The sequence below is a fragment of the Promicromonospora panici genome (assembly GCF_900608595.1).
GTDB lineage: Bacteria > Actinomycetota > Actinomycetes > Actinomycetales > Cellulomonadaceae > Promicromonospora > Promicromonospora panici.
Window position 1 is genome coordinate 113762 of record NZ_UWYY01000006.1, and the last position, 57516, is coordinate 171277.

The following is a 57516-nucleotide window of genomic DNA, read 5'->3' on the forward strand; positions in this document are numbered from 1 at the left end:
GTCCGGCACGAAGTCCTGGATGGCGCTGACCCGCTGGATGCCCGCGTTGTTCACCAGTACGTCCGTGTCCAGCCGCAGGCCGTCGAGCGCCCGGGTGTCGGAGAGGTCCACCACCCAGGCCTCGCCGCCGACCTCCTCGGCGACGGTCTTGGCGCCGTCGCCGTCGACGTCCGCCACGGTCACGTGCGCGCCGCGGGCCGCCAGCTCCCTGGCGCACGCGGCGCCGATGCCGCTCGCCCCGCCGGTCACGAGCGCCCGGCGGCCGTCGAGCAGGTGGCCCTCAAGGGTCGGGTTCATCGTCGATCCTTCACTCAGTCGTTCCGCGCCGCGAGCGCCCGCTCGCGGGCCTGGTCCTCGGCGTCGAGGTCGTGCAGCGAGGCACCCCGAGTCTCGCGCAGCGCGAGCGCCGCGACCAGCGTGATCGCGGCGGCGACCAGCATGTAGACCGCCGTCGGCCACCAGGATCCGGTGTCCTTGAGCCAGGTGGTGGCCAGGATCGGGGCGAGGGAGCCCGCCACGATGGAGGTGACCTGGTAGCTGATCGAGACGCCCGAGTAACGCATCCGGGTGGGGAACATCTCCGACATGATCGCCGGCTGGACCGCGTACATCATGGCGTGGAAGAGCAGGCCGGCCATGAGGACGGCGAGGATGACCCACGTGTTCCGGGTGTCCATCGCCGGGAACGCGAACCAGCACCAGGTGGCTCCGAGGATCGCGCCGGCGATGTACAGGGGCTTGCGGCCGATGCCGTCGGCGAGCCGCCCCACGATCAGGATCACCACGAAGTGGAACGCGTGCGCGGCCGCCACCACGCCGAGGATCTGTGTCGTGTCCATGCCGAGCGCGGTGCCGAGGTAGACGAGGGAGAAGCTCACCACGAGGTAGTACAGGATGTTCTCCGCGAACCGCAGGCCCATCCCGGTCAGCACGCCCCGCGGGTAGCACTTGATCACCTCGAGGACGCCGTAGCCCTTGGCGCCCTGGTCGATCTCTGCCTTCGTCTCCTCGTAGATGGGGGCGTCGGAGACCCGGGTGCGCACGTAGTAGCCGATGACGATGACAACGGCGGACAGCCAGAACGCGACCCGCCAGCCCCAGGCGAGGAACGCGGCTTCGCTCAGCGTGCCGGACATCGTGTAGAGCACGACCGTGGCGAGCAGGTTGCCGCCGGGCACGCCAGCCTGCGGCCACGCCGTCCAGCGGGCGCGCTCGTCGTTCCGGCTGTGCTCGGCCACCAGCAGGACGGCGCCGCCCCACTCCCCGCCGAGCGCGACGCCCTGCACGAAGCGCAGGATCACCAGGAGTGCGGGGGCGAGGAAGCCGACCTGCTGGAACGTGGGCAGGCAGCCCATCAGCACGGTGGCGACACCGATCAGCAGGATCGTGAGCTGGAGGGTGTGCTTGCGCCCGACCTTGTCGCCGATGTGGCCGAAGATGACGCCGCCGAGCGGCCGCGCGAGGAAGCCGACGGCGTAGGTCACGAACGCCGCGATGATCGCGTCGTACTCGTTGCCCGTCTCGGGCATGAGGACCTTGTTGAAGACGAGCGCGGAGGCGGTCGCGTAGAGGAAGAAGTCGTACCACTCGACGACCGTGCCGGCCATCGAGGCGGCGACGATGCGCCTGATCAGCGACCGGTCGTCCGGCGCTCGGGTGCTCTGCTGTGCAGACATGCTGCTCCTTGGTGTCGACGCTGACACGGGGTCGTGGCCGGGTCGTGCGACCCGCCACGTGTGACTCGCCAGAGTGTTCCCGGGAAGCAGTGTGCGGAGCAATGACGAAGTGGGCAGACCCGATGTGCACGAATGCACACCCGGTGCCGCGGTTGGTAGCGTCGCCGCATGCCAGCCCGCAACGACCCGCCGGCCGGCCAGGTCGCCGACCAGCTCCTGGTGCTGCTCGAGGTCGCCCGCACCGGCCGGTACACGACGGCGGCCCAGGCGCTCGGCGTCAACCACACCACGGTCGCCCGCAACGTCACCGCGCTGGAGCGCGCCCTCGGCGGACGACTCCTGGTGCGCGGGGCGGACGGCTGGGAGCTCACGGCGCTCGGCCGCCGCGCGGCCCGGGCGGGTGAGGCGGTGTCCGACGCCGTCGACCGGCTCGTCGCGGGCGACACCGAGGCCGACCCCGTCACCGGAGTCGTGCGGATGACGGCGACCGACGGGTTCAGCGCCTACGTCGCCTCCCCCGCGATCGCCCGGCTGCGGAGCGAGCATCCGGAGCTCTCCGTCGAGCTCGTCACGGTCACCCGCGTCGCGACGCACCACCGCTCGGGGGTCGACGTCGACGTCGTCGTCGGGCAGCCGAGCGTGCAGCGGGCCAAGGCCGTGCGCCTGGGCGAGTACGTGCTCGGGATGTACGGCGCACGCGACTACCTGGCGCGGCACGGCACGCCGGCCACCGTCGAGGAGATGTCCGAGCACGGCCTGGTCTACTTCGTCGACTCGATGCTGCAGGTCAACGACCTCGACGCACCGCGCAGGCTCGTGCCGGGCATGCAGGACGCCCTCGCCTCGACCAACGTGTTCGTGCACGTCGAGGCCACCCGCGCCGGCGCGGGGCTCGGGTTCCTGCCCTGCTTCATGGCCGACCGGCACGACGACCTGGTGCGGCTGATGCCCGACGTGGTGACGGAGCGCCTGCCGTACTGGGCGGTCATCCGCAGCGAGTCCTGGCGCCGGCCCGCCGTGGCAGCCGTCGTGCAGGCGCTGCTGGCGGAGATGGGACGGCAGCAGGACCGCATGCTGGGCGTCCGTACGGACGACTGACGCCGGCCCGGTTTTTCACCCGTTCTTTCGGTGCCGTGCCGGAGCGGCCGTGCCACGATCGAGGAGGCCTCGGCGGCCCGCCGTGGCAAGGGCGTGGCCGCGCCGCTGCGGTCGCGCGCATCACTGACGCCCCCAGGAGTCACCATGCGCAGAACACTCGTCCGAAGAACCGTCACCGCGGCCACGGCAGGCCTGCTGCTGGGGGGCCTCACCGCCGTCCCGGCCGTCGCCGCGCCGGGTGATCCGGTGCCGGGCTGGGCCCCCCGCCCCGAGGAGGCGCACCGCGAGGTGGCTGTCTCCGACAGGGGCCGCGTCTTCGTGGCCGCCAACTCGGATGGCGGCTACAAGCCGGTCCACTACCTGGAGGTCGGGGCCTTCGAGGCGTGGGACCGCACGCCCAACATCGGCTCGCCTTTCGGCAGCCATCTCGCGACCGGGCCCAACGGCTACGCGGTGCACGTCTCGTACAACACCTACCGCCTGTACGACGGCTCTACCTGGAGCGACGACGCGACGTTCTACGACGGCCGGGTCGACGCCGTCGATATGGACGCGAACCCCGCAGGTGACGTGTCGGTGCTCCTGCGGCTCGCAGAGAACGGGGGCACGGTGCTGGCCCGGCTGCAGCGCGGGGGCCAGTGGACGACGCAGGAGGTCCCGGGGGTCTCGTCGGGCGTTCCCGCCGACATCGTGCTCAACGAGCAGGGCAAGACCACCGTGGTCTGGGCGGTCCCGTCCGGCGAGCGGTCGACGATCCTGCGGTCGGTCGTGCACGCGGGCCGCACCGACTGGTCCTCGCCGCAGACCGTCGGGATCGTGAACGACCCCGAGCCCAATCTCACGATGGTCTCCGACGGCGAGGGTCGCGAGACGATCGTCGGGGGCAACAGCCTCTGGCGGCAGCCGATCTCTACCCGTCCGCACGAGTACCGGTTCCGCACGAGCATCTTCGCCAAGCTCGCTGCCGGCGACTCGGACACCCGCGTGGTCTGGCCCGCCGAGACCGAGGACGCTCACGAGATCCGCTCGGTGATGTTCCACGACGACGTCCAGCGCCCGCAGACCACGCTCTGGTCCTACACCAAGACGCGGTGCACCCGCACCCACGACCTCTACAACGTCCCCTTCGGCGTCGGGATGGCCCCCGGCGGCCGGTCGTACGTCGCGGTCGGCCTCCACCACGACATCGAGCCTGACGAGACCTGCCCCGACGTGGCGTCGCTCCTCCCCGTCGGTCACTACGACCGGGTCCTCAACGAGGAGCCGCTCGGCTACTTCGCCAACGGCGAGGAGTTCCAGGTAGCCGCCGGGCCGGCCGGCCCGGTCGCCGTGGAGTTCAAGAACTGGGACGACCACGCCGACCCCCTGGGCGAGGAGCAGCCCGACGGGCTGTACTCGATGAGCTTCCACCAGCGCTGAGACCTACCCGCTCAGTCCTCGGGAGCGTGCCGCTCCAGGAACTTGTAGACCTCCGTGGTCTCCACCCCTGGGTACGCTCCCGAGGGCATCGCGGCGAGCATCGACGCGTGCGGCCGCGCCGAGGGCCAGGCGAAGTCGCCCCACTTCTCGGACAGCTCCTGCGGCGGACGGCGGCAGCACGACTCGTCAGGGCACCGCGAGGCCCTGCGCTCCGTCGTCTCGCGCCCCTCGAACCACTTGACGTGCGCGAACGGCACGCCGACCGACACGGAGAACGCGCCGTCGGGCGTGTTCTCCACGCGCGAGGTGCACCAGTAGGTGCCCGACGTCGTGTCCGTGTACTGCGCGTACGGGTTGAACCGGTCCTCGACGTCGAACACCCGGCGCGCCGTCCACTGCTTGCACACGTGCTGGCCCTCGACGGCGCCCAGGGCGTCCGACGGGAAGCGCACGCCGTCGTTCTCGTACGCCTTGTGCAGGATCCCCGACTCGTGGACCTTCATGAAGTGCACCGGGATGCCCAGGTGCCGCGTGGCCAGGTTGGTGAACCGGTGCGCCGCCGTCTCGAACGACACCCCGAAGGCGTCGCGCAGGTCCTCGATCGCGATGGCCCGCTCGTCCTTGGCGTCGCGCAGGAACTTCACACCCGGCTTCTCCGGGACCATGAGGGCCGCCGCGAGGTAGTTGGCCTCGACGCGCTGGCGCAGGAACTCGCCGTAGTCGCGAGGCTCCGTGTGGTCCAGCACGTGCGAGGCGAGCGCCTGCAGCAGCGCCGACCGGGTGTTGGACCGGCCGCGAAAGCCCTTGGACGGCAGGTAGACCCGCCGGTACCGGGTGTCGATGACGGAGCGCGTGGAGTGCGGCAGGTCGCTCACGTAGTGCAGCGTGAAGCCGAGATGGGCGGCGATCTCGGCCGCCATGCGCTGCGGCAGCGGGCCGGAGGTGTGCCCGACGTCGGCCAGCAGCGCCTTCGCGACCTGCTCCAGCTCAGGCAGGTAGTTGTCCTTGGCGCGCATGTCGTCGCGGAGCTCGCCGTTGGCCCGACGAGCCTCCTCCGGCGTCGCCGCGCGCTCGGAGTGCAGCCGCTCCAGCTCGCGGTGCAGCGCCAGGATCGTCGCCAGCGCGTCATGGGGCAGCGATTTGCCGATGCGCACGCCCTCGAGGCCGAGCGTGGCGAACAGCGGGCCGCGCTGCGCACGCTCGAGCTCGATCTCCAGGGCGTCGCGCTCCGACGGCGGCTCCGCCGACAGGAGGTCGTCCACGCCCGCGCCGAGCGCCCGGGCGATGGCCTGCAGCTGCGAGAACTTGGGCTCCCGCTTGCCGTTCTCCAGCGTGCTGACCTGCGACGGCGCCCGGTCGATCGCCGAGGCGAGGTCGTCGAGCGTCATGCCCTTGCTGGTGCGCAGGTACCGGATGCGGCGTCCGATGGTGAGGGCATCCGGCTCGGACTCCGCCGGGCCTGTCCCGTTCTGCGCGGGACGCGAGGAACTCACGTTTCGCGCGGTTCTGCGATTTTCGGTGATTCCTGCCATGCCCGAGGGTGACATACGGACAGGCTTCCGATCAACAGAAGAACCCAATTTCTTCTACTGAGTTTCGCTTGAGAAGTGGGTTGCGCAGGGCAGAAGGTCGTAACACGTCACCCGGAAGGCGCGGTGACGACGTTCCATCCCGAGAAGGAGACCGCCATGAGCGCACCCACCATCGATTCCACGTCCGAGGCGACGGCGCCCGCGAGCGCGTCGAGTGTCGTGCGCACCGGCGACCAGGTGCAGACGGCCGAGGAGCTGCGACAGTCCTGGGAGTCCGACCCGCGCTGGGCCGGCATCGAGCGCACCTACTCCGCCGACGACGTCGTCGCGCTGCGCGGCTCGGTCGGCGAGGAGAGCACCCTCGCCCGCCGCGGCGCCGAGCGCCTGTGGCGCCAGCTGCACGAGGAGGACTACATCAACGCGCTCGGGGCGCTGACCGGAAACCAGGCGGTGCAGCAGGTCAAGGCGGGCCTGCAGGCCATCTACCTGTCCGGCTGGCAGGTCGCCGGTGACGCGAACCTCTCGGGGCAGACCTACCCCGACCAGTCGCTCTACCCGGCCAACTCGGTGCCCGCCGTCGTGCGCCGCATCAACAACGCGCTGCTGCGCGCCGACCAGATCGACGTCTCGGAGAACGGCGCCCCGACTCGCGACTGGCTGGCCCCGATCGTGGCCGACGCCGAGGCCGGCTTCGGCGGCCCGCTCAACGCGTACGAGCTGATGAAGTCGATGATCCAGTCGGGCGCCGCGGGCGTGCACTGGGAGGACCAGCTCGCCTCGGAGAAGAAGTGCGGCCACCTCGGCGGCAAGGTCCTCGTCCCGACGCAGCAGCACGTGCGCACCCTGAACGCGGCCCGCCTCGCGGCCGACGTCGCCGACGTGCCGTCCATCGTGATCGCCCGGACCGACGCCGAGGCCGCGACCCTGATCACGTCCGACGTCGACGAGCGGGACCTCCCGTTCATCACCGGCGAGCGCACCGCCGAGGGCTTCTACAAGGTGACGAACGGCATCGAGCCGTGCATCGCCCGTGCCAAGGCCTACGCCCCGTACTCCGACCTGATCTGGATGGAGACCGGCACGCCGGACCTCGAGCTGGCCCGCAAGTTCGCCGAGGCCGTCAAGGCCGACTTCCCGGACCAGATGCTGAGCTACAACTGCTCGCCGTCGTTCAACTGGAAGAAGCACCTGGACGACGACACCATCGCGAAGTTCCAGCGCGAGCTCGGCGCGATGGGCTTCAAGTTCCAGTTCATCACCCTGGCCGGCTTCCACGCCCTGAACTACTCGATGTTCGACCTCGCCCACGGGTACGCCCGCGAGCAGATGACCGCGTACGTGGAGCTGCAGGAGAAGGAGTTCGCCGCCGAGGAGTGCGGATACACCGCCACCAAGCACCAGCGCGAGGTGGGCACGGGCTACTTCGACCGCGTGGCGACGGCGCTCAACCCCGACTCCGCCACCACGGCCCTGACCGGTTCTACCGAGGAGGCGCAGTTCTGATGACCGCCACGATCGAGACCTCCCAGGGAAGCCCCTTCGACGCCGACGCCGGCCTGGCCGGTATCGGCACCCCGCCGGCGTCGCGCGCCGGCATGGCCCGGGCTTCCGGCTCCGCCCGGGCTTCCGGCTCCGCGCCGGCGGCCCGGAGCTCGGCACCGAGCTCGCTGGCGAACGGCGGAGTGAGCGCCTCGCGGACCGGCATCCGCCGGGGCGTGATCACCGTGACGGGTTCCGTCGGGCCGCGGTACGGCGAGATCCTGACGCCGGACGCCCTGGCGTTCCTCGCCCTGCTCCACGACCGGTTCGACGGCGCCCGCGACGAGCTGATCGCGCAGCGCCAGCTGCGCCGTCAGGACATCGCGGACGGCAGCGACCCGGACTTCCGGGCCTCCACCCGGCCGGTGCGCGACGACCCGCACTGGCGGGTCGCGGGCTCGCGCCGCGCGCCGGGCCTGGAGGACCGCCGCGTCGAGATCACGGGTCCCACCGACCCGAAGATGACGATCAACGCGCTCAACTCGGGCGCCCGGTGCTGGCTGGCCGACGCCGAGGACGCGTCCAGCCCGACCTGGCCGAACGTGGTGGAGGGGCAGCTCGCGCTGCACGACGCGATCCGCGGCACCCTCAGCTTCACGAACGAGGCGGGCAAGGAGTACCGGCTGCGGTCGGCGCACATCGCCGACCTGCCGACCATCGTGTTCCGCCCGCGCGGCTGGCACCTCGACGAGGCGCACCTGCGCTACACGGACGCGAACGGCATCACGAGCGGCGCCCTCGGCGGCCTCGTGGACTTCGGCCTCTACTTCTTCCACAACGCCGCCGAGCTGATCGAGCGCGGCCGCGGCCCGTACTTCTACCTGCCCAAGCTGGAGGGCTACCGGGAGGCGCGGCTGTGGAACGAGGTGTTCGAGGTCGCGCAGGATGCCCTCGGCATCCCGCGCGGGACGATCCGCGCCACGGTGCTCATCGAGACGCTGCCCGCGGCGTTCGAGATGGAGGAGATCCTCTACGAGCTGCGCGAGCACTGCGCGGGGCTGAACGCCGGCCGCTGGGACTACCTGTTCTCGGTGATCAAGTGCTTCCGCACGCGCGGCGACTCGTACGTGCTGCCGGACCGCGCGCAGGTCACCATGACCGCACCGTTCATGCGCGCGTACACCGAGCTGCTCGTCGCGACCTGCCACAAGCGCGGGGCGCACGCCATCGGCGGCATGAGCGCCTTCATCCCGGACCGCCGCGACCCGGAGGTCACCCGGAAGGCGTTCCAGCAGGTCGCCGCGGACAAGAAGCGCGAGGCGGGCGACGGTTTCGACGGCACCTGGGTGGCCCACCCCGATCTCATCCCGGTGGCCGAGGCAGAGTTCGACGCCGTCCTCGGTGACGCGCCGAACCAGGTCTCGCGTCTGCGGCCGGACGTCGCGGTGGGGCAGCACGAGCTGCTCGACATCGCCTCCGCCCGGCGGGGCGGGGCGACCGTGACGTCGGCCGGCCTGCGGTCGAACGTCTCGGTGGCGGTCCGGTACATCGACTCGTGGCTGCGCGGTACCGGGGCCGCGGCGCTCGACAACCTGATGGAGGACGCCGCCACCGCCGAGATCTCCCGGTCTCAGGTGTGGCAGTGGATCGCCTCGGGCACGGTGACCGACGACGACCAGCTCCCGGTGACGCGGGAGCGGGTGGAGACCGTCCTGCTCGACGTCGTCGCCCTGCTGCCGCACGAGCCGGGGAACCGGATCGAGGACGCGGCGGCGATCTTCCGCCAGGTCGCCCTCCAGGACGACTTCCCGGCGTTCCTGACGAACCCCGCGTACCAGGGACGGCTGGTGGGCTCGCCCGCCGACCAGGTCTGAGGTCCGCTCGAAGCTGCCCGACGCCGTGCCGGTCGCCGTTCTCTCTCCGCCCCACCATCCCTGGGGTAGGACCGGCCCGGCGTCGGGTGTCGGCTAGCGGGGGGATAGGGCGTCGGGACCGGTTCGTCCACCCCGGCCCTCGACTGCTACACCGACGAGGAGTCCGCGCTGGCCCTCCTCGGCGGCAGCATGTGCGTCGACGACATGGTCAACGCATATCTCCTCGACCTCGAAGCACCGCCCGCCAACGCCCGCTGCAGTCTCTGAGGCGCTTGGCCCCCGGCGTCTCAGGCTGCGCGCGCGACCGGTCGTAGGTGGTGGCGCACGGGTGGGCGCACCCGGCAGGACAAGGCACCCGGGCCCGACTGCGCATCAGACCGCTGGACCGTTGTGCTGGCGGGCCGGGGGCCGTCGGGACGCAGCGCCGTTCGGGCAGGTCGCGGCGGCTCGGGTGCGACCGACCGGTACTCCTGCCCGGTCGGTGTCGTGGTGATGACCGCATGCCTGCCGGTCCCGGGATCGGTCCCCGATCTCGACGTCCAGCCGGCCGCTTCCTTGGCCTGGTTGCACGCGGCGCAGAGGCCCTGGCCGTTCGCCAGCGTGGTCTCACCACCGCGGCCCGCCGGAGTGACGTGGTCGAGATGGCCGATGGGCGCGTCGCACCACGCCGTCCGACAGATGCCCTGGTCACGAGCGCAGCAGGTCTGCGAGCCCGTCGACGAAGAACCGCTGCCTGCTGCTCGTCCCGACCAGGTCGCCCGTGCTCGCGGCGTAGACGGCACGCAGCCACGCAGCGTCGAGGTCGAGGCCGTTCGCGACCAGGTTCCGCGCCACCTCCGCCGGGATGGCGCCGTGTCCCGCCCCCGTGCCGTCGAGCACGACGGCGGGCTCGTGCCCGCCGGCCAGCAGCGCCTGGTCCGACACGACGAGGTGCACCGTGACGGGGACGTCGGCAGCGTGCTCCTGGCCGGTGACTCGCTCGACCAGGGTGTCGGCCATGATCTGCCCGGTGGACCGCTCGTCGCCGCCCGTGTGCCGGGCGGACTCCGCGGCGAGCTTCAGCGCCGCATAGGCCTGCACGCCCTCAGCGACGGGCAGCAGTGCGGTCAGGTACGTCATGGTGTCGGGCGCCGGCCGGATGGTGACGCACCGGTCCGAGGTCGCCTTCGCCGCCCGCTTGGCCCGCGCGGCCGGGTCTATCCGGTTGGCGTGCTCGTTGATGAGAGCGACCAGCCGACGCGTACCGACACCCTCGAGGACCGCCGGGTCTGCACAGAGTTCCGCGTCGATGAGCTGCCGGTCCGCCAGGTTCAGGCAGGCGGTCTCCTTGACCAGCAGCGTCGCCCGCTCCTGGGACAGCCAGCCCTCCCGGAGCGCGTTCAGGGTGTGCGGCATCTCGGTGTGCCACACCTTCGCGACCCCGAGCAGCGATCGCGCCCGGTGCGGCGAGACGCGCAGCGCGAGCCCCACCTGCTGAGCCACGCTCGCCTCGGCGTCGCGCGCGGCGGACTTGGTAGTCACCGGGATCTGGCGGCCACGCTTGTCGTGGGCGGTGCCGCCCGACGCGATCGCCGCCTCCTTCGCCACCCGGACCTCTTCGTCACGCAGGTCGACCAGCACCTGGGACTGTGCGGCCGTGACGCCAGCGGCAAGCTCCTCCAGCGCGCGCAGGGTCGCGACGCGTGAGGCGGCGTCGGCCGGACCTGAATCCGACACGAACCACGCGTGCACGGCCGCGATCCTGTCCGCGGTCACGCCACCGGTGAGGGCACCGGGCGACCCGACGGCGTCGGGCCTGCCGTCGTCGGGCTCGATGTCAGAGACCAGTGCCAGGCCGGCAATCACGTCGCCCGCCCGCGCGGCGGCGGGCAGCACACCGCCAACCGGCGACCCCTCCGCTGCACTCTCTCTGAACACGACATCATCATATAGCACGCCCGTTCGATTGGCCTCTTGAACCCGCCGATCCACAGCCGAACCCTGACCGGTCGTGGACTCGACGACTGTCGGACGGGTGTCCAACACCCGGCGTTCATGCCTGTGCCATCTGACGACGCGACCCTGTGCCGTCATCGTCAGACCCAGGAGGACCCATGCCTGCCCCGTTCCGCGCCACCGATCTGCCTCGCTGGGCCGACCCCTCCGTTCCAGCCTCTTCCCTTGACCCGCAGGGCGCCTCCCGCCGGGCGTTCCTGCGCCTCGGCATGGTCGGTGGGCTAGCCCTCGCCGCGGGCGCGCACGCCGGCGCCGCGAGCGCGCACGCCTCCACCGCGTCGGGCCGCCCCGGAGACCCGCAGCTCGCGTGGCTCGTCGGCGACCACCACGTGCACAGCCGCTACAGCCATGACGCCAAGTACGACTTCGACCAGCTCGCCAGGAGGGGCGCGGAGCTCGGCCTGGACTGGATGGTCTTCACCGAGCACAGCAACCACGGGCACGCCGAGAAGGGAGCCGCCGCCGAGCACGCGGAGATCATGGCGGCGCGGGCAGGCAACCCGCGCCAGCTGATCTTCCAGGGCCTCGAGTGGTACATCCCCGCGGCTGAGCACGGCACCGTGTTCGCCGCGCCCGGCCCGCACGAGGTCGAGCTGCTGCGCGAGTTCGAGCGCCGATGGGACGGCAAGCTCAACGGCTGGGCGGACAACCTGCCCGAGAACGAGGCCCGCGCGGTCGAGGCCCTGCGCTGGCTCGCAGCTCGCAAGAAGGAGCGCTACGTCGACGACGTCCTCGTCCTGGCCAACCACCCGTCCCGGCTCGGCATCGACTCCCCGCACGAGATCCGGGCCTGGCGTGACGCCGCGGCCGGCATCTGCATCGGCATGGAGGGCGCGCCGGGTGCCCAGGGCGACGCCGACCCCGCCTGGGTCGCCTACCGCGGTAGCACGCGGGCCCAGCGGGGCGAGTACAACAATGCACCGCGGCCCGACTCTTTCGGCGGCTACCCGGCCGAGGCCTACCGCACCTTCGGCGGCTTCGACTGGATGACGGCCACCGTCGGCGGTCTGTGGGACGCGATGCTGTCGGAGGGCTCACTCTTCTCGATCACGTCCAACTCGGACAACCACCGCACCATCTGGGACACCTGGCGCGACGGCGACATGCCGGCCGGCGAGAACTTCGACTCCCTCGGCTGGAAGCCGTCCCCCGTCGACACCGGGACGCCGCAGCCGGGAAGCGACTTCTGGCCCGGCGAGTTCAGCCGCACCCACGTCGGCGTGACCCGGCACGGGTACCTCGACGTCATGGACGGCCTCCGCCGCGGCCGGGTCTGGGTGGACCACGGACACCTCGTGGACGGGCTCGACGTGCGCCTCCTTCGCTCCGGCCGCGACGCCGGGTCCGGCCGCGGTACGACTCTCGGCGGCCGGCTCACGGTGCGGCGCGGGACCGCGGCCGAGCTGATGATCACGGTGCGCAGCGCGCACCGGCCCAACCCGCACGGGGTCCTCCCCCGGCTCGCCCACCTCGACGTGATCCGGGGCGCCGTCACCGGACCCTCGTCCGACCGGGACACCTGGCGGGCGCCCGACACGCGCGTCGTCGAGCAGGTCGACACCAGTGGCCGGTCCGGCACCTACGGCCTGCGCATCCCGCTCGGCCGCATCACCGAGTCCTGCTACATCCGTCTGCGCGGCAGCGACGGCAACCGCCACGGTGCCGGCTATCTCGGAGCGTCGATCGACCCCGCGGGCCCGCTGCCGCATGCCGACAATGACGGCGACCCGTGGGCGGATACCTGGCTCTACACCAACCCGATCTACATCGACGTGCGCTAGCAAGCCTCCGCGGAAGCGCTAGGCGGCGTCGGCCGGTACTAGGACATTTTGGTTGTTGTGTCCGCGTCAGTAGGGCTACCCTGGTCGCTCTCGACGGCCGGCGTCGATGCCACAGCCTGCATCGATGCCCGGCTCGACCGAGTTGCGGACGGCGCGAGCGGCGCCGCCGCGAACATGCCAGGCGCAAGGGGGCGTTTCACCAGTGACGGACAAGACGAGTGGTGCCAGGCCGAACGAGTACCCGGCCGGCGCCGCGTTCCTGCGTGATCGCGGCGCGCACCTGCGCCGCGCGCTGACGAACCCGCGCGCCCGGAACGTCTGGACCGGCGCGGTCGCCCTGGCCGTGACCGGCGGGGTGCTGGTCAGCGCGTCGGCGAGCGTGCCCGTCGCGGGCACGACGGCGTCCGACACGTCGGCGTCGAGCAGGACGTCCGGCACGACGACGTCCGCCACGCAGTCCGGCGCCACGACGGGCGCCGGCCGGCCGCTTGCCGGGACCGGAGTCCAGGGGCAGGCCGCACCGACCGGCATCAACGGCGTCACGGTCGGCCAGGTGCTCGCGGTGCTGGATCGCGCCGAGCGCCGGCTGCGGCAGGGCTCGCCCCTCAGCCCTCGCATCGCGCAGGCGGCGGCGGAGCTGGGCATGCTCTACACGACGTACCAGGCTCAGCAGCTCGCACTCGACGGCGCTGACGACGACGCGGAAGACGGCGCGCGCGACCTGCCCCGGGACGACGCCGGCCCGGCATCGGGCGCCACGCCCGGCCCGGCGGGTACCGCTGAGCCACCCGGCGGCGCGACGTCGGCCGCCCCGGTGCTGCGCTTCGTGACCGCGCAGCCCTCGGCGAACGCCCCGGTTGTGTCCCACCCGGGCGCCGAGCGGCGGGACTCCGACCACGTCACCTTCGACGAGGTGGCCGTCGCCGCGATGCGGCTCGCGAACCTGCTCGATCCGACGTCGCCGACCGCGCTCGTCGAGGCGCTGCCGGACGCCGAGTCCTCGCTGCGCCGGAGCCTGCTGGAGACCGTGGCTGCCTACGGCGACTCCACAGCGGGTTACGCCAACGGCCGCATTCCCGCCGACGTGCTGTGCCCGCTGCCCTTCGCGCCCGGGCACATGCTGCGCTGCGACGCGGCCGAGCGACTGACGGCGCTCAGCGCAGAGTTCGAGAGGGCGTTCGGCTACCCGATCCCGCTGACGGACTCGTACCGCCCCTACTCGATGCAGGTGGCGGTCAAGGGCACCAAGCCGCACCTCGCGGCGATCCCCGGCACCTCCAACCACGGCTGGGGCCTCGCGATCGACCTGGACGACCCCATCGCGGGCGGCAGCTCCGCCGAGTACGTCTGGCTGCGACTGCAGGCGCCCGACTACGGCTGGGACAACCCGTCGTGGGCCCGCCTCGGCGGCGCGAAGCCGGAGCCGTGGCACTTCGAGTTCTTCGCCGCCGGCTCGATCCCGAACCGCGCCATCGACCCGTCCGATGTCGGCACCTGGGCACCCGGCGCACCAGCGGCACCCGACGACGAGGACGGTGCTGTCGTCGTCCCCGCGCGCACTCCGGGCGACGCGGGTGCGCCGTCCGAGGGTGCCGTCAGCGATCACACGGCGGGCGCCGGAACCGACGCCGGAGCACCCGCCCAGGGCGACGACGCGGCCCCCAAGCCGGCCGACCCGACCCCGGCCCCGCCCGCGAAGCCGGCGCCGAAGCCCACGCCGTCCGACCCGCCCGAGGAGGCCCCTGACGCCCCCACCGCACCCGACACCGGTGTCGTCGGAGACGTGGTCGACGACACCGTCGAGCTGGTGGACGGGACCGTCAACGGTGTCGTGGGTGGCCTGGTCGGCGGGCTGCTCGGCACCGACTGAGGCGACGCGGCCGAAAACCCCGCGCTCCGGCAAAAAATCACCCCCGGCTTCCCGCCGGCATCTTCCCCACACCGACACGCTCCTCTACAGTTTCCCGAGTCACGCTTTCTTCACATAAGGGCCACCCGGGTCGCGGTGGCCTTCCGAACGGGGAGCACGTATGAATCGGAGCAGGTACCTCGGGGCGCTCGCAGCCCTCGCACTGGCTGCCGGGGGTGTCACCGCCCAGGGGCTCGCGGCCCAGGGCGCGACGGCCGGGCTCGAAAGGGCCGGCACCATCGACCCGATAGCGCCGGTGCACGACATACCGAGCTCCGTCGACACGACCCTGGTCAACGAGACCAAGGGCTCGTGGTTCGTCGAGCTGGAGAGCGAGCCGGCGTCATCGGGCACGGACGCCAAGACCCTGACCGCCGAACGCCAGGACTTCCGGGCGGCCGCGAAGGACGCGGGCGTCGACTACTCCGTGCGGCGCGCGTTCCACACCCTGTTCAACGGCTACTCCATCAACATGGACTCGGCCCAGCTCGGACGCCTGCAGCGCACCGAGGGCGTCAAGGCGATCTACCCCATGACACGGATGGAGATCCCCGAGACACTCCCCGCCGGCAACGAGCCCGACCTCGCGACGGCGCTCGGCATGACGGGCGCGGACATCGCGCAGAACGAGCTCGGCCTGACAGGCGAAGGCGTCAAGGTCGCCGTCATGGACACGGGTATCGACGTCGACCACCCGGACCTGGGCGGCCCCGGCTTCCCGAACAGCCGCGTGGTGGCCGGCTACGACCTGGTGGGCGACGAGTACAACGCCAACTCGAGCGACCCGGACCGGCGGGTCCCGCACCCCGACGCCGTACCCGACGACTGCCAGGGCCACGGCACCCACGTGGCGGGCATCGTCGGCGCGAACGGCGAAGGCAGGGACGGCGGGATCACGGGCGTGGCCCCCGGCGTCTCCTTCGGTGCCTACCGCGTGTTCGGCTGCGAAGGCTCCACCGACGCGGACATCATGATCGCCGCGATGGAGCGCGCTCTCGCGGACGACATGGACGTGCTGAACATGTCCATCGGCTCGGCCTTCTCGTGGCCCACGTACCCGACCGCGACCGCGAGCGACCGGCTCGTCGACCGCGGCATGGTCGTCGTCGCCTCGATCGGCAACTCGGGCGCGTCCGGCCTGTACTCGGCCGGAGCGCCCGGCCTCGGCGAGAAGGTCATCGGCGTCGCGTCGTTCGACAACACGCACGTCACCGCGGTCTCCGTCGTCGCCAACCCCTCGGGCGCGAGCGTGCCCTACCTCCCCCTGGGCAACGTCGCCGCCCCGCCCACCGAGGGCACCACCGACCCGTTGGTCGACGCCGGAGCCGTCTGCCCCAGCGTCGGCATCCCGCTCGAGGCCGACGTCACGGGCAAGACCGCCCTCATCGCGCGCGGCTCGTGCACCTTCGAGGAGAAGTACGCCACGGCCGCCGCGGCGGGTGCCACCGCCGTCGTGATCTACAACTCGAGCCCCGGCCTGTTCTCCGGCGGGGGCGTCGTGGACCGCGACATCCCGGGCATCGGCATCCCGCAGGCGGAGGGCAAGGCGCTCGCGGCCGAGCTCGCCGCGGGCACTGAGGTGACGCTCACATGGAGCGCCGACGAGGTGTCCACACCCAGCCCGACCGGCGGCCTGATCAGCTCGTTCAGCTCGTATGGCCTCTCTCCCGACCTGGCCCTCAAGCCCGACATCGGGGCCCCCGGTGGCAACATCAACTCGACCCTGCCGCTCGAGCAGGGCGGCCACGGCGTCAATTCGGGCACGTCGATGGCGTCGCCGCACGTCGCGGGCGCCGTCGCCCTGCTGCTCGAGGCGAAGCCCGGGCTACGCGCGTGGGACGTCCGGGACATCCTGCAGAACAGCGCCGACCCGGCTGCGTGGTCCGGCAACCCGGGAGCCGGCTACCTCGACAACGCGCACCGGCAGGGCGCGGGCATGCTCGACATCCCGGGCGTCGTACAGGCCGGCGCCACCGTGCGGCCCGCGAAGCTCGCGCTCGGTGAGAGCGACACCCGGACCGGCGGGACCAGCACCAAGTGGGTCACGGTCCGCAACACCACCCGCGAGACCGTCACGTACACCGTGTCGCACGCGCCGGCGCTCGCGACGTCCGGCAACACCTTCGCGCCGTCGTTCGCTGACACGTACGCGGACGTGTCGTTCAGCCGCGAGTCGGTGACGCTGCGGCCTGGCCGCTCCGCCACCGTCGGCGTGACCGTCACCGCACCCGAGGCGACGGACGCCGACCAGCTCATCTACGGCGGGTACGTGGTGCTCACCGCCGACGACGGCACCGCCTACTCCGTGCCGTACGCCGGATACGCGGGCGACTACCAGGCGATCGACCCGATCACGCCGGTCATGTCCGGCGGCGAGGTGGTGGCCGACCTGCCCTCGGTCGGGAGCATCACCGCGTGTGCCGAGTTCATCAATTTCGACTGCATCGACCCGCAGGGCGACTACGAGCTGCTGCCCGACGGCGGCACGTACACGCTCGGCACCGTGGACGGGCTGCCCGACATCCCGTACACGCTGGTCCACTTCCAGCACCAGGTGGAGAAGCTGCAGGTCACGGTACTCGACGCCGCAACCGGCCGCCCGGTGGACCGCCGCGGTGCGTACGCCGTCGACGTGACGGGCGGGGAGCGGAACGAAACCGCCGGCGGGTTCACCGCCTACGCGTGGGACGGCTCCTACACGACGCTGCGCGGGGACACGAAGAGCGTGCCCGACGGCGACTACGTGCTCTCCCTCAAGGCCCTGAAGGCCGACGGCGAGCCCTGGAACTCCGAGCACTGGGAGACCTGGACGTCCCCGACGATCACCATCGACCGTCCGTAACCCTTGGTTGTGGGCGGGACCGTTGCGTCTAAAACCGGCGCATAGTTGCAACGGTCCCGCCCACAACCACGTTCAAAGCCGGGGTTGAATCAGCCTGCTGGATCAGCCCACCCGTTCAGCCCTGGTCGAGGGCCAGCAGGTCGTCCTCCGACTCGCGGCGGACCAGCACGCGCGACGCGCCGTCGGACACCGCGATGACCGGCGGGCGCGGCAGCATGTTGTAGTTCGACGCCATGGAGCGCCCGTAGGCACCGGTCGCGGCGACGGCGAGCAGGTCGCCGGCGCGCACGTCGGCCGGAAGCTGCACCTCGTGCACCACGATGTCGCCGGACTCGCAGTGCTTGCCCACCACGCGGGCCAGCACGGTATCGGCCGCTGACGAACGACCCACGACCTCCGCGTGGTACGCCGCCCCGTACAGCGCCGGGCGGATGTTGTCGCTCATGCCGCCGTCGACCGACACGTAGGTACGGACGAACTCGGCGCCCCCACCGGCGTCGGACACCGTGACCGGCTTGACCGTGCCGACCGTGTAGAGCGTGAGGCCCGCCGGGCCGACGATCGCCCGGCCCGGCTCTATCGAGAACCGCGGCAGGCTCGTGCCCAGGTCCTGGCACACGCCGGCCACCGACTGCGCGATGTCCTTCGCCACCCGCTCCGGGTCGAGCGCGACATCGCCCGGAAGGTAGGCGATGCCGTACCCGCCGCCGAGGTCCACCTCGTCGACCAGCACGCCCGAACGCTCGGCCAGGTCGGCCCGCAGGCGCAGCACGACGCGCGCCGCCGCCTCGAAACCGTCGGGGTCGAGGATCTGGGAGCCGATGTGCGAGTGGATGCCGAGCAGCTTCAGCTCGGGGTGCTTCAGCACCGCCAGCAGCGCGTTCATCGCGGGGCTCCCGGTGTCCCCCACCGGGTTGACCGACAGTCCGAACTTCTGGTCCTCGTGAGCGGTGGCGATGTACTCGTGCCCGCCCGCGTGGACGCCGGTGGTCACTCGGACCATCACCGGCGCCACGACACCGCGCTCGGCCGCGAGCCGCGCGACCCGCTCGATCTCGACCAGCGAGTCCACGATGATGCGGCCCACCCCGGCGTCCAGCGCCCGCAGGATCTCGGCGTCGGACTTGTTGTTGCCGTGCAGGCCGATCCCGGCACCCGGCACCTCGGCCCGGAGGGCGACCGCGAGCTCGCCGCCCGACGCCGTGTCGACCCGCAGCCCTTCCTCGCGCGCCCAGCGCGCGACGGCCACGGTGAGCAGCGCCTTGCCGGCGTAGTACACGTCCACGCCCGTGCCGACAGCGCCGAACGCCGCCTCGAACGCGGTGCGGTACGCGCGGGCCCGCATGCGGAAGTCGGCCTCGTCGAGCACGTACGCGGGCGTGCCGTGCTGGGCGGCGAGGCCGCGGACGTCGACGCCCCCGACAGTCAGCGCGCCGTCCGGCAGCCGCCCGGTGCCGCTGGACCAGGGCGCGCCCATCACATCCGCTCCGGAGCGCTCACGCCCAGCAGGTCCAGGCCGTTGGCCAGGACCGTGCGGACGGCGTCGTTCAGCCACAGGCGGGCCCGGTGGGCGTCAGTGACCTCCTCGTCCGGGTACGGCGTGACCCGCAGCTTCGCGTCGTCGTTGTACCAGGCGTGGAAGTCGCCGGCGAGGGCCTCCAGGTACCGGGCGACGCGGTGCGGCTCGCGCAGCTCGGCGGCCTGCGCCACGATCCGCGGGAACTCGGTGAGGCGGCCGATCAGCGCCGTCTCCGAGGCGTGCGAGAGCTGCGCCGGGTCGAACCCGTCCGCGCGGCGCACACCGCGCTCGACGGCCTTGATCCCGATCTGGACCGTGCGGCTGTGCGCGTACTGCACGTAGAACACGGGGTTGTCGTTGGACTGCTTGATCATGTCCTCGCCCTGCAGCTCCAGCGGCGAGTCCGCCGGATAGCGGGCCAGGGAGTAGCGGACGGCGTCCTTGCCGATCCAGTCGACCAAATCGCGCAGCTCGATGATGTTGCCCGCGCGCTTGGACAGCTTGGCGCCGCCGACGTTCACGAGCTGGCCGATCAGCACCTCGATGTTCGCCTCCGGGTCGTCCCCCGCACAGGCCGCGATGGCCTTGAGGCGGTTGACGTACCCGTGATGGTCGGCGCCGAGCAGGTAGATCTTGCCGGGGAACCCGCGGTCCTTCTTGGACAGGTAGTACGCGGCGTCGGAGGCGAAGTACGTGGGCTCGCCGTTCGCCCGGATCATCACGCGGTCCTTGTCGTCCGTGAAGTCCGTGGTGCGCAGCCAGACGGCGCCGTCGTTGTCGAACACGTGCCCCTGCTCGCGCAAGCGGGCCACGGCCTTCTCGACGGCGCCCGAGCTGTGCAGCTCACGCTCGGAGAACCAGACGTCGAAGTGCACGCCGAAGCTCTCCAGGACCTCGCGGATCTCCGCGAGCTGGTGCGCATAGCCGGCCTCGCGGGCGACCGCGATGGCCTCGTCGCGCGGCAGCTCCGGCAGGTCCGGGCGGTCCGCGAGCACCTTGGCCGCGAGCTCCTTGACGTACTCGCCGCGGTAGCCGCCCTCGGGCACCTCGGTGCCCGTGGCGCGCGCCAGGACGGACTCGCCGAAGCGGTCCATCTGCGCGCCGGCGTCGTTGATGTAGTACTCGGCCGCCACCTCGGCGCCGGCCGCGCGCAGGATGCGGCCCAGCGAGTCGCCCAGCGCGGCCCACCGGGTGTGCCCGATGTGCAGCGGGCCGGTCGGGTTGGCGCTGATGAACTCCAGGTTGATGACCTGGCCGGTCAGGGCCTCGCCCCGGCCGTACTCCGCGCCCGCCTCCACGATGGTGCGAGCCAGCTCGCCCGCCGCGGCGGCGTCGAGCGTGATGTTCAGGAAGCCCGGGCCGGCGACGCCCACCGACTTGATGCCGGGTGTCGCACCGAGGCGTGCGGCCAGATCCTCGGCCAGCGCGCGCGGCGTCGTGCCGGCCTTCTTCGCGAGCTGCAGGGCCACGTTCGTGGCCCAGTCCCCGTGCTCGCGCTGCCTGGGTCGCTCCACGTGGACCGACGCCGGGACGGCGTCGGCGGGCAGGGCGAGTGTGCCATCGGCAACGGCCGCGGCAAGGGCAGCGCTCAGCGCTTCAGAGAGCTCGGAAGGTGTCACTCGACGATTCTACGGGCGCGCACCGTCGCGTTGCCCACGCTTTCCACAGGCCGGGAAACGTGATGTCCGACGGCGATGGCGTGCCCCTGCTGGGGCGCGCCACGACGTAGGGAAGGGCACAAGCGTCAGTCGTCCACCTCAAGCGTGCTGAGCACCTGCCAGAAGTGTTCCTCCGACTCGGGACCCGCCGGGCCGTCGTACCTCAGGTCCAGGTCCAGGTACCAGCCGTCGGCCAGAGCGACCTCAGCCCAAGCGATGAACAAAGAAGGCTCCCCGGTGGCCGAGTAGTCGTCACGGCGGATGGCTGTCCGCTCGGCGCCGGGGATGTCGAGCCGATACCCATTGATTTGGATCTCGCCGAAGCCGGTGACGCCGGGTTCCACGAGGTAGGCACTCACGCTCTCGCCCGCCGGGGAGCTGACCAGGATCTCGCCTTCCATGGTGGTGCCCAGGTCGGTCAGCTCCGGTGGCACTCTCAGCCGGTACCGTCCGCCGTCCGCCACCACCCAGTCCTCCGGGATCTCCGGAGCGTCGTCCACGACGGGCTGGGCATCGATCAGGTCCTCTCCCCCGGCGTCCTGGGCCGAGGCCGAGGTGGGCTTCTTGCAGCTGGCCGTCCCAGAGGGTCTGGAGGAGGAAGGCGAAGGCTACTGGGCGACGGGCACCGGTCAGGACGACGCCGATCTCGCCGTCACCCCGACGGACGCGCCGATCGAGAAGCAGCGGCCCGGTCAGACCTCGGTGCCCGTGGACGGCGCCACCTCGGTGCTCGTCGTGATCGTCAAGGACCACGACATGGGTCCTGACTTCTTCGTCGGTGTCGCCGAGATCGTCCTGGAGTCCGGGGAGGCGACCGGTGTGCGCGGGTACGCCGGTCGCCGTCGGGCACGATGCTCGTCACACATATCGATGCACGCCCCGGGCGCGTCACCTGGTAGTCTCGTTTCGGCCGATACGGTGGGCGCTAGCTCCTGGATGTCGGCCACGCGCCTGTAGCTCAGTGGATAGAGCATCTGCCTCCGGAGCAGAAGGTCGGGGGTTCGAATCCCTTCAGGCGCACAGACAAAAACAGGCCGTGACCAGCGCAAACGCTGGTCACGGCCTGTTTCGTGGAGACGGCGGGCGCGGCGGAGGTAACAGTCATGGTCGGGTCAGGTCGCCGGAGTGGCCGGCTTCGATGCGAGCCCACTGCGCGATGGGGCGTCCGTCGATCTGAAATTCCCCAGGTCGCTCGTCCGAGTACCAGGGCTGTGGCCAGCCGTCGAGCGAGTCCTCCCACGCCTCCTGCCGTCCGTAGACTGCGACGCCGATATGGCTTCGGTCCAGGTCACCTCGCGGCCAGGGCCGGGTGCGCTGCCGGACTGACTCTTCGTCGCCTTGGTCGCAGGTCGACCGCCCAACTCACCTGGACCCTCACGTGGTAGCGACCACGGCCGCTTCGACGGCGTCCGCGAAGTGACGGATCCGCGAGCTCTCACGATCGGATCGCCACACCAGCCCCAGCGTCGAGTCAGGTAGACCGTCGACTGGCACGAACCGGATGTCGGACCGCTGGTTGTACGCAGCCATCGCGGCACACACGATCATCCCCGCCTGGTTGGACGCGACCTGCGAGAGGCCCTCCTGGACGGTGCTCGCCCCACCCCTCGTACTGATCACGGAGCCGCCGGGCGTCGCCTGCAACGAGTGCACGTGCCGCCAGTACTCCGGAGCAGGCCCCGTGATGGGCACGAGCGTGACCTCTGCCAGCCGCTCCGCCGAGATGGAGTCGAGGGAAGCGAACGGGTGGTCTGCCGAGACCGCCAGCGTCTGAGGCTGCCGGGAGAAGATCAGCCCTGTCGTCAGCTCGGGCTCCTCGACCGGCAGAAGGACCACCGCGACGTCGATGCGCCGGGCCAGCACATCCCTGAACGGGTCGCCCAGCGGAAGTTCCTTGAGCTGGACGGACACGGCGGGAAACCGGAGACGGAACTGGGCGATCGCTCTCGCGATCGAGTCGTAGACCGCACCCTGAAATCCCACCCGGATCGACGTCGGCATCGTGCCGGCACGCGCCTGCGCCTCCTCGACGACGTCGACGAGCGCCCGATGGGCGGGGGCCAGCTCAGCGAGAAGCTCGGCTCCGAACTCCGTGAGGCGCACGCGGCGACTCGTGCGCTCGACCAGCCTGGCGCCGATGCGCCGCTCCAGCGCCTTGACCAGCTGGCTGACCCGGCTCTGCGAGATGAACAGGCGGTCGCCCGTCCGACCGAAGTGCAGTTCCTCCGCGAGGACGAGAAAGCACTCGATCTCGCGCGCAGGGAGCTCCGACACCCGCACCTCCGCACCGTGACCCTGGACGACGTGGTCGAGCGTATCCCATCGATGAATCTGGCTAATGGTGCGATACCGAGCCGACCGTTGATGACTCGTCCGCCGGGCACTTCGCTGGTCACATGCCTTCCTCTACGTCCGCAGCCCTGCCCCGCCCTGCCTCGGCACGACCGCCAAGAACGCACGACGCGAGTCGCTGGGGCGCCGTCACCTTGATCGCGCTGGCCGTCTTCATCGTCGTCGCCGCCGAGATGATGCCGGTCGGGCTGCTCACTCCTATCGGCGCCTCGCTGGCCGAGAGCGAAGGGACCATCGGCCTCTCGCTGACCATCACCGGGCTGGTGGCCGCGGTCACCGCTCCGTTCGTCCCGGTCCTCACCGGAAGGATCGACCGGCGCACCGCACTCGTCGTCCTGATGTCGCTCGTGGCGGCGGCCAATGCCCTCACCGCCGTCGCAACGAGCTTCGCCGTCATGTCGGGGGCCCGCGTACTGCTCGGCGTGAGCATGGGTGGTGTGTGGGCACTGGCGGCGAGCCTGGCACCACGCCTCGCCACGGCCCGAGCTGTCCCCACGGCGACGGCCATCATCTTCAGCGGGATCGCCGTGGCCTCGGTGATCGGCGTCCCGGTCGGTACCTATGTCGGAGCGGTCGCGGGATGGCCTGCCGCCTTCTGGGCGCTCGCCGTGGCCGCGGTCGGGGTGGCACTGGCGATGACCGTCGTCCTCCCTCGCATGCCGGCCGAGGCGCCCCTTCCGCTGCACGCACTCTGGGCGACTGTCCGCCGCCCAGCCGTCCTGGGCGGGCTGGCGATCACGGCGCTCCTGGTGACGGCCCACTTCGCGGCCTACACCTACGTGCGTCCCGCCCTCGAGTCGTTCGCAGGTCTCGACGCGTCCCGGATCGCGTCGATGCTCCTGCTCTACGGCGTCCTTGGCGTGCTCGGCAACTTCGTCGCCGGCCTGACGGCGGCACGCTCCCCCATGACCGTGGTCGGCGCTCTCTCGCTGGGGATAGCGGCCACGCTTGCTCTCATGCCCTCCCTCGCGACCGCGGCAGCTGCCGCCGCCGTCGCCATGGCGGTCTGGGGCTTTCTGTACGGGGGCGTGTCGGTCAGCACCCAGGCGTCGTTCGCCCACGCCGCACCCGCTCAGCGGGAAGCGGCCTCCGCCCTGTGGGTCAGCGCCTTCAACGCCAGCATCGCTCTCGGTGCGTTCACCGGAGGACACGCCTACGACGAGGCCGGCCCTCAGTTCCTCTTCTGGGCCACGGCGGGGATCGCCGCGGTCGCGCTGCTGACTGCCGTCTTGCGCCAGGTCACGCCCTCGTCGTAAGAGACCGCGACGGACGCTCGCCTCACACGTCCCGACTCCGGAACGCCACCACCCCAGCCGTCGCAACGCCCGCCGCCAGCACCGTCAGCACCAGGACCGGCACGGCGTCGAACGGCTCGACCGGCATCCGCGGGATGTGCTGGAACAGGGAGAGCGTCATGACGGCGTCGGGCCAGGCGAGCGCCTCGCCGAAGAACCGCGTGACCATCCCGAAGGCCAGCAGCGCCCAGGCGAGTCCCTGCCACCGCGGCGCCAGCCCGTACAGCAGGGCCGCGACGCCGACGAGCAGGAGGAGCTCGGGGACACGCGCGATCATCGCGCCGAAGGCCGTGCCGGCGAGCGCTGGGTCGCCCACGGAACCCGCGGCGCCGACCGCGGTGCCGACGGCCGCCAGCCCCGCGACGAACACGATCCCGCCGCAGGTCACGGCGAGCCAGGAGCCCAGCCAGGCCGCCCGGCTCGCCGTCCCGGCGAGCGCGGGCAGGTGACGCCGGTGGGTCTCCTCGGTGTGCAGGCGGCTCATGAGCTGCAGGCCCATCACCCCCACGATGAAGAGCTCCATGATGCCGATGAGGCTCACATACCCGTCGACGACGTCGCCGCCGACCAGGTCTTCGGCCATGCCGGGCTGGATGGCGACCGCCAGGCTGCCCCAGACGAGGCCGAGCAGCCCCAGGGCGAGCGCCCACCAGCCGATGGCGGTCCGCTGCAGCCGCCAGGCGAGCGCGAGCGGGGAGCTGAGCCATGCCGCGGCCCGGGCACGCCCCAGCCGGGGCGGGACGAGTCCGGCGCCGACGTCGCGCCGCACCGACAACGAGTATGCGGCGGCCGTGAGCGCGCCGCCGACCAGGACGGGGATCGCGAGCGGCCACCAGCGTTCGTCGACGAGGGTGCGCGTCAGCGGCGCCCATGACAGGGGCGACAGCCAGAGCAGCGCGTCGCCGCCTCCGGCCGCGCCGGCGCCGCGCACTATCGAAGCAGCCGCGAGCACGACGCCGGCCAGGCCCGCCACCATGCGCCCGTGCTCGGCGAGCTGTGCCAGCAGTGCGGTGACCGCCGCGAGCACGAGCCCGGTCAGGCTGATGCCCGTCGCGAAGAGCAGCGCGCTGACCAGGCTGAAGTTGATCGACACCGCGCCGAGCGTCAGCAGCACGCCGAGCACGGCGTTCGTGACGAGCGCGGTGAGGAGCGCGGCCGTCAGCGGGGCGTGCCGCCCGACGGCACCCGCGCGGATCAGGCCGGCCCGGCCGGTCTGCTCCTCCCCGCGGGTGTGCCGCACGACCAGCAGGATGTTCATCAGCGCCGCCACCAGCAGGAACTCCTGCGTGTAGAGCAGGAAATAGCGCTCCTGTGTGACGGCGTCCAGGCCGTACATCGGCCCGGAGAACACGTCGAGCATGGCCTGGGCGGAGGCCATCTCGTCGACGGTCTGCTGCGGGTTCTCCCCCATGGTCGTGCCCAGCACTCCGTAGAAGTACGGCACGAACACCGCGATCAGGATCGTCCACAGCGGCAGCTTGAACCGGTCCCGGCGCAGCGCGAGACGCAGCAGCATGCCGGTGCCGGTGAGCGGTCCGTCATTCATCGCCGGCTCCCTGGTAGTGGCGCAGCATGAGCTCCTCGAGGCTCGGCGGCTGGACGGTGAGCGCGGTCGTCCCGAACTTCGCCAGATGCTGCATGGCCGCGTCGGTCCGGTCGCCGTCGACCGTGAACAGGACGTGCTCGCCGTCGACGACCACGTCGGCCACGCCCGGAACCTCGCCCCAGCCGGTGGACGGCGTCCTGGTGCGGGCGTCGACGGTGGAGCGGGTCAGGTGGCGCAGCTCGCCGAGCGAACCGGACTGCACGGTCCTGCCCTGCCGGATGATCGTGACCCGGTCGGCCAGCTTCTCCACCTCCGCGAGGATGTGGCTCGACAGCAGCACGGTGGCGCCGTCGCCGACGGCCTCCTGCACCACCTGCTGGAACACCAGCTCCATGAGGGGGTCGAGGCCGGACGTCGGCTCGTCGAGCACCAGGAGCTCCGCGCCGGTGGAGAGCGCGGCGATCAGCGCGACCTTCTGCCGGTTGCCCGTCGAGTACGTACGGCACTTCTTGCGGGGGTCGAGCTCGAACCGTTCGACCAGCTCGTCCCGGCGCCGCACGTCCAGGCCGCCGCGCAGGCGGCCGATCATGTCCACCGCCTCGCCGCCGGTCAGGTTCGGCCACAGGTCGACGTCGCCGGGCACGTAGGCGATCCTGCGGTGCAGTGTGACGGCGTCGTCCCACGGGTCGCCGTCGAGCAGCCGCACCCGGCCCGCGTTCGCCCGCATGAGACCGAGCAGGATCTTGATGGTCGTCGACTTGCCCGCGCCGTTCGGCCCGAGGAAGCCGTGTACGTCGCCCTGCTGAACCATGAGCTCGAGGCCCGCGAGGGCTTGCGTGGGGCCGAAGGACTTGGTCAGTCCCGCGACCTCGATGACTGTGCTCACTGGTTTCCCTTCTCGACGCTCTTGTCGTTCTCGACGTCGAATCCGATGGTGCGGAGGACGCGCCAGAAGAAGGACGCGATCTCCTCGGCCGGCGCGTCATCGGGATAGTTCGTGAGGTGGACCACCACGGCCCCCGTGAGCAGGGCGTGGACCATCTCGAGGTCGGCGTCCGCGGCCAGCTGGCCGTGCTCCTGTGCACGGACGAGCAGGTCGTGGATGCCCTGCTCCCGCGAGTCGACGCTCGCCTTGCGAAAGGCCGCCCAGAGGTCCGGGTGGTCCCGCGGTACCGACATCATGCGGCGCAGCAGCCGGCGCGCCCGGGGCGCGCTCAGCGCGACCGACCAGGTGGCGACCAGGTCGCCGGGGCCGGGCTCGTCCGGGACCTGGAACGAGGCCAGGACCGCCTTCTCGTTCGCCACGAGTGCCGCGATCACCAGCTCGTCGCGCGTCGCGTACCGCCGGTAGACGGTCGTGCGGGCCACTCCCGCGCGCTTCGCCACCTGCTCGATGCTGACGCCGTCCACGCCCGACTCGGCGATCAGGTCCAGCGCAGCTGTCAGCACGGCGTTGTCGGCCTCCACGTTCCGAGGCCTGCCCGGTGCACGGTTCTGTTCCTTGCCCACCCGAGTAACGATACACGACTGTAGCGTATCGAAACATCCTCCTCGCGCCTGGGCTACCAGCACACTCTGAGGAGCGCTAGTGTCCCGGTATGCCCGACGAGTCCGTGGACTTCTACCCGTCCCGTGCCCACGTCCTCACGCTCGCCCTCGCCGCCCTCGCGCTGGTGGTGGTCTGCGCGATCGCCGCGCGGCTCGGCTTCGACATAGCGCAGACCAGCGGTTCACGGGCCGCGCTCGCCGCCGTGTCCGTCAGCGCGACCGGGGTGCTGGTCTTCACCGGCCTCGGGCTCCTCGTGGTGCGCCGCCTGCTGCTCCCGACGTGGCCCGTGCTCACGCTCGACGGCGACGGCCTCACCGACTGGCTGCCCAACCTCGGCGTCGAGCAGGTGCTCTGGTCCGAGGTCACCTGCGTCCGGGAGACCCGGGTGGCCTTCCGGCGGGTGCTCGCGGTGGACGTCGCCGACCCGAAGGCGGTGGTGGGCCGTCAGCGGACCGTGCTGCGGCGCGCGGTCGCCGCGGCGAACACCCGCCTGGTCGGCACGCCGGTGGTGCTGAAGCCGGGCAGCATCAACTGCACGATGGCCGACCTCGAGGCCGCTTTCGAGCGCTTCACCCAGCCGGATCCCGCCGTCGCGCGGGCCTGAGCAGGCGCGCACAGCCGCCCGCAGCCCGCGCCGCACACGCTCTGCACGACCTGGGTAAACTACCCAGATCAGCCGACGACAGGCACCTGGGGACCCCATGAGCGACGATCGCTTCGACGAACCCGGCCAGCCCGATCCCGACCGCGGCTACGCCGACTTCGAGTTCGAGCGCCGATTCTTCGTGCGCGACCTCCCGGCCGAGCTCCGGGACGCGCCGGCCCTGATCGTGCAGTCGTACTTCCTGGCCGACGACGGCTACGCCCTCCGCGTCCGGGTCCAGGCCGGGGACGTCGACGCCGACCTGACGGGTGAGACCGATCCCGCGGAGATCCTCCGGGCGCACACCGGCGACATCGACTTCGCGGCCGTCACGGTGAAGGGTCCCGCAGTCGGCGGTACCCGCTACGAGGCGGAGCGGCAGCTGGACCCGAGCGTCGGCGTCGAGCTGGTCCGGCGCGGCGGGGCGCCCATCGTGAAGATCCGGTATGCCGTGTGGCTCGGGGCGGACGGCTGGTCGATCGACGTCTTCGGCGGCGCCAACCACCCGCTCGTGATCGCCGAGTGCGAGCGCTCCGGCCCGGTCACAGGCCTGCAGATCCCGGACTTCTGCGTCACCGAGATCACCGACGACCGCCGGTTCTCGAACGAGTCGCTCGCCATGGAGCCCTACAGCGCCTGGGCGCCGGCGTTCGCCGCCGAGCTCGCGAACGAGGGCCCCGTGTTCCGCCAGGACTTCGGGCCGAACACGCACCTGCGCCTCTGACTAGCCGTACCACTCGCCCTTCTCGATGACCCCCGACACGAACTCCCAGTGCCACGGCTCGTACGCACCGCCGCCGCCCAGCTGGGCCCACGCGGGGTTCTGCCAGCCGTACGACGGCGCGTTTGCCCAGAGCCACGAGTAGACCTCGCTGTCGCCGGTCTCCTTGGAGCAGAGGTCGATCGCGAGGCCCCAGCCGTGCATGGACGTACCCGGCGAGGCGGCGAAGTAGCCGCGCGCGGCCTTGATGTCGTACTGCGCGCCCAGTGAGCGGTAGCTCGCAACCAGACACATCTCCCGCCCGAACGACGCACGGAACGCCTCGTTGAGGGCGCTGAGCGACATCGCGGCGTCGGGCCGCAGGTACTCCCCCGCCTGCCACAGCTCGCACAGCGAGTGGTCCGCGAGCGCGCCGTTGGTCCCCTCGACGGGAGCATTCACGTCGCATTCGGGCAGAGGGCTGCGGTCAAGGGATCGGCTGGCAGCCGACTCCGGCCGCGTGATGGCCTCGGCGCGCACCACCGCCCCGGAGGTCTCCGGCCGCTCCACGGGCTGCGTCACGAGGTCGAGCACGTTCGGCCCGGTGCGCGGCGCCTCGACGTCGAACGGAGACTCGCCGGACTCGGCGGCGCCCTGGGCGAACGGCGCGGCGATGGTCGCCGCGGCCAGCGTGCCGATCACGGTCGCCCGGGAGATGAAGCGCTGGCCGGCGGGCACGGAGGACGTCGCCCTCGCGGGCCGGGGGATGGATCCGGTGACGAGCTGGTCGAACGAGGTGTTGCTCCGCGTGGCCGGCGGGTGTGTCGCCTGGGCCCGGGTCGCCCGGGCCCGCGCTCCTGGGGAACGTATGCCCTGGGTACGCATGACCTGCGCCTGAGCCTGCTCCGCCTCACGCCGGGCGCGGCGCGTCATGGGCGCGGGCTGCAGGCTCGTCACAGCAGTGGACTCCACTGGTCCTCCGTCGTCGAGTGTCCGCGGCCCCTCGCGGTGTGGTCGGACGAGACACTAACCGGGCTCGGCGCGCCTGCCAAGCCCGGCCTGTGGATCGCACGACCTGCGCATGGCCTGATCACTACCCGTTCATGCCCGATCAACGGCGCTGCATCGCGTCGCGCACCTCGCCGACGAGCTCCTCCAGGATGTCCTCGAGGAACACCACCCCGAGCACGTCGCCGTCGGCGCCCTCGACCCGCGCCAGGTGCGAGCCGGACCGCTGCATGACGCGCAAGGCGTCCTCGACCTCGTCGCCCGGGGCCACGGCCGCCAGCGCGCGCACGCGCCAGGCCGCCACCGGCTCGAACCGGGCCGGGCCCGTCGCGTAGAGCACGTCCTTGAGGTGCAGGTACCCCACGAGCTCGTCACCGTCCGGCCGCCGGGTCACCACGGGGAACCGGCTGAAGCCGTGCTTCGACACGAGCCGCTCGACGTCGTCGGGCGTGCTGTTCTCGTCGACGGCCACCAGGCCGTCGACCGGCACCATGACGTCGCCGGCCGTGCGGTTGGAGAACTCGATGGCGCCGGTCAGGAGACCCTGCTCGTCGCGCAGCACGCCCTCGGCCTGGGACCGCTCCACGATGGACTGCACCTCCTCGGCGGTGAACGCCGAGGCGACCTCGTCCTTGGGCTCGACGCCCGCGAGCCGCACCGCGTGGTTCGCGATCCAGTTCAGGCCCACGATGACGGGACGCAGCACCCGGCCGAGGAACACCAGCGGCGGCCCGAACCACATGACCGCCCGGTCCGGGCCGGACACCGCGAGGTTCTTCGGCACCATCTCGCCGAGCACCACATGCAGGTACACGACGAGCGACAGCGCGACGACGAGCGCGATCGGGTGCGTGAGGTCCTCGCTCACGCCCAGGCTGTGCAGCGGCCCCTCCAGGAGGTGCGCCAGTGCGGGCTCCGCCACGATGCCCAGGCCGGTGGAGCAGACGGTCACACCGAGCTGCGCGCACGCCAGCATGAGCGACACGTGCTCCATCGCCCACAGGACGGTGACGGCGCGCCGGTCCCCCGCCTCGGCGAGCGGCTCGATGGCGCTGCGGCGCGCCGAGATGACCGCGAACTCCGCGCCGACGAAGAACGCGTTGCCGGCGAGCAGCACGAGGCCGATGACGAGTGCGGTGGTCGTGCTCATCGGCTCGCGCCCTTCTCCCTGGGGACCTGCTCCGACGCGTCGGGGCGGACCCGCACCCGGATCCGTTCGACGCGCCGCCCGTCCATGGCCTCCACGCGCAGCGACACGCGGCCGCCCGTGCGGCCCACGGTGACCTCGTCGCCGACGGCGGGCAGGCGGCCCAGCTCGGCCATCACGAGGCCACCGAGCGTCTCGTACGCGGCGCCCTCCGGGACCTCGATCCCGGTGTACTCGTCGAGCTCGTCCGGGCGCAGCATGCCCGGCACGATCCAGGACCCGTCCGCGGCACGGGCAGCGCCCGCGCGCCGGGGGTCGTGCTCGTCCGCGACGTCACCCACGAGCTCCTCGACGACGTCCTCCAGCGTCACGACGCCGGACGTGCCGCCGTACTCGTCGACGACCACCGCCATCTGCAGCCCGAACCCGCGCAGCTCCACGAGCAGCGGGCCGAGGCGCACCGTCTCGGGGACGCGCGGCGCGTCCACCATCAGGGCGGCGGCCGGCACCTCGCCGCGGCGGTCGTGCGGCACGCCCACGGCGCGCCGCAGGTGCACCAGGCCGACGACGTCGTCCCGGTCCTCCCCGATCACGGGGAACCGCGAGTGGCCGGTGCGCCGGGCGAGCGCGACGACGTCGGCAGCCGTCGCGTCCCGGTCCACGACGGACATGCGCAGCCGGTCGGTCATGACGTCGCGCGCGCTGAGCGTGTCCAGCTCGATCGAGTTGGTCAGCAGCGTCGCCACCGACTCCTCGAGCGTGCCCTCCTCGACGGAGCGGCGGACCAGCGAGGCCAGCTCGGTCGCGGAACGCGCCCCCGACAGCTCCTCGCGGGGTTCCACGCCCATACGGCGCAGCAGCGCGTTGGCCGAGCCGTTGAGCACGGCGATCACCGGCTTGAACGCGATGGTGAACACCCGCTGCATCGGCACGACGAGGCGGGCCGTGGCCAGGGGCGCCGAAAGCGCAAAGTTCTTGGGGATCAGCTCGCCGCACACCATGGAGAACACGTTCACCAGCACGACGGCCAGGAAGCCGGCGAGCCCCGCGGAGACAGCGGTCGGGACGGACGCCACGCCGAACGCGGCCGAGAGCAGGGAGTTCAGCGCCGGCTGGGCCGTGTAGCCGAGCAGGATCGTCGTCAGCGTGATGCCGACCTGGGCGGAGCTCAGCTCCGTCGAGAGGTGCCGCAGTGCGGTGCGCACGCTGCGGTCCCGCAGGCCCTGGCCCAGAGACGGCCGAGCGGCGTACGCGGTCCGGGAGCCGGACGCGGCGGACGGCGAGGAATCAGACCCGGCCCGGCCCGGTCTGTCTCCCTCCGAGTCGTCGGAGTCGCCGATCACGGCGGGGTCGATGGTGACGAGGGAGAACTCCCCGGCCACGAATACAGCAGTACCTGCTGTGAGGAGGACACCGACGGCGACCATGATCCAGTCGCCGGTCATCTCGCGCTCCGGAGGGCGTTCGGGGGGTCCGGATTCTTCCAGGGTCTTCGGTCGGGATATCGCTCGGTCATCGTGCACCCGATCGTAGCCGGAACACCGTGCCGACGGCTGCAGGAGCAGGGCTCATGGACCGGGCGGAGCGGGGCATCGAGGCGCTCCCGGTGCGACTCTCAGGGTGCCATCAGTGTCTTATCAGGCAGGTACGGGCATGATTGACCTATGTCATCTGGTATTCCCCAGCCGTCTGGGGCCCCGCAGCAGCCCGGCACGGCATCGTCCGCGGCCTCGACAGGTCAGCAGAGCGCGACGGTGCTCGTGGTGGAGGACGAGCCGACGATCGCCACGGCGATCGCCCAGCGGTTGTCGGCGGAAGGCTGGCGCGTCGAGGTGGCCCGCGACGGGCTGTCCGGCGTCGACGCCGCCTCGCGCCTCCGCCCCGACGTCGTCCTCCTCGACGTGATGCTGCCCGGCATCGACGGGCTCGAGGTCACGCGGCGCATCCAGGCCGAGCACCCCACCCCGATCCTCATGCTCACCGCGCGCGACGACGAGACCGACATGCTGGTCGGCCTGGGCGTCGGCGCGGACGACTACATGACCAAGCCGTTCTCCATGCGCGAGCTGGTGGCCCGCATCAAGGCGCTGCTGCGCCGGGTGGACCGCGCCGCGCAGGCCGCCGCCACCACACCGGCGGACCCGCCCATGACGATGGGCGACGTGACGGTGGATCGTGCCCAGCGCCGCGTCTACCGCGGGGGCGACGAGGTTCACCTGACTCCCACGGAGTTCGAGCTGCTCGTCATGCTCGCCGGCTCTCCCAAGACCGTGCTCACCCGCGAGCGCCTGCTCGCCGAGGTGTGGGACTGGGCGGACGCCAGCGGCACCCGCACCGTGGACTCCCACATCAAGGCGCTGCGCCGCAAGCTCGGGCCGGACCTGATCCGCACGGTGCACGGTGTCGGGTACGCGTTCGAGCCGCCCGCCAACCAGTAACCGGTGATCCGGATGAGACCGCACGTGCCCCGCGTCCCCGACGTGCGGCCGCTCGACCCGCTGCGCTCGCTCAAGATCAAGCTCGGCGTGCTCGTGGCGGTGACGGTCACCGCGGCGGTGCTGATCACGTGGCTCGGTCTGCAGGCGTCCCTGGGGCCGAGCCGCACCTTCCCCCTGGCGATCATCCTGTCGCTGCTGGTCACGCAGGTCCTGGCCCGCGGCATGACGTCGCCGCTGCGGGAGATCACCGAGGCCGTCGAGGCCATGGCGGACGGCGACTACACCCGCCGGGTGCGCGCGACGAGCAGCGACGAGGTGGGGCAGCTCGCGCATGCGTTCAACCGGATGGCCGAGGACCTGGCCTCCGTGGAGCAGACCCGCCGCGACCTGATCGCGAACGTGTCGCACGAGCTGCGCACGCCGGTCGCCGCGCTGCAGGCCCAGCTGGAGAACATGGTCGACGGCGTCGTGCCGCCCACGCCGGCCGCGCTGGAGCAGGCACACGCGCAGACGGAGCGGCTGACCCGGCTCGTCACCTACCTGCTGGACCTGTCCCGCATCGAGGCGGGCGCCTCGGCCCTGAACGTCGGCAAGATCGCCGTGGGCGACTTCCTGGAGGACTGCGCCGAGGACCTCTCGATGGTCGACGCCGCGAAGGACCTGCACTACGTCGTCGACGTCACGCCGGAGGACCTGGTCATCGAGGGCGACGCCGAACGTCTGCACCAGGTGGTCATCAACCTGCTGCAGAACGCGATCCGGCACTCGCCGCAGGGCGGTGTGGTCCGGCTGGATGCCTACCCCGTGGACGGCAGCGAGGGGGCCGACGTCGTGGTCGAGGTCAGTGACGAGGGGCCGGGGATCGCCGCCGCCGACCGAGAGCGGATCTTCCAGCGGTTCGTCCGGGGCACCGGGTCGAGCGCCGACGGCCGGGGGCGGAACGGGCCCTCGAGCGAGACCTTCACCGACACCGCGGGTAGCACGGTGGGCAGCACGGCCGGCGGCACCGTCGGTTCGAGCGGCGGGACCGGGATCGGCCTGGCCATCGTCCGGTGGGCGGTCGAGCTGCACGGCGGCCACGTCCAGGTGGTCGACTCCGAGCGGGGGGCGACGATGCGCGTCACGCTCCCCGCGCGGGCGCACCCGGCACCGGGCGTCACGACCACGCACACGGCGTGAGGCAGGACGGCGGTCCGGGTCCCCGGGCCGCCGTCGGGCCGCCGACCTGCGGGTACGTGTCTGCGCGAAACGGAGAAGCCTAGAACCGTCGGCGGTCGGAGCGTGAGACGGGGTTCCGTGATTTCTGTCACACACGCAAAGGAACTTCGGCCCGCAACAAAACCCCGTAACGTCGCGTTGGCGACTTCGAGGGCCAATGTTGCCCGCGTTTTGCTCTGGGTGCGAGAACCATGACGAACCAACTTCTTTGGCGCCGCAGGACACCTCGACGCCCGCGTGAGCACCCCCACCAGCGGGTGGAAAGGGCATACCCTTGGAGGGTCCGAAAACATTCGGGCTGTGCGCGCTGCGACAAGGGCGGCGCGCGAAGAACGCAACTGTGGTGAAGGTGGGCGATCCGCGCGTGTCAGCTAATGCTGGTTCAGAGTCGATCAGCGTGGCGAGCTCGTCATTCGGAGCCAACGAATGGCTTGTGGACGAGCTCTACCAGCAGTATCTGAAGGACAAGAACGCGGTGGACCCCGCGTGGTGGGACTTCTTCGCCGACTACACCCCGAGCGAGAACGGTTCCACCAAGGACGGCGCTGCCTCGGCCGCCCCGACTCCGGCTGCGGCGCCCGCTCCGGGGGCACCTGCTCCCGCGGCATCAGCCCCCGCGGCACAGGCGAGCGCTGCCCCGGCTGAGACGGCGGCCGCCCCGGCCGCCCCTCCTGCCCAGCAGGCGGCCACCCCGGTGACGGGCGGCACCGCAGCCTCGGAGGCCGGGCAGCCGGTGCGCGAGAAGGTCCTGCCGGCCGACCCGAAGGTCAACCCGGCCAACCCGATCGCCACCCCGCCCACCACGCACTACGCGGACACGTTCGAGCGCCCCGTCGCGCACCCTGACGCCGTCGACGACGTGCAGAAGCTGCGCGGCCCCGCTGCGCGCGTGGTCACGAACATGGAGGCCTCGCTCGAGGTCCCCACCGCCACCTCGGTGCGCGCCGTGCCCGCCAAGCTGATGGTCGACAACCGCATCGTCATCAACAACCACCTCAAGCGCGGCCGCGGCGGCAAGATCTCGTTCACGCACCTCATCGGCTTCGCGCTGGTCGAGTCGCTGGCCGACATGCCCGTCATGAACGCGCACTACGAGCAGGTGGACGGCAAGCCGGGCGTGAACCAGCCCGCGCACGTCGGGTTCGGCCTCGCGATCGACCTGGCCAAGCCGGACGGCTCGCGTCAGCTCCTGGTGCCGAGCATCAAGAAGGCCGAGGAGCTCGACTTCGCCGAGTACTGGGCCGCCTACGAGGAGCTGGTCCGCAAGGCGCGCGGCGGCAAGCTCGCCGTGCCCGACTTCCAGGGCACCACGATCTCGCTGACCAACCCCGGCGGCATCGGCACCGTGCACTCGGTGCCGCGCCTCATGCAGGGCCAGGGCACCATCGTCGGCGTCGGCGCCATGGACTACCCGGCGGAGTTCGCCGGCGCGTCCGAGGAGCAGCTCGCCCGGATGGGCGTCTCGAAGGTCATGACGCTCACGTCGACGTACGACCACCGGATCATCCAGGGCGCCCAGTCCGGCGAGTTCCTCAAGATCATCTCGGAGAAGCTGCTCGGCCTGGACGGCTTCTACGACCGCGTCTTCGCGGCGCTGCGCATCCCGTACGAGCCCGTCCGCTGGGTTCGCGACAACACGGTCGACGCGGACGTCGAGGCCGCCAAGCCGGCCAAGATCGCCGAGGTCATCCAGTCGTACCGCTCGCGTGGCCACCTCATGGCGGACACCGACCCGCTCGCCTACCGCCAGCGCAAGCACCCCGACCTGGACATCCAGAACCACGGCCTGACGCTGTGGGACCTGGACCGCACGTTCCCGACGGCGGGCTTCGGCCCCAAGCCCAAGGCGACGCTGCGCGACGTCCTCGGCCTGCTGCGCGACTCGTACTGCCGCACCATCGGCATCGAGTACATGCACATCGCCGACCCGGCACAGCGCAAGTGGCTCCAGGAGCGCCTGGAGGCGGGCTACGCCAAGACGCCGCGCGAGGACCAGCTGCGCATCCTGCGCCGCCTGAACTCCGCCGAGGCGTTCGAGACGTTCCTGCAGACCAAGTTCGTCGGGCAGAAGCGCTTCTCGCTGGAGGGCGGCGAGTCCCTGATCCCGCTGCTCGACGCGATCCTGTCGCGGGCCGCCGAGGGCGGGCTCGACGAGGTCGGTATCGGCATGGCCCACCGTGGCCGCCTGAACGTGCTGGCGAACATCGCGGGCAAGAGCTACGGCCAGATCTTCAAGGAGTTCGAGGGCCAGCTCGACCCGAAGAGCGTCCAGGGCTCGGGTGACGTGAAGTACCACCTCGGCACCGAGGGCACCTTCACGTCGGAGTCCGGCGCCACGACGCGCGTCTACCTCGCGGCCAACCCGTCACACCTGGAGGCGGTCGACCCGGTGCTCGAGGGCATCGTCCGCGCCAAGCAGGACCGCATCGACCTCGGCGGCGACGGCTTCTCCGTCCTGCCGATCCTCGTGCACGGCGACGCGGCCTTCGCCGGCCAGGGCGTGGTCCCCGAGGTGCTGAACCTGTCGCAGCTGCGCGGGTACCGCACCGGCGGCACCATCCACGTGGTCGTGAACAACCAGGTGGGCTTCACCACCGGTCCGACGGCGTCGCGCTCGACCACCTACGCGACGGACGTCGCCAAGGGCTACCAGGTCCCGGTGTTCCACGTGAACGGCGACGACCCCGAGGCCGTGGTGCGCACCGCCGAGCTCGCCTTCGCGTTCCGCGAGCAGTTCGGCCAGGACGTCATCATCGACCTCATCTGCTACCGCCGCCGCGGGCACAACGAGGGCGACGACCCGTCGATGACGCAGCCGCTCATGTACAACCTCATCGAGACCAAGCGCTCGGTGCGCAAGCTGTACACCGAGAACCTGGTCGCCCGCGGTGACATCACCGTGGAGGAGGCCGAGGGCGTACTGCAGGACTACCAGTCGCAGCTCGAGCGGGTCTTCACCGAGACCAAGTCCGGCTTCACCCCGGCGCCGCAGACCGAGCAGATCGCCGGCCTGGAGCGCCCCGAGTCCCAGCGTGAGGACGCCGGGACGATGGTGGGCTGGCAGACCGCGATCTCGCCGGAGATGCTGCAGCGCGTCGGCGACGTGCACACCACGCCGCCGGAGGGCTTCACGATCCACCCGAAGCTCGCCCAGATGCTGGAGAAGCGCCAGCTCATGGCGAAGGAAGGCGGCATCGACTGGGGCTTCGGTGAGCTGGTGGCCTTCGGCTCCCTCCTCGCGGAGGGCACTCCGGTGCGCCTCGCCGGGCAGGACTCCCGCCGCGGCACCTTCGTGCAGCGGCACGCGGTCCTGCACGACCGGGAGACCGGTGCCGAGTGGACCCCGCTGCTGTACCTGTCGGGCGAGCAGGCCAAGTTCTGGGTCTACGACTCCTCGCTGTCGGAGTACGCGGCGCTCGGCTTCGAGTACGGCTACTCGGTTGAGCGTCCGGACGCCCTGGTGCTCTGGGAGGCCCAGTTCGGCGACTTCGTCAACGGCGCCCAGACGGTGATCGACGAGTTCATCTCGTCCGCCGAGCAGAAGTGGGGCCAGTCGTCGTCGGTGGTCATGCTGCTGCCGCACGGCTACGAGGGCCAGGGGCCGGACCACTCGTCCGCCCGCATCGAGCGGTTCCTGCAGCTGTGCGCCGAGAACAACATCACGGTCGCGCAGCCGTCCACGCCGGCGTCGTACTTCCACCTGCTGCGCCGTCAGGCATACGCCCGTCCGCGCCGTCCGCTGGTGGTGTTCACGCCGAAGCAGCTGCTGCGGCTCAAAGCGGCGGCGTCCTCGGTCGAGGACTTCACCTCGGACACGTTCCGGGAGGTCCTCCCGGACCCGGCGGTGGACCCCGCGAAGGTGAACCGCGTGCTGCTGTGCACGGGCCGGGTGTACTACGACCTCCTCGCCGAGCGCACCAAGCGCGGCGACGACGGCGTGGCCATCGTCCGGCTGGAGCAGCTGTACCCGTTCCCGGAGGCTCAGATCCGCGCGGAGATCGCCAAGTACGGCGACGCCGAAGTGGTCTGGGTGCAGGACGAGCCGCAGAACCAGGGCGCGTGGGGCTTCATCCACCTGGCGCTGCCGCTGGACGTGCCGTACGTCAAGGTCGTCTCCCGCCCGGCGTCGGCGTCGACCGCCGCGGGCACGGCGAAGCTGCACCAGGCCCAGCAGAAGACGCTCCTGGAGCAGGCCTTCACCCGCTGAGCTCGCCGAGGTAGGACTGTGGCGAGGTAGAACTGGGGCCGGAGCGCTGATCAGCGCTCCGGCCCCAGTTCTACCTCGCCACAGTCCTACCTCGGCAGGGTGAGCTCACCACTTGTCGTGGACGTGGTCCTTGATCAGTTCCTCGTAGATGTCGCGGACGCCGGACATGAAGAGCGGGCCCAGTGTCGCAGCGGAGCCCGCCGCCGCGTTGGCACGGGCCTGCTCCACGTTGCGCGCCCCCGGGATCACCGAGGAGACGCCCGGCCGCTGCCATGCCCAGGCGATCGCGGCCTGGGCGGGCGTCAGGGCATCGCCGACGCGGTCCCTGGCCAGCTCGCTGAACCGGGCCGCGGCGTCGAGGCCCACCTCGTAGGGCACGCCGGAGAACGTCTCGCCGACGTCGAACGACGCGCCGTCCCGGTTGAACGTGCGGTGGTCGTTCTCGGCGAACACGGTGTCCTTGGTGTACCGGCCCGACAGCAGGCCGGACGCGAGCGGGACACGCGCGATGATGCCGACGCCCGCCGCCGAGGCCGCGGGCAGCACCTCCTCGAGCGGCTTGAGCCGGAACGCGTTGAGGATGATCTGCACGGTCGCGACGTTGGGCCGTGCGATGGCTTCCAGAGCCTCCGAGGTCTTCTCGACGCTCACGCCGTAGTTGGCGATGACGCCGTCGGACACGAGCTGGTCGAGCGCGTCGTAGACGGCGTCGGACGAGTAGACGGGCGTGGGCGGGCAGTGCAGCTGCACCAGGTCCAGCCGGTCGACGCCGAGGTTCTGCCGGGACCGGTCGGTCCACTCCCGGAAGTGCTGCAGCACATAGTTCTCCGGCACCTGGTCCATACGCCGGCCCATCTTCGTGGCGACGGTGATCCCGGCGTCGGGGTGGTCCTTGAGGAAGGAACCGATCGCCTGCTCGCTGCGGCCGTCCCCGTAGACGTCCGCGGTGTCGAAGAAGGTCACCCCGGCCTCGAGCGAGGCCTCGAGCACGGCGCGGGCGTCGCCCTCGCTCACCTCTCCCCAGTCAGCACCGAGCTGCCAGGTGCCCAGGCCCACGGCCGATACGAGCCGACCGGTCCGTCCGAGTACCTGCTGTTCCATCGTTCCTCCTACTGCTGGGCAGGCCGACAAGACCTGCGCGGACCCGTCATCAGGTCCTGTTCGTAGCGGGGCCGGGTCTTGGATGACGCAACCCAACCCCCTAGTCTGCTGTCTCACGCTACGTGGCGCAGGCATAATCTGCCCTACGGTTACGGTGTGAGTGTGACGACAGAAATTCCTCCCGTTGGCGCGGCCAGGCCCCATCCTTCCGGGGACCAGTTCCGGATCAGCCATGAAGGCCACCGCGCAACGGTCACCCAGGTGGGTGCGGCGCTGCGACAGTACTCGGTCGACGGACGTGACGTGGTGGTCCCGTTCGATGTCGACGAGGTCAGCCCCGTGTTCAACTGCGCGGTCCTCATCCCCTGGCCCAACCGGCTGCGCGACGGCTCGTACGAGTACGACGGCGTGACCTATCAGCTCCCCGTGAGCGAGCCCGCGCGCAACACCGCGCTGCACGGTCTCGCGGCGTGGGAGCGCTGGTCCGTGATCGAGCACACGGGCTCCGCCGTGACGCTCCAGCTGGAGCTCGTCGCCCGGCCGGGCTACCCGTTCCAGCTGGTCGCGCAGATCCGCTACGCGCTCTCCGACGCCGGCCTCGAGGTCACCCTCGACGTCACCAACGTGGGCGCGAGCACCGCGCCGTACGGCTGCGGGTTCCACCCGTGGCTGTCCACGGGCGGCGCCGACCTGGACGAATGCACGGTGCGGCTGGACGCCAGGACCCGGGTCACCACCGACGAGCGGCTGCTCCCGACCGGCACCGAGCCGGCGTCGGGCACCTACGACCTGCGCGAGCCGCGCAGCGCGGCCGGGCTGGACCTCGACGACGCGTACGTCGACGTGATCCGGGACAGCAACGGCCTGTCCTGGGCCCACCTCTCCGCCCCCGACGGCCGCACATCGGCCGTCTGGATGGACGAGTCGCAGGACGTCTGGCAGGTCTGCTCGGGCGACCACATCGACCCCGCCCGACGCCGGATGGGCCTCGCCGCCGAGCCGATGACCTGCGTCGCCGACGCGTTCCGTACCGGCGAGCGGCTGGTGCACCTCGCCCCGGGCGAGCGGCACGGCGTCCGCTGGGGGATGACGCTGCTCTGACGGTCTCCAGTTCTGACGCGGCCGCTCGGCGTCGGCGCGTTGTCACCGATCGGCTGCGGTCCGTGCACCACAATGGGGAACCGGCCGTCCGCCAGGCTGCCGGGAACAGGCAAGGAGAGTCCGTTGCAGGATCGCGAGGTGCGCATCTGCGTCGTCGGTGACGAGCTGGCCACGGGTGTCGGAGACGCTCGTGCGCTCGGCTGGACCGGTCGCGTCGTCGCGCGCACCCATTTCTCCCGGCCCGCCATGCTCTTCACCCTCGCCGTCCCGGGCGAGACCAGCACGCAGCTCGGCGCCCGCTGGGAGGCGGAGACGTCGGCGCGGTTCGGCCCGGACTCGGAGGTCGAGAACCGTCTGGTGGTGGCCCTGGGGCGGCACGACGTCGCCTCCGGGCTCACCGTCGCGCGCTCGCGGCTGAACCTGGCGAACATCCTGGACGTCGCGGACGCGAACCGGACGGCGGCGTTCGTCGTCGGGCCGCCTCCGGGATCGCCCGCGGAGGGCAGCCGGATCGCCGAGCTCTCCGACGCGTTCGCCGACGTCGCCAGCCGGCGCCGGGTGCCGTACGTCGACACGTACACGCCGCTGGCGCAGCACGAGCAGTGGCTCGCCGACCTCGCGCAAGGCGGCGGCACGTACCCGGGCCAGGCGGGCTACGGCCTCATGGCGTGGCTCGTGCTGCACACGGGCTGGCACGCCTGGCTGGGCCTCCCCCAGGACGAGGTCGCCTGACCCACCCCGCCGAGGTAGAAGTGCAGCGAGGTAGAACCCTGGCGAGGTAGAAGTGCAGCGAGGTAGGACCGCAGCGCGAGCTGCAGTCCTACCTCGCTCTGGTTCTACCTCGCCGCAGTTCTACCTCGGCGAGGTCAGGGTCAGCCGCGGGTGATCGTGGCCGTTCCCGAGACCGTGTTGGTCGAGATGTACGCGGCAGCCCCGGGCTCCGCGTGGTCGACGACGACGGTGCGCTGCGCGCTGGACGTCGCCTGCACGCCGTCGATCACCACCTTGCCGGTCACACTGCGCGCACGGAGGTTGACCGGCGACCCGGCGTCGAGCTGGACCGCCGCCGAGCCGGAGACCGTCTTGGCGTTGACCAGCGGCGTCGTGCCGATGGCGGTGACGTCGACGGCTCCGGACACGGTCTGGACGGAGACCCGGCCCAGCGCGCCCACGACCGAGACCGCGCCCGACACGGTACTGACCGACACGTCTCCGGCGTGCTCGGCGACGGTGACGGCGCCCGTGCCGGACTTCGTGGTGACGGATCCGGTGGTGCCGGTGACGGTGATGGCGCCGCCGGCGGTCTTGACGTTGACGCCGGCCCCCGACCCGGTCACCACCACCTCGGCGCCTACCGTCGCGACGTCGACCACGGACGTGGCCGGCACGGTGATCCGCACGACGGCGCTGTCCTGGTCCTTGAGGCCGCGGAAGCGGTCCACGAAGCCCTCGAGGCCGGGGAAGTCATAGGCCACCCGGAGGTTGCCATGCTCGGCGAGGACCTGCAGGGGTCGCGTCGAGACCTCCAGCACCTCGACGGCGGCGCCGGACGTGCGGTTGGGGTCGGCCACTATCTCCGCGCGGCCGTTCGTCAGTCGGACCGTCAGGGTCGAGGCGCCGCCGACCTCGATCGTCTGCGGTGCTGCCACGCTCCAGGACTCGGTGGTCATCGCTGTGCTCCGTTCATTGGGGAGGTACCGGGGTGCTTCATGGGTGCGGTTCTGGGATGCGGTTCTCGGATGCGTCCACAGGGAGTGGGCATCACTGGGGTTTGGTGCGGTCTGTGGGGTGTGGCGGGGAGGCCGAGCTGTTCGGCAGCGTGCCGCGGATCGCGGCACGCGCCGAGTCGAGGACGGTGCGCAGCGTCTCCACGGTCAGCGCGGACACCGTACCGGCGACGTCGGCCTCGCGCAGGTCGGCCAGGACGTCGTTGCGGAAGCGTTGGAGCACCGCCTCGGCGTCGTGCCGCAGCGAGTTGGACTGCGTGCGGCGGGCATCCGGTGCGGTGTCCGGTCCCGGCCGCGGCCGGGACCGGGCCTCCTGCGCTGCCGCCGCGAGCTCGGCCCGCAGGCCGCGCATCGTGTCGCGGATGTCCGCCCGGACGCCGTCCGCGAGGCTGCGCACCGTCTCGGCGACGCTGCGTTCCAGGCGCCGGACGTCGTCGAGGCGGGCGTCGATCTCCGCCCGGCCCGCCGGGGTGAGCTCATACGAGGCCTTGCGGCCGGCCCCCGGGGAGCCCGCCGCGCCGGGAGACTCCGGGGCGCCGGGTACGGATCGGCGGACCAGCCCCTCCTCCTCGAGCCGGGCCAGGCGCGGGTAGATGGTGCCGGCGCTGGGGCGGTACGTGCCCCCGAAGCGCCGGGTGAGCTCCGTGATGAGCTCGTACCCGTGCCGGGGCCCGTCCAGGAGCAGCACCAGCAGGTACAGGCGCAGCTCACCGTGGGCGAAGACAGGCGGCATCACAGCTCCACGGGCGCATGGCTCTCGGGTGCTGCGTCCGCCGGAGCGTCCTGGGGCCCGCCGATGACCGTGACGTCGCCGGAGACGCCGGTCACACGCAGGTGCATGGCGCCCGGCCGGGTGGAGCGTTCACCGCCCCCGGTCACCTTCGCGCCGCCGCCCCCGGTGAACTGCAGGCCACCCAGCGTCACGCGCCCGCTCACGCTCTGCACGGACACCTCGACGGCGCGCTCGTCCGGGATCCGCAGGAGCATGTTCCCGGACACCGTGTTGACCCGGACGGACCGCGGCTGGTTCGCCAGGTCGAGCGTCACGTCCCCCGAGACCGACGACGACGTGACGGTGTCGGCGGAACCGCTCACCACGACGTCGGCGGACACGGTGTTGCTCGTGATGTCGCCCACGTGGTCGCGCACCGTCACCTCGCCGGAGACGGTGTTCAGCTTGAGGTCGCCGGCGGTCCGGGAGACCAGCAGGGAGCCGGAGACGGTTGACGCCGACGCACCCGCCGTCGTCCCCGCGAGAAGGCCCTCGCCGCGCACCGTGCCGAGCCGGACGGTGGTCCCGGCGGGCACCGCGACATGGATGTCCGCGCGCGCCTTGCCGCCGAAGTCCGCGAACCGCTTCATGAACGAGCCCCAGCCCGACAGCGCGGTCTCGTGCCCGATGACGAGGTGACCACCCTCGAGGCGCACCTCGAGGGGCCGGCCCTCGACGGAGTGCACCTCCACCCGGGCGACGGGCTCGTCGTGGGCCACGATGTCGAGCCTGCCGTCGACGACGTGGGCATCGACGGTGCTGACGCCGTCGAGCTCGATGGTCTGCGGACCGGTGACGGTCCAGGTGTCCGCGCTCATGGGTTCCTCCGGTGCTCGTGACCTGCTCGGGTGGTGCCTCGGGCCGTTCGGGAGAACGCGATATATCGCGTCGAGGTGACTCACGATATATCGCGTCCTCGGGCCTGGCAACCCCTTCGATGCCTGACGACCCTCTGATCTGTGGGACCATTGACCCATTCAGTCCGTCACCTGTCAGGAGACACCCATGAGCAAGCGCGGTCGCAAGCGCCGTAGCCGCAAGGGCTCGGCCGCCAACCACGGCAAGCGCCCCAACGCCTGAGTCTGAATCTCAGCTCAGCAGGGCATACGAAAGGGCCGGAACCCCTGAGTTGTTACCAGGGGGTCCCGGCCCTTCGTCATGTCCGCTCGCGATCAGCCGAGCGCCGTCACTCGACGACTGACATCACCGTCAGCTGCTCGTGGATCCGCACCCGCAGCGTGTCGGGCGCGCGCTCACTGCACGACCGCTTCACGAGCTGCTTCACGAGGTCCTCGACGCTCAGCTCGGCCAGGCACGGCGAGCAGTGGGCGACGTGCGCGCGCATGCGCTGCTCGTCCTCCGGCGTCATCTCGGAGTCCAGGTACTCGTACAGGTGCGTGAGTGCGTGTTCACACTCGGACTCCCCCGCGGTGTCGTGCGGGATGGGTTTGACGTTGTTCACTGCGCACCTCCGGGCGCCTGGCTGACGAGTCCTCGCTGGGCGGCGTAGTCGGCGAGGAGCTCACGCAGCTGCCGGCGTCCGCGATGGAGCCGGGACATCACGGTCCCGATCGGAGTTCCCATGATCTCCGCGATCTCCTTGTAGGGGAAGCCCTCGACGTCGGCGTAGTAGACGACCATCCGACGGTCCTCCGGGAGCTCGGCGAGCGCCCGCTTCACATCGCTGTCCGGGAGCCGGTCCAGCGCCTCGGCCTCCGCCGACCGCAGTCCGCGCGACGTGTGCGACGCCGCTCGCGCGATCTGCCAGTCCTCGACGTCCTCCGCCTGGGACTGCTGCGGCTCGCGCTGCTTCTTGCGGTAGCTGTTGATGAACGTGTTCGTGAGGATGCGGTACAGCCAGGCCTTGAGGTTCGTGCCCGGGCGGTACTGGTGGAACGCCGCGAAGGCCTTGGCGAACGTCTCCTGCACCAGGTCCTCGGCGTCGGCGGGGTTGCGCGTCATGCGCAGGGCCGCGGAGTACATCTGGTCGAGGTACTGCAGCGCGTCGCGCTCGAAGCGCACGGCACGGGCCGCGGCGTCCTCCTCGACCGGGGAACGCTCGGTCCCCTCGTCGCTCTCGCTCTCGGTGGTGCTCTCGGCCGCGGTCGGTTCCGTGGTCCCGGCAACACCCTCGCTCGCGTTCGTGTCGGGGCGCGCCCCGGCATCCGCACCCACGACGTCGCCGCCGGTGCCCTGGTTCTGCTCGCGGGAAGTGTCAGTCATCGCACTTGAGCCTAGCCTCGTCGGCCAACCCGTGTTCGGCAGGGCCACAGTCAGAGCCTCCGCCGCGTGCTTCGCCGTGGACCGGGCCGAGTCCGTGCCGGTGTCGAGCAGGTGTGCGGGGACCGCTCCGAACATCAGGGGCACGCCCTGCGCGCCCGACGTCGCGCCCGCGGTCGCACCTGCCATCGCGTCCGTCCCCGCACCCGTGGCTGCGCTCGTCACCGTGCCGGTCGTCGTACTTGTCACCGTGTCGATCACCCTGTTCTTCACCGGTTCCTTCTCGAGGCATCGCTCCACGACCGCTTCAACCTTCTGCCGAGGCTTCGAATTCCCGGCGTGTCGGGGGCTGTCCCAAGCAATGCCGCCACCGCGCCGTCCCGCGTTCTTCCGCGGCATGATCCTGCTGCGTCGATCGTCCGGATCTGCCATGGTGGAGGCATGCTGCTTCGACACATCGCGCGACCCCTGCTGGCCTCATCGTTCATCTACGACGGCGTGCAGGCTGCCCGGAAGCCGAGCGAGCACGTGGCCGCAGCCAAGACCGGGTCCGCCCTGGCCACCCAGGCCCTGGGCGCGGAGCCGCTCAGCGAGAAGCAGGTCACCACGCTCGTCCGTGCGCACGGCATCGCGACCGCCACCGCGGGGACGCTGCTCGCGCTCGGCAAGGCGCCGCGCGCGTCCGCCCTCGCGCTGGCGCTGCTCACGCTGCCGCTCGCCGTGGTGAACCAGCCGTTCACGGCGCCCAAGGAGGAGCGCCCCGCGCGTACCGAGCGGTTCGTGCGCAACCTCGCCTCCGTGGGTGCGGCGCTCATCGCGGGCGCCGACCTCGAGGGCCGGCCCGGGCTGTCGTGGCGCGTCCAGCAGGCGCGCGCGGCCCGCGCGGAGGCGAAGGCCGCCGCCGCGGAGGCCTGACCCGACCTGTCGGACGCACAGGGCACCCGAGTGACCCGTATGTCTGACACGAAGCCGCTGTTCCGGAGCGGTCCGCGATAATCTCGGCACATGACTTCCTCCTCGACGACCGCGCCCGCACCTACCTGGGAGGCGCCCCTGGCCGGCGCTCCGCTGGACGCGACGGTCGAGGTACCCGGCAGCAAGTCCCTCACCAACCGGCTGCTGGTGCTCGCCGCGCTGGCGGACGGCCCAGGAACGCTGCGCGGTGCCCTGCGGAGCCGGGACGCCGACCTGATGATCCGCGCGCTGCGCGCGCTGGGCGCTCAGATCGACGAGGGCGATCACCCGAGCACGCTGCACGTCACACCAGGGCCGGTCACCGGCGACACCGAGGTACACACCGGCCTGGCCGGGACCGTCATGCGGTTCCTGCCCCCGGTCGCGGCCCTCGCCGACGGCCCGGTCCGGTTCGACGGCGACCCGGAGGCCCGCGTCCGCCCGATGCTCCCGGTCCTGGCAGCGCTGCGCACCCTCGGCGTCGCGGTGCACGACCCTTCTGTGGGCCCCGACACGCTGCCGACCCACCTCCCGTTCACCGTGGAGGGCCGCGGCGGCGTGCCGGGTGGCGCCGTCGACGTCGACGCCTCGGAGTCCTCCCAGTTCGTGTCCGGGCTGCTGCTCGCCGCGGCCCGGTTCGAGCGCGGCCTGACGCTGCGGCACATCGGCGCCACGCTGCCGAGCCTGCCGCACATCGAGATGACGGTCGCCACGCTGCGCGACGTCGGCGTCGCCGTCGACGACTCGCGCGACGGCATGTGGGACGTCTCCCCCGGGCCTATCGCGGCCCGGGACGTACGCGTCGAGCCGGACCTGTCCAACGCCGCGCCGTTCCTGGCCTCGGCCCTCGTGGCGGGCGGCACGGTGCGCGTCCCCGGCTGGCCGACGGCGACCACGCAGCCCGGCGCGATGGTCCCCGAGCTGCTGGAGCGCATGGGCGGCTCGTTCACCCTGACCGACGGCGTGCTGTCGGTGACGGGGACGGGCGAGGTGCACGGGATCGACGTCGACCTGCACGCCGGGGGCGAGCTCGCGCCGACGTTCGCCGCGCTCGCCGCCCTGGCGGACTCCCCGTCCCGGCTGCGCGGGATCGCGCACCTGCGCGGCCACGAGACCGACCGCCTGGCGGCGCTGGCCCGCGAGATCACGCGCCTCGGCGGGCAGGCCGAGGAGACCCGCGACGGCCTGGTCATCACGCCGCGTCCACTGCGCGGCGACGTCGTGCGCACGTACGCCGACCACCGCATGGCGACGTCGGCCGCGCTGCTCGGGCTGCGCGTCCCCGGTGTCCTGGTGGAGAACGTCGGTACCACGGCGAAAACCCTGCCGGACTTCACGGGCATGTGGCTGGGCATGCTCGGCTCGGACGCCTGATGGGCGCACGCTGATGGGATACCGCTGATGAGGCCCGCCTGATGGGCCGGCGCGACATCGACGAGTCGGACTTCCGGTCCCGCCCGTCGAAGCGCGGCTCACGCCCTCGGACCAAGCAGCGTCCCGAGCACTCCGACGCCGTGACCGGGCTGGTCACGGGAGTGGACCGCGGGCGCTACACCCTCTTGGTCAAGGGCGACGACGCCGACGCCGGATCGTCCGACGAGACGATCGTGACCGCGATGAAGGCCCGCGAGCTCACGCGTACGCGTGTGGTCGTGGGCGACCGGGTCGACGTCGTCGGTGATGTCTCCGGCGGGGAGGGATCGCTCGCGCGCATCGTGCGGATCCAGGAGCGCACCTCGACGCTGCGCCGCACCGCTGACGACACCGACCCGTACGAGCGGATAGTCGTCGCCAACGCGGACCAGCTCGTCATCGTCACGGCCCTGGCCCAGCCCGAACCCCGGACCGGCATGATCGACCGCTGCGTCGTCGCCGCCTACGACGCCGGGATGTCGGTGCTGCTCTGCCTCACCAAGGCCGACCTGGCCTCCCCCGACGAGCTGCGCGAGCTCTACGAGCCGCTCGGGGTCGAGGTGGTGGTGACGCGGCGAGCGCCGTCAGGTGATGAACCGGCCGAAGGCATGGTCCTGGCGGCCGAGTCCGTCGAGGAGGTGCGTGAACGACTGCGCGGCCTGGTGTCGGTGCTGGTCGGGCACTCGGGCGTCGGCAAGTCGACGCTGATCAACGCCCTGGTGCCGGACGCCGGGCGCGCCACCGGCGTCGTGAACGACGTGACGGGCCGGGGCCGGCACACCTCGACCTCCGCCGTGGCGCTCCCGCTGCCCGTTGCGGTCTCGGACGGCGAGCCCGCCGACACCTTCGACGGTTGGGTCATCGACACCCCGGGCGTGCGGTCGTTCGGCCTGGCGCACGTCGAGGTGGCGCACCTGTTGCGTGCGTTCGAGGACCTCGACCAGGTGGCGCAGGAGTGCCCCCGCGGCTGCACGCACCTCGCGGACGCGCCCGACTGCGCCCTCGACGACTGGATCGAGGCCTCCCCGGAGGACGAGCGGCCGTCCCGTGCGGCCCGGCTCAGCTCGTTCCGCCGCCTGCTCTCGTCGCGAACAGGCTCGGACGCCTGACCGTGACCGGCAGCGCCCGCTACGGCGCGGTGGACGTGCACTACCTGGACGACGGCGGGGCGCGAGCGGCGCTGGTCGTCGCCGAGAACATGGCGTTCACCACGCTCACCGAGGAGCGCACGACGCTCGTCGAGCAAGTCGCGGAGTATCGGCCGGGCAGGTTCTACGAGCGGGAGCTGCCCGCGCTGGAGCTGGTCCTGTCAGACGCCGCACCTTTGGACCTGCTGATCGTCGACGGGTACGTGGACCTCGACCCTGCGGGGCGCCCGGGCCTGGGCGCCCATGTGGCCGACGCCGGGCTCGCGCCCGTCGTGCTCGGAGTCGCCAAGACCCGGTTCCGTGCCGCGACGCACGCCGCCGAGGTGCTACGTGGGCAGTCCACCAGGCCCCTGTATGTCACGGCATCGGGCATAGCGCTCGACGCCGCGGCGAACCTGGTGCGCGCGATGGCCGGCGACGCGCGGCTGCCCGACGCACTGCGCCGCGTGGACCGGCTTGCCCGCGGGGCGACTCCGGACAGCTTCCCGCCGAGCTGAGGCGCACGCCGCCTGCCGCGCGCCACCGGGACACGGCGCCCGGCCGCACCCACCCGGTCCAGGGTGCAAGGTTCACGGTTGCAGGAACATCCAGCGGTGGCCCTCCACGTCCTCTGCGCGGTACAGGCGGCCGTACGGGGCATCTTCGATCTCGGAGAGCAGCCCCGCCCCGGCCGCCCGCGCCCGGGCGAAGTGGGCGTCGACGTCGGACACGTGGACCAGCACGCCGTCGATCACCCAGGGTGTCGAGAGCCACGCATCCGCCGCGGTGCAGTGCTTGCGGTGGGCCGTGGGCCCTTCGTAGGACGCGAGCTCCGAGAGCATCACGCGCCCACCACCGGCGTCGAGCTCGCCGTGGGAGAGATGACCGTCGTCGTCCAGCCAGCGTTCCGCCTCGGTGAAGCCGAACGCTTCGATGAGCCAGTCCATGGCTGTGACGCCGTCCTGGTAGGACAGCATGGGTATGACCGCGGGCAGCGGTGCGGCTTGGGGTTCGGGCATGACAGACCTCCTCGCTCTCGAACAAATGTACGAGTCTTTCGGGGATCTGTCGAGCGCGCCGACTACCCGACCTGGAAGCCGAACAGCTCGACGGCCCATGGATCCAGGCGTCCGGCGGAAGGGCCGCCGTCGTCGGCGCCTTCGCCACTGAACCCGAAGAACTCCTGCAGGGCGTGGTCCCCCAGGACGAGCGGATGGAACGGGAACGGATAGGGGCCTGAGGGCGCCGGGTGCCTGCCCGCCCAGAACGGCTCCTCGAAGGCGAGCCGTTCGCCCGCGTCCTCCAGGATGCCGTCGTCGGGCGACAAGCTGAGCGAGCGCACCAGCGCGCCGTCGCGCCATACCGCGAAGGCGAACCAGTCCACCGCGCTGTGCATGGCGTGCAGGTACAGGGTGCGGCCCATGCTCGCGTCCACCAGGTGCGCGGGCAGCTGCGAGGGCCGGTCGAGCATGAGCGCCTGGTCGCACAGGACGTCCACCTCCGGCGTCGACAGCGCGCAGGCGCGACCCTGCGGCGGGAACACCGCGTCGCCGAGCTCCCAGGGCTCCTCGCCGTCGGGGCGGATCCGAGCAGGCGGCCACAGCAGCCCGAGAAGCTCGGCCGCACCCGCCTCGTCGGCGAACTCCGCGGCCCCCGTCAGCCCAGCCGCCACGTCCCCGTCCGCGTACACCAGCATCGCGGTCCTGACACCCATCTCGCTCTCCCGCTCTCGACGTCTACCCCTGCGCTCGACGCCCGCCCGTACGCCGCACACGAGGGTACGGGCACTTGGTGACACCGCCACTCCACTCGCACGGGGTGGACATGCGGCGCCCCGATCACGTCCCGTTCTCGGCGACCTACCGGCGCTCGGCGACGAGCTTGTCCACGGCGTCCGCCGTCAGGATGCGCTCCAGGATGAGCCGGACCCCGCCGAGCGCCTCGGCCGAAGGCCCGCCGCGCCCCTCGCGGACGTCCAGCACCGCCGAGACGATCGGCAAGCAGCGCTGGAAGAGGACCCCGCGCACGGCGGCGACAAAGGGCGCCGACGTCGAGAGGACCCCGCCGAACGCCACCGCGTGGGGATTCAGGAAGTTCACCACCTCGGCGAGCACCTCGCCGACCCGCTGTCCGGCCTCGCGGAGCTCGGCGACCACCTGCGGGTCGCCGATCCGAGCCAGCTCGAGCAGCGCCGCGGTCCCGGGCACGTCCCGCCCCGCGGCGCGGAGCCGCGCCGCCACCGCGCTGCCGCTGGCGACCGACTCCAGGCAGTCGTCGGTGCCGCAGGAGCACGGGATCGCGGACGTCCCCCCGGTCGGCGTGTGGCTGATCTCGCCGGCAGCCCCGCTCGCGCCCTGGTGCAGCACACCCGCCGAGATGATGCCGGAGCCGATCCGGCTGCCGACCTTGACGGCGAGGAGGTGCTCGACCGCAGGACCCGCCAGCGCCGCCTCGGCCACGGCGAGCAGGTTCGCATCGTTCTCGACGAGCAGCGGCGCGTCCGTGTGGGCCCCGAGGAGGTCGTAGACGCGGACCTGGTCCCAGCCGGGCAGCTGCACCGACGGCGCGATCGCTCCGGCCCGCGAGTCGACCGGGACGGGCACGCCGAGCGCAAGACCGCGGAGCGCGTCGGGCTCGAGCCCGGTCGCCGCGAGACCGTCCACGACCCGGCGCCAGATCTCCTCGACCACGGCCTCCGGCCCGACGGAGACGTCCACCGGCGCCTCCACGTCGTGCAGCACTGCCGCCGACAGGTCGGCGAGCATGACCCGCAGGTGGCTCGACCCGAGGGTAGCGGCCGCCACGACTCCGGCGCGGGCCCGGACCTGCAGCTCGCGCGCCCGGCGTCCGCCCGTGGCGGCCTCACCGGTCCGCTCCTCCAGCAGGCCGGCCTGGATCAGCGTCTCGACCCGGAGCGAGACGGTGGACGGCGCGAGCCCGGTGGCCCTCGCGATCTCGCCTCGGGTGCGTTTGCCCTGCCGGACCAGGGTGAAGATCTCACCGAGCGACGCAGGAGGCTCGGTGCGCTGGCGCGACCGCGGATTCTTCACGGCCACACGGTAGTGCTCAGCCATCCCGCTCTCCTCACGACACGCATCTGGTTTTTTCGGTTTTCGAACTGTAACGTGCGAGAAACAGCGCGTGGTATTCGGCCGTCTTAGTGTCAGCGTCAGTGAGGACGCTCGCATCGGCCCACGGCCACCGAAATGCAAGGGAGCACACCTTGATCGACACGCCTGCGGCACCGGCCGCCCGGCGCACCGCCCCCCGCCGGGTCGAACCGGTCAACCAGCACCGGCGCGCCGAAGGGCGGGCCGGCTACGTCCTCGTGGCGCCGACGGCGATCCTGCTCACGGTCTTCTACCTGTGGCCGCTCGCGCAGACCGTCGTTTTCTCGTTCACCGACTGGAACCCCGGGACGGGGCTCGTCACGACGTCCGTCGGGCTCGCGAACTTCACTCACGTGCTGACCGACCCCGAGTTCGGCCGCGCCGTGGCGAACACCCTCGTCTACGTCGTGACGGTGGTTCCTGGCTCGATGGCGCTCGGGCTCGTCTTCGCGGCCCTGCTCGCGACGCCGTTCCGCGGGCGGGCGCTGTACCGGACGATGATCTTCACGCCGTACATCGCCCCCATCGTCGGCAGCGCGCTCATCTTCAGCTTCCTGCTCACGCCGCTGGGCGGACTCGTCAACCAGTTCCTCGGGCTGTTCGGCGTCCGCCCGATCGCGTTCCTGACGACCGAGCCCTGGGCGATGGTCTCCGTGGTGATCTTCTCCACGTGGCAGCTCGTGGGCTACACGATGATCATCTACTCCGCCGCGCTCACGAACGTGCCGCAGAGCTATCACGAGGCTGCGACGCTCGACGGCGCCGGTCCGATCCGCCGCTTCTTCTCGATCTCGCTGCCGCTCGTCGGACCGACCAGCGGCTTCCTCGCGATCACCGGGGTGATCGGATCGCTCCAGGTCTTCACGCAGGTGTACGTGCTCACGGGCGGCGGACCGCTGGGCTCCACCGAGACGGTCCTGTACTGGATCTACCAGCAGGGCTTCGTCCTCTTCGACGGCGGTTCCGCGAGCGCCGGCGCCGTGCTGCTGCTCGTCTTCGGCATCGTGGCGTCGATAGTGCAGCTCACCGTCATCTCCCGTCGCGACGCCGTCGAGCTGAGCTGAGGCGCACCATGGCACGTACCTCTCTCCGTCGCGCGCTCCCGCACGTGCTGCGGCACGCGGTCCTGATTCTCGCGTCGCTGGTGTTCTTCGGCCCGTTCGTGTGGATGGTTCTGGCGAGCCTGAAGTCCGCGCAGGAGGCGCTCTCCTTCCCGCCGACGTTCCTGCCGCAGGAGTGGCGCTTCGACAACTACCTGAGCTTGTTCGACGCGGTGCCGTTCGGGCTCTACTACGGCAACAGCATCTTCGTGACGGTCGCGGCCACGGTCGGGCAGGTCGTCACGAGCCTGGCCGCCGGGTATGCGTTCTCGCGGCTGCACTTCCGGGGACGCAACGTCCTGTTCGTCGTGCTCCTGGCGGCACTCCTGGTGCCGTTCGAGGTGGTGTTCACGCCGCTGATGAGCCTCCTGGCGTCGCTGGGCTGGCTCAACACCTATCAGGGCCTGATCATCCCGAACATCCCGTCGATCCTCGGCGTCTTCCTGTTCCGCCAGTTCTTCGAGGGTTTCCCGGGCGAGATCGAGGACGCGAGCCGGATCGACGGCGCCGGGGTCTGGCGACGGTTCCGGTCGATCATGGCGCCGATGGCCGCTCCGATGATCGGCAGCTTCACGATCCTGGCGTTCGTCTACAACTGGAACAACTTCTTCTTCCAGTTCCTCGCGGTGAACCGGACCGAGTTCTTCACCATCCCGATCGGTCTGTCCCAGCTCCAGTCGACGCACGGCACGAGCTTCAACCTGCTGATGGCGGGTTCGACGCTCGCCATCCTGCCCGTGTTCGTCGTCTTCCTCCTGTTCCAGCGCCAGATCGTCACCGCTATGTCCGGCGGCCTGCGCTAGGCGCACGTCCACCCTCACCTCTCACCACTCGGAGACTCACGATGCAGCTCAGAAAAGCCACGTCAACGTTCTCTCGCCGCGGCACCGTCGCCGCCCTGGCAGCGCTCACCCTCTCCCTCGCCGCGTGCTCGACCGGTGGCCTCTCGGAGGGCTCCGCCGAGGGCGAGGGCGAGGGCGGCCCCACTCCGATCCTGGTCTGGTCCGGGGTCAAGGGTGAGGCCGAGGTCAAGCTCGGCGAGCTCGTCGAGGAGTACAACGCCTCGCAGGACGAGTACGTCGTCGAGACGCAGTTCTCCGGGACCGGCGACCAGCTCCCCGCCAAGCTCCTCAACGCCGTGCAGAACGGCCAGGGCCCGAACATGCAGCTCGGCGACTCGACACCGCAGATGCTGGCTCAGCTCCTCGAGACGGGGAAGGTGCTCCCGCTCGACGACCTGATCGACGACCCGGAGGCGGAGGTCGGCCGGGACAACTTCACCGAGGGCATGCTCGCGACCGGCACCTTCGACGGGACCGTGTACTCGCTCCCGACCGAGGCGGGGGACTTCGGCCTCGTCTACAACAAGGAGATGTTCGAGGAGGCGGGCCTGGAGGTGCCGACCACCTGGGACGAGGTCGCCGACGCGGCCGAGGCGCTGACCACCGACGACCGTTACGGCATCTACCTCCCCATCGGCACCGGCGAGTGGCCGGTCTTCACCTGGCAGGCGATGCTGTGGAGCGCGGGCGGCGAGCTGCTGAACGAGGACAACACGGAGGTCGCCTTCGACTCACCGGAGGGCGTGACCGCACTGAAGACGTGGACCGACCTGGTCGAGGACGGCGTCGCCTACCCCTCCAGCCTGCAGACCGACGCCGACGGGCAGGGCATCGCGAGCCTGCAGACCGGCCAGGTCGGCATGGTCGTCACGGGCGCCTACAACCTCGGCATCCTCGACGAGGCGCTGGGTGCGGAGAACGTCGGCGTCGCCACGTTCCCGCAGATCGAGCAGCCCGCGATGAACACGGGCACCAACAACTCCTACATCCTCGAGGGCACCGACGAGGAGGAGGCGGGTGCCTGGGACTTCCTGCAGTACTGGCTCTCGCCCGAGGTCCAGGCCGAGTGGTGCATCGCCTCCGGGTACCTGCCGACCAACATCGAGACGGCGGAGTCCGAGACGTTCACCGACTTCCTGCAAGAGGACCCGCGCCAGCAGGTGTTCTACGACCAGCTCGAGTACGCCGAGGCGCGCCCCTCGATCCTTGCCTACAGCGGCATCAGCGCAGCACTCTCTACGGAGATCGAGAAGGCGCTGCTCGGCAAGTCGACGCCGGAGGAGGCCCTCCAGGCGGCGGCGAAGAACGCCCAGGCGGCGCTCGACGAGCAGCAGTGATCGCATGCTGACCACCGAGGCACACCCAGGGCCGTATGAAGAGACGGGGCAGGACCACCTATGACAACTGTCGGAATCATCGGCGCCGGCGGGATCTCCGGCGTCCATATCGCCGGCTGGCTCCAGCTCGGGGTCGACGTCGTCGTCCACAGCATGGCCGGCGCGCCGGAGCTCGTCGCCCGGCACGGCGGCCAGGTCGCGGCGTCGCTCCACGACCTGCTGGCGCGCTGCGACGTCGTCGACATCTGCACGCCCACCTACACGCATCGCGCTCTGGTGGAGGCTGCGGCGGCGGCTGGCCGCGACGTCATCTGCGAGAAGCCGTTCGCGCTCACCGTGGAGGACACCGAGGCGATGATCGCCGCGTGCGCCGCGGCGGGTGTCGGCCTGTACCCGGCGCACGTGGTCCGGTTCTTCCCGGAGCACGCGGTGGTGCACGACGCCGTGGAGCGCGGCACGCTGGGGACCCTCGCCGTGCAGCGCTACGACCGCCAGGGCGGCATGCCGGTGGCCCCCTGGTTCCTCGACGAGGAGCTCTCGGGCGGGATCATCATGGACCTGATGATCCACGACATCGACTTCGCGCGGTGGAACGCGGGCCCGGTCGCGTCCTTGCGGGCCGTTCGTTCCGTGCCGGACGGGTCCGGCACGGTGGCCGCGCAGGTGGTCCTCACCCACGCCTCGGGCAGCGTGAGCAGCATCGGCGGGGTCTGGTCCGCCCGGCCGGTGGCGTTCCGCACCCGGTTCGAGGTGGCAGGGACGGGCGGGGTGCTGCGGTACGACTCCGCGACCAACCCCGCCACCTGGGTCAACGGCGCCGTCGTCGGAGCCGACGGTTACGCGCCGAAGGCGGCGATCGGCGAGAGCCCGTACCTGACCGAGCTGCGGGAGTTCCTCACGGCGTTCCAGGGCGGCCCGCAGCCCCGGGTCACCGCGGCGGACGGGCTGCAGGCCGTCCGCCTGGCCGACGCCGCACGCCGCTCCCTCACCCTCGGTGAGGCCGTCACCGTGCCGGCGGAGCAACCTGCCGACCAGCCCACCGAACTGGAGGAAGCACGATGAAGGTCGCCCTGATGTCGTTCGCGCACACCCACGCCCTCGGCTACGCGCGCCTGCTCGCGGCGATGCCCGACGTCGAGCTCCTCACCTCCGACCCGGACGCCGCCACCCGCCCGCCCGGCGAGTCCGGCGGCGCCACGCTTGCCGCGGAGCTCGGCGTCGACTACGTGGACACCTACGACGAGCTGCTGGCCTGGGGTCCGGACGCCGTCGTCGTCTGCTCCGAGAACACCCGCCACCGCGCGCACGTCGAGGCGGCCGCCGCTGCCGGGGCGGCGGTGCTCTGCGAGAAGCCGCTGGCGACGTCGGTGGCCGACGCCGAGGCGATGGTCGCCGCCTGCGCGACAGCAGGGGTGCCGCTCATGGTCGCGTTTCCGGTCCGCTTCTCCCCCGCCTTCGCCGACCTGCGCGAGCAGCACCGGGCGGGCACGATCGGCAAGGTGCACGCGATCACCGGCACCAACAACGGCCAGGTGCCCGCGGCGCGGGCCTGGTTCACCGACCCGGACCTGGCGGGTGGCGGCGCGATGACCGACCACACGGTGCACCTCGCGGACCTGGTGGACGCCCTGCTCGACGGCGTCCCGGCCGTGCGGGTGCACGCGACCGCGAACAACCTGCTGCACCCGGACGCCGCGGTGGAGACGGCGGGTATCGTCACCGTCACCTACGCGGACGGCACGAACCTCACCATCGACTGCAGCTGGTCGCGCCCGGCCTCGCACTCGATCTGGGGCGGCCTGACCATGTCGGTGGTCTCCGACGCCG

At 71.5% G+C, this 57516-nt stretch carries 50 protein-coding genes and 1 tRNA gene (2 of these 51 only partly in view); 27 read left to right on the forward strand and 24 right to left on the reverse strand.

Annotation, left to right across the window (positions count from 1 at the left end):
* Both EW117_RS08405 and EW117_RS08410 read right to left on the reverse strand, forming a co-directional pair.
* Positions 1–297 carry the start of a 3-hydroxybutyrate dehydrogenase gene (locus EW117_RS08405; protein ID WP_129785618.1) on the reverse strand. It extends 468 nt beyond the left edge of the window, so the window shows 297 of its 765 coding nt (coding positions 1–297); it begins with the start codon at positions 295–297; its stop codon lies off the left edge, out of view.
* Between the two features lie 14 nt (positions 298–311).
* Positions 312–1676: an MFS transporter gene (locus tag EW117_RS08410; protein ID WP_129785620.1), complete on the reverse strand. Its 1365-nt coding sequence runs from the start codon at positions 1674–1676 to the stop codon at positions 312–314.
* Between the two features lie 168 nt (positions 1677–1844).
* On the opposite strand from EW117_RS08410, the gene EW117_RS08415 reads away from it, so the two are divergent.
* The gene (locus EW117_RS08415) at positions 1845–2774 is read left to right on the forward strand and encodes a LysR family transcriptional regulator (protein WP_129785622.1); all 930 of its coding nucleotides are present in this window, start codon (positions 1845–1847) and stop codon (positions 2772–2774) included.
* A 144-nt stretch (positions 2775–2918) separates the two neighbouring features.
* Complete coding sequence (locus EW117_RS08420; protein ID WP_129785624.1) at positions 2919–4193, forward strand: hypothetical protein; 1275 nt, start codon at positions 2919–2921, stop codon at positions 4191–4193.
* Between the two features lie 11 nt (positions 4194–4204).
* On the opposite strand, the gene EW117_RS08425 is transcribed toward EW117_RS08420, so the two are convergent.
* Entirely contained in the window at positions 4205–5725 is a 1521-nt protein-coding gene (locus EW117_RS08425) for a helix-turn-helix transcriptional regulator (RefSeq protein WP_242504163.1), read from the reverse strand.
* Between the two features lie 156 nt (positions 5726–5881).
* On the opposite strand from EW117_RS08425, the gene aceA reads away from it, so the two are divergent.
* Positions 5882–7228, forward strand: a complete 1347-nt coding sequence (gene aceA, locus EW117_RS08430; RefSeq protein ID WP_129785628.1) for an isocitrate lyase — start codon at positions 5882–5884, stop codon at positions 7226–7228.
* A complete protein-coding gene (gene aceB, locus EW117_RS08435; protein WP_242504164.1) occupies positions 7228–9078 on the forward strand; it encodes a malate synthase A in 1851 nt (616 codons plus the stop codon). Before aceA ends, aceB begins: the two co-directional genes overlap by 1 nt.
* A 287-nt stretch (positions 9079–9365) precedes the next feature.
* Here the strand turns inward: aceB and EW117_RS30765 are convergent, their stop codons facing one another.
* Positions 9366–9860: an HNH endonuclease gene (locus EW117_RS30765; RefSeq protein WP_165362583.1), complete on the reverse strand. Its 495-nt coding sequence runs from the start codon at positions 9858–9860 to the stop codon at positions 9366–9368.
* On the reverse strand, positions 9766–10995 hold the full coding sequence (locus EW117_RS08445) for a DUF222 domain-containing protein (protein WP_165362584.1): 1230 nt from the start codon (positions 10993–10995) through the stop codon (positions 9766–9768). The genes EW117_RS30765 and EW117_RS08445 overlap by 95 nt, the downstream gene beginning before the upstream one ends.
* Positions 10996–11171: 176 nt before the next feature.
* On the opposite strand from EW117_RS08445, the gene EW117_RS08450 reads away from it, so the two are divergent.
* The 3 genes from EW117_RS08450 to EW117_RS30485 all read left to right on the forward strand — a co-directional run bounded on the left by EW117_RS08450 (position 11172) and on the right by EW117_RS30485 (position 17605).
* On the forward strand, positions 11172–12854 hold the full coding sequence (locus EW117_RS08450; RefSeq protein ID WP_129785632.1) for a PHP domain-containing protein: 1683 nt from the start codon (positions 11172–11174) through the stop codon (positions 12852–12854).
* A gap of 202 nt (positions 12855–13056) precedes the next feature.
* Entirely contained in the window at positions 13057–14724 is a 1668-nt protein-coding gene (locus tag EW117_RS29370; protein ID WP_165362586.1) for a M15 family metallopeptidase, read from the forward strand.
* A 160-nt stretch (positions 14725–14884) separates the two neighbouring features.
* Positions 14885–17605: a S8 family serine peptidase gene (locus EW117_RS30485; RefSeq protein ID WP_129785638.1), complete on the forward strand. Its 2721-nt coding sequence runs from the start codon at positions 14885–14887 to the stop codon at positions 17603–17605.
* A gap of 115 nt (positions 17606–17720) precedes the next feature.
* Here the strand turns inward: EW117_RS30485 and lysA are convergent, their stop codons facing one another.
* The 3 genes from lysA to EW117_RS08480 all read right to left on the reverse strand — a co-directional run bounded on the left by lysA (position 17721) and on the right by EW117_RS08480 (position 21282).
* Positions 17721–19082 (reverse strand): diaminopimelate decarboxylase, encoded by a 1362-nt coding sequence (gene lysA, locus EW117_RS08470; protein ID WP_129785640.1) that lies wholly within the window; start codon positions 19080–19082, stop codon positions 17721–17723.
* On the reverse strand, positions 19082–20743 hold the full coding sequence (argS, locus tag EW117_RS08475; RefSeq protein ID WP_129785642.1) for an arginine--tRNA ligase: 1662 nt from the start codon (positions 20741–20743) through the stop codon (positions 19082–19084). Before argS ends, lysA begins: the two co-directional genes overlap by 1 nt.
* Before the next feature lie 125 nt (positions 20744–20868).
* On the reverse strand, positions 20869–21282 hold the full coding sequence (locus EW117_RS08480) for a hypothetical protein (RefSeq protein ID WP_129785644.1): 414 nt from the start codon (positions 21280–21282) through the stop codon (positions 20869–20871).
* Between the two features lie 64 nt (positions 21283–21346).
* Between EW117_RS08480 and EW117_RS08485 the strand changes: the two genes are divergently transcribed.
* Both EW117_RS08485 and EW117_RS08490 read left to right on the forward strand, forming a co-directional pair.
* A complete protein-coding gene (locus EW117_RS08485; protein WP_129785646.1) occupies positions 21347–21739 on the forward strand; it encodes a hypothetical protein in 393 nt (130 codons plus the stop codon).
* A tRNA-Arg gene (locus EW117_RS08490) sits at positions 21730–21802 on the forward strand. The genes EW117_RS08485 and EW117_RS08490 overlap by 10 nt, the downstream gene beginning before the upstream one ends.
* A gap of 354 nt (positions 21803–22156) precedes the next feature.
* Here EW117_RS08490 and EW117_RS08495 read toward each other — a convergent pair.
* Positions 22157–23056, reverse strand: a complete 900-nt coding sequence (locus EW117_RS08495) for a LysR family transcriptional regulator (RefSeq protein ID WP_129785648.1) — start codon at positions 23054–23056, stop codon at positions 22157–22159.
* Between the two features lie 122 nt (positions 23057–23178).
* Here EW117_RS08495 and EW117_RS08500 point away from each other — a divergent pair, with 122 nt between their 5' ends.
* Positions 23179–24390, forward strand: coding sequence for an MFS transporter (locus EW117_RS08500; RefSeq protein ID WP_129785650.1), 1212 nt, complete (start codon positions 23179–23181; stop codon positions 24388–24390).
* A gap of 22 nt (positions 24391–24412) precedes the next feature.
* Here EW117_RS08500 and EW117_RS08505 read toward each other — a convergent pair whose 3' ends face one another.
* The 3 genes from EW117_RS08505 to EW117_RS08515 are packed head-to-tail and all read right to left on the reverse strand — an operon-like array spanning position 24413 to position 27484.
* Positions 24413–25975, reverse strand: coding sequence for an ABC transporter permease (locus EW117_RS08505; RefSeq protein WP_129785652.1), 1563 nt, complete (start codon positions 25973–25975; stop codon positions 24413–24415).
* On the reverse strand, positions 25968–26861 hold the full coding sequence (locus tag EW117_RS08510; RefSeq protein ID WP_129785654.1) for an ABC transporter ATP-binding protein: 894 nt from the start codon (positions 26859–26861) through the stop codon (positions 25968–25970). The genes EW117_RS08505 and EW117_RS08510 overlap by 8 nt, the downstream gene beginning before the upstream one ends.
* Entirely contained in the window at positions 26858–27484 is a 627-nt protein-coding gene (locus tag EW117_RS08515) for a TetR/AcrR family transcriptional regulator (protein WP_165362588.1), read from the reverse strand. The genes EW117_RS08510 and EW117_RS08515 overlap by 4 nt, the downstream gene beginning before the upstream one ends.
* 89 nt (positions 27485–27573) lie before the next feature.
* Between EW117_RS08515 and EW117_RS08520 the strand changes: the two genes are divergently transcribed.
* Entirely contained in the window at positions 27574–28128 is a 555-nt protein-coding gene (locus EW117_RS08520) for an STM3941 family protein (RefSeq protein ID WP_129785658.1), read from the forward strand.
* A gap of 97 nt (positions 28129–28225) precedes the next feature.
* Positions 28226–28891, forward strand: coding sequence for a CYTH domain-containing protein (locus EW117_RS08525; protein WP_129785660.1), 666 nt, complete (start codon positions 28226–28228; stop codon positions 28889–28891).
* On the opposite strand, the gene EW117_RS08530 is transcribed toward EW117_RS08525, so the two are convergent.
* From EW117_RS08530 to EW117_RS08540, 3 genes are all read right to left on the reverse strand, one after another.
* Positions 28892–29839: a M15 family metallopeptidase gene (locus tag EW117_RS08530; protein ID WP_242504165.1), complete on the reverse strand. Its 948-nt coding sequence runs from the start codon at positions 29837–29839 to the stop codon at positions 28892–28894.
* A gap of 139 nt (positions 29840–29978) precedes the next feature.
* Positions 29979–31025: a hemolysin family protein gene (locus EW117_RS08535; protein WP_129785662.1), complete on the reverse strand. Its 1047-nt coding sequence runs from the start codon at positions 31023–31025 to the stop codon at positions 29979–29981.
* Positions 31022–32467: a hemolysin family protein gene (locus tag EW117_RS08540; protein ID WP_129785664.1), complete on the reverse strand. Its 1446-nt coding sequence runs from the start codon at positions 32465–32467 to the stop codon at positions 31022–31024. The genes EW117_RS08535 and EW117_RS08540 overlap by 4 nt, the downstream gene beginning before the upstream one ends.
* 309 nt (positions 32468–32776) lie before the next feature.
* Between EW117_RS08540 and EW117_RS08545 the strand changes: the two genes are divergently transcribed.
* The 3 genes from EW117_RS08545 (at position 32777) to EW117_RS08555 (ending at position 38885) form a co-directional block, all read left to right on the forward strand.
* Positions 32777–33460: a response regulator transcription factor gene (locus EW117_RS08545; protein ID WP_129785895.1), complete on the forward strand. Its 684-nt coding sequence runs from the start codon at positions 32777–32779 to the stop codon at positions 33458–33460.
* Positions 33461–33472: 12 nt separating this feature from the next.
* Positions 33473–34639, forward strand: a complete 1167-nt coding sequence (locus EW117_RS08550; protein ID WP_165362590.1) for a sensor histidine kinase — start codon at positions 33473–33475, stop codon at positions 34637–34639.
* Positions 34640–35042: 403 nt separating this feature from the next.
* Entirely contained in the window at positions 35043–38885 is a 3843-nt protein-coding gene (locus EW117_RS08555) for a multifunctional oxoglutarate decarboxylase/oxoglutarate dehydrogenase thiamine pyrophosphate-binding subunit/dihydrolipoyllysine-residue succinyltransferase subunit (protein ID WP_165362592.1), read from the forward strand.
* Between the two features lie 105 nt (positions 38886–38990).
* Here the strand turns inward: EW117_RS08555 and EW117_RS08560 are convergent, their stop codons facing one another.
* The gene (locus EW117_RS08560; protein WP_129785668.1) at positions 38991–39986 is read right to left on the reverse strand and encodes an aldo/keto reductase; all 996 of its coding nucleotides are present in this window, start codon (positions 39984–39986) and stop codon (positions 38991–38993) included.
* Between the two features lie 162 nt (positions 39987–40148).
* Between EW117_RS08560 and EW117_RS08565 the strand changes: the two genes are divergently transcribed.
* Both EW117_RS08565 and EW117_RS08570 read left to right on the forward strand, forming a co-directional pair.
* Positions 40149–41087 carry an aldose 1-epimerase family protein gene (locus tag EW117_RS08565; protein WP_340641078.1) on the forward strand — a complete coding sequence of 313 codons (939 nt, stop codon included), beginning with the start codon at positions 40149–40151 and terminating at the stop codon, positions 41085–41087.
* Between the two features lie 138 nt (positions 41088–41225).
* Positions 41226–41819: a GDSL-type esterase/lipase family protein gene (locus EW117_RS08570; protein ID WP_129785901.1), complete on the forward strand. Its 594-nt coding sequence runs from the start codon at positions 41226–41228 to the stop codon at positions 41817–41819.
* Positions 41820–41959: 140 nt separating this feature from the next.
* Here EW117_RS08570 and EW117_RS08575 read toward each other — a convergent pair whose 3' ends face one another.
* From EW117_RS08575 to EW117_RS08585, 3 genes are all read right to left on the reverse strand, one after another.
* Positions 41960–42757 (reverse strand): DUF4097 family beta strand repeat-containing protein, encoded by a 798-nt coding sequence (locus EW117_RS08575; protein WP_129785670.1) that lies wholly within the window; start codon positions 42755–42757, stop codon positions 41960–41962.
* Positions 42758–42848: 91 nt separating this feature from the next.
* Entirely contained in the window at positions 42849–43547 is a 699-nt protein-coding gene (locus tag EW117_RS08580) for a PadR family transcriptional regulator (protein ID WP_129785672.1), read from the reverse strand.
* On the reverse strand, positions 43547–44404 hold the full coding sequence (locus EW117_RS08585) for a DUF4097 family beta strand repeat-containing protein (protein ID WP_165362596.1): 858 nt from the start codon (positions 44402–44404) through the stop codon (positions 43547–43549). The genes EW117_RS08580 and EW117_RS08585 overlap by 1 nt, the downstream gene beginning before the upstream one ends.
* 187 nt (positions 44405–44591) lie before the next feature.
* On the opposite strand from EW117_RS08585, the gene EW117_RS30770 reads away from it, so the two are divergent.
* Positions 44592–44666, forward strand: a complete 75-nt coding sequence (locus EW117_RS30770) for a 50S ribosomal protein bL37 (protein ID WP_156968370.1) — start codon at positions 44592–44594, stop codon at positions 44664–44666.
* A 106-nt stretch (positions 44667–44772) separates the two neighbouring features.
* Here EW117_RS30770 and rsrA read toward each other — a convergent pair whose 3' ends face one another.
* Both rsrA and EW117_RS08595 read right to left on the reverse strand, forming a co-directional pair.
* Complete coding sequence (gene rsrA / locus EW117_RS08590; RefSeq protein WP_129785676.1) at positions 44773–45048, reverse strand: mycothiol system anti-sigma-R factor; 276 nt, start codon at positions 45046–45048, stop codon at positions 44773–44775.
* A complete protein-coding gene (locus EW117_RS08595; RefSeq protein WP_422890532.1) occupies positions 45045–45809 on the reverse strand; it encodes a sigma-70 family RNA polymerase sigma factor in 765 nt (254 codons plus the stop codon). Before EW117_RS08595 ends, rsrA begins: the two co-directional genes overlap by 4 nt.
* 438 nt (positions 45810–46247) lie before the next feature.
* Between EW117_RS08595 and EW117_RS08600 the strand changes: the two genes are divergently transcribed.
* The 4 genes from EW117_RS08600 (at position 46248) to EW117_RS08615 (ending at position 49818) form a co-directional block, all read left to right on the forward strand.
* Positions 46248–46721 (forward strand): DoxX family membrane protein, encoded by a 474-nt coding sequence (locus EW117_RS08600; RefSeq protein ID WP_129785678.1) that lies wholly within the window; start codon positions 46248–46250, stop codon positions 46719–46721.
* Between the two features lie 90 nt (positions 46722–46811).
* Positions 46812–48134: a 3-phosphoshikimate 1-carboxyvinyltransferase gene (aroA, locus tag EW117_RS08605; RefSeq protein ID WP_129785680.1), complete on the forward strand. Its 1323-nt coding sequence runs from the start codon at positions 46812–46814 to the stop codon at positions 48132–48134.
* Between the two features lie 41 nt (positions 48135–48175).
* Positions 48176–49282, forward strand: a complete 1107-nt coding sequence (gene rsgA, locus EW117_RS08610; RefSeq protein ID WP_129785682.1) for a ribosome small subunit-dependent GTPase A — start codon at positions 48176–48178, stop codon at positions 49280–49282.
* Between the two features lie 2 nt (positions 49283–49284).
* Positions 49285–49818 carry an endonuclease V gene (locus EW117_RS08615; RefSeq protein ID WP_129785684.1) on the forward strand — a complete coding sequence of 178 codons (534 nt, stop codon included), beginning with the start codon at positions 49285–49287 and terminating at the stop codon, positions 49816–49818.
* 72 nt (positions 49819–49890) lie between these two features.
* Here EW117_RS08615 and EW117_RS08620 read toward each other — a convergent pair whose 3' ends face one another.
* From EW117_RS08620 to EW117_RS08630, 3 genes are all read right to left on the reverse strand, one after another.
* On the reverse strand, positions 49891–50319 hold the full coding sequence (locus tag EW117_RS08620) for a VOC family protein (protein WP_207211807.1): 429 nt from the start codon (positions 50317–50319) through the stop codon (positions 49891–49893).
* A gap of 62 nt (positions 50320–50381) precedes the next feature.
* On the reverse strand, positions 50382–51014 hold the full coding sequence (locus EW117_RS08625; RefSeq protein WP_129785686.1) for a DUF6928 family protein: 633 nt from the start codon (positions 51012–51014) through the stop codon (positions 50382–50384).
* Between the two features lie 145 nt (positions 51015–51159).
* Complete coding sequence (locus tag EW117_RS08630; RefSeq protein WP_165362597.1) at positions 51160–52374, reverse strand: ROK family transcriptional regulator; 1215 nt, start codon at positions 52372–52374, stop codon at positions 51160–51162.
* A gap of 149 nt (positions 52375–52523) precedes the next feature.
* Here EW117_RS08630 and EW117_RS08635 point away from each other — a divergent pair, with 149 nt between their 5' ends.
* The 5 genes in view from EW117_RS08635 to EW117_RS08655 are tightly spaced (at most 60 nt apart) and all read left to right on the forward strand, a layout consistent with a single transcriptional unit that may run on beyond the window.
* On the forward strand, positions 52524–53474 hold the full coding sequence (locus EW117_RS08635) for a carbohydrate ABC transporter permease (protein WP_129785690.1): 951 nt from the start codon (positions 52524–52526) through the stop codon (positions 53472–53474).
* Between the two features lie 8 nt (positions 53475–53482).
* Positions 53483–54313, forward strand: coding sequence for a carbohydrate ABC transporter permease (locus EW117_RS08640; RefSeq protein ID WP_129785692.1), 831 nt, complete (start codon positions 53483–53485; stop codon positions 54311–54313).
* A 41-nt stretch (positions 54314–54354) separates the two neighbouring features.
* A complete protein-coding gene (locus EW117_RS08645; RefSeq protein WP_129785694.1) occupies positions 54355–55689 on the forward strand; it encodes an ABC transporter substrate-binding protein in 1335 nt (444 codons plus the stop codon).
* A 60-nt stretch (positions 55690–55749) separates the two neighbouring features.
* Positions 55750–56751 carry a Gfo/Idh/MocA family protein gene (locus EW117_RS08650; protein WP_129785696.1) on the forward strand — a complete coding sequence of 334 codons (1002 nt, stop codon included), beginning with the start codon at positions 55750–55752 and terminating at the stop codon, positions 56749–56751.
* A protein-coding gene (locus tag EW117_RS08655) for a Gfo/Idh/MocA family protein (protein ID WP_129785698.1) crosses the window boundary here: on the forward strand, positions 56748–57516 show its 5' portion. Its footprint extends 269 nt past the window's final position; only the first 769 of its 1038 coding nucleotides appear in the window; its start codon is at positions 56748–56750; its stop codon lies beyond the right edge, outside the window. Before EW117_RS08650 ends, EW117_RS08655 begins: the two co-directional genes overlap by 4 nt.

What these genes read in the sequence shown, in the direction of transcription:
- EW117_RS08630 (WP_165362597.1), bottom strand. Translation starts at nt 52,374, where the DNA reads ATGGCTGAGCACTACCGTGTGGCCGTGAAGAATCCGCGGTCGCGCCAG.
- EW117_RS08420 (WP_129785624.1), top strand. Translation starts at nt 2,919, where the DNA reads ATGCGCAGAACACTCGTCCGAAGAACCGTCACCGCGGCCACGGCAGGC.
- EW117_RS08410 (WP_129785620.1), bottom strand. Translation starts at nt 1,676, where the DNA reads ATGTCTGCACAGCAGAGCACCCGAGCGCCGGACGACCGGTCGCTGATC.
- rsgA (WP_129785682.1), top strand. Translation starts at nt 48,176, where the DNA reads ATGGGCCGGCGCGACATCGACGAGTCGGACTTCCGGTCCCGCCCGTCG.
- EW117_RS08540 (WP_129785664.1), bottom strand. Translation starts at nt 32,467, where the DNA reads ATGACCGGCGACTGGATCATGGTCGCCGTCGGTGTCCTCCTCACAGCA.
- EW117_RS08625 (WP_129785686.1), bottom strand. Translation starts at nt 51,014, where the DNA reads ATGGGTGTCAGGACCGCGATGCTGGTGTACGCGGACGGGGACGTGGCG.
- EW117_RS08585 (WP_165362596.1), bottom strand. Translation starts at nt 44,404, where the DNA reads ATGAGCGCGGACACCTGGACCGTCACCGGTCCGCAGACCATCGAGCTC.
- EW117_RS08575 (WP_129785670.1), bottom strand. Translation starts at nt 42,757, where the DNA reads ATGACCACCGAGTCCTGGAGCGTGGCAGCACCGCAGACGATCGAGGTC.
- EW117_RS08525 (WP_129785660.1), top strand. Translation starts at nt 28,226, where the DNA reads ATGAGCGACGATCGCTTCGACGAACCCGGCCAGCCCGATCCCGACCGC.
- EW117_RS08560 (WP_129785668.1), bottom strand. Translation starts at nt 39,986, where the DNA reads ATGGAACAGCAGGTACTCGGACGGACCGGTCGGCTCGTATCGGCCGTG.
- EW117_RS08650 (WP_129785696.1), top strand. Translation starts at nt 55,750, where the DNA reads ATGACAACTGTCGGAATCATCGGCGCCGGCGGGATCTCCGGCGTCCAT.
- EW117_RS08620 (WP_207211807.1), bottom strand. Translation starts at nt 50,319, where the DNA reads ATGCCCGAACCCCAAGCCGCACCGCTGCCCGCGGTCATACCCATGCTG.
- aceB (WP_242504164.1), top strand. Translation starts at nt 7,228, where the DNA reads ATGACCGCCACGATCGAGACCTCCCAGGGAAGCCCCTTCGACGCCGAC.
- aroA (WP_129785680.1), top strand. Translation starts at nt 46,812, where the DNA reads ATGACTTCCTCCTCGACGACCGCGCCCGCACCTACCTGGGAGGCGCCC.
- EW117_RS08425 (WP_242504163.1), bottom strand. Translation starts at nt 5,725, where the DNA reads ATGGCAGGAATCACCGAAAATCGCAGAACCGCGCGAAACGTGAGTTCC.
- EW117_RS08520 (WP_129785658.1), top strand. Translation starts at nt 27,574, where the DNA reads ATGCCCGACGAGTCCGTGGACTTCTACCCGTCCCGTGCCCACGTCCTC.
- EW117_RS08505 (WP_129785652.1), bottom strand. Translation starts at nt 25,975, where the DNA reads ATGAATGACGGACCGCTCACCGGCACCGGCATGCTGCTGCGTCTCGCG.
- EW117_RS08640 (WP_129785692.1), top strand. Translation starts at nt 53,483, where the DNA reads ATGGCACGTACCTCTCTCCGTCGCGCGCTCCCGCACGTGCTGCGGCAC.
- EW117_RS08595 (WP_422890532.1), bottom strand. Translation starts at nt 45,809, where the DNA reads ATGACTGACACTTCCCGCGAGCAGAACCAGGGCACCGGCGGCGACGTC.
- EW117_RS08600 (WP_129785678.1), top strand. Translation starts at nt 46,248, where the DNA reads ATGCTGCTTCGACACATCGCGCGACCCCTGCTGGCCTCATCGTTCATC.
- EW117_RS08450 (WP_129785632.1), top strand. Translation starts at nt 11,172, where the DNA reads ATGCCTGCCCCGTTCCGCGCCACCGATCTGCCTCGCTGGGCCGACCCC.
- EW117_RS08645 (WP_129785694.1), top strand. Translation starts at nt 54,355, where the DNA reads ATGCAGCTCAGAAAAGCCACGTCAACGTTCTCTCGCCGCGGCACCGTC.
- EW117_RS08550 (WP_165362590.1), top strand. Translation starts at nt 33,473, where the DNA reads ATGAGACCGCACGTGCCCCGCGTCCCCGACGTGCGGCCGCTCGACCCG.
- lysA (WP_129785640.1), bottom strand. Translation starts at nt 19,082, where the DNA reads ATGGGCGCGCCCTGGTCCAGCGGCACCGGGCGGCTGCCGGACGGCGCG.
- EW117_RS30485 (WP_129785638.1), top strand. Translation starts at nt 14,885, where the DNA reads ATGAATCGGAGCAGGTACCTCGGGGCGCTCGCAGCCCTCGCACTGGCT.
- EW117_RS08415 (WP_129785622.1), top strand. Translation starts at nt 1,845, where the DNA reads ATGCCAGCCCGCAACGACCCGCCGGCCGGCCAGGTCGCCGACCAGCTC.
- EW117_RS08580 (WP_129785672.1), bottom strand. Translation starts at nt 43,547, where the DNA reads ATGCCGCCTGTCTTCGCCCACGGTGAGCTGCGCCTGTACCTGCTGGTG.
- aceA (WP_129785628.1), top strand. Translation starts at nt 5,882, where the DNA reads ATGAGCGCACCCACCATCGATTCCACGTCCGAGGCGACGGCGCCCGCG.
- EW117_RS08500 (WP_129785650.1), top strand. Translation starts at nt 23,179, where the DNA reads ATGCCTTCCTCTACGTCCGCAGCCCTGCCCCGCCCTGCCTCGGCACGA.
- EW117_RS08535 (WP_129785662.1), bottom strand. Translation starts at nt 31,025, where the DNA reads ATGAGCACGACCACCGCACTCGTCATCGGCCTCGTGCTGCTCGCCGGC.